Origin of the sequence: uncultured Halomonas sp. (genome assembly GCF_947501415.1) — a bacterium.
Lineage (GTDB): Bacteria > Pseudomonadota > Gammaproteobacteria > Pseudomonadales > Halomonadaceae > Halomonas.
This window is the reverse complement of record NZ_CANMVL010000001.1, coordinates 115,344-171,492: the sequence shown is the minus strand read 5'-3', so window position 1 is coordinate 171,492 and position 56,149 is coordinate 115,344. Positions and strand designations below refer to the sequence as shown.

The window sequence follows — 56,149 nt, the reverse complement described above, 5'->3', positions numbered from 1 at the left end:
AGCTGGAAGCTGGAAGCTGGAAGCTGGAAGCTGGAAGCTGGAAGCTGGAAGCTGGAAGCTGGAAGCTGGAAGCTGGATAGCAGCCTAATGTGAATCGCCCCCATGGCAAGGCCGTGGGGGCGATTTTTCTTCCAGCTTCAGGCTTCCAGGCGCGAAGCGCCGCTCTTCAGGCTCCTGGCCCGGCGAAGCCGGATCAGGTACGCGGCAGGGTCACACCCCGCTGGCCCATATATTTTCCGCCACGATCCTTGTAGGAGGTCGCACACACCTCGTCGGACTCCAGGAACAGCATCTGGGCCACGCCCTCGTTGGCGTAGATCTTGGCCGGCAGGTTGGTGGTGTTGGAAAACTCCAGGGTGACATGCCCCTCCCACTCGGGCTCCAGCGGGGTCACGTTGACGATGATGCCACAACGGGCATAGGTGGACTTGCCCAGGCAGATGGTCAGCACACTGCGCGGGATGCGGAAGTACTCCACGGTGCGCGCCAGGGCAAAGGAGTTCGGCGGGATCACGCAGACGTCTCCCTTCACATCGACGAAACTCTTGTCGTCGAAGGCCTTGGGATCCACGACCGCCGAATGAATATTGGTGAACACCTTGAACTCGTCGGCACAACGCACATCGTACCCGTAGCTGGACGTTCCGTAGGAGATCACCCGACGCTCGTTCACATAGCGAACCTGATCGGCCTCGAAGGGTTCAATCATCCCCTCCTGCTCGGCCATGCGGCGAATCCAGTTGTCGGACTTGATACTCATCGAAACCTATCCTGCGGCTGTGAAAGTCGGGGGCAGACAGTGCCCGAGGCCGCCATGATAACGGCCCTGGGCACGGGCGTCACGCCGTCCCGCTAGTTCAAGGCTCAGTCGCTGAACGAGATGCTCGGTCCGTCGCTGGTCTTCCCCTGCAGCTGTGCAACTACCTGGCGTGCCATGTCCCGGAAGGTACCGGTCACCTCGCCCTCCGGCTCGGCCACCACCGTGGGCCGGCCACCATCGACCTGCTCGCGGATGGAGAGCGCGAGTGGCAGACGCCCGAGCACACGGGTTTCGTACTCATGGGCGATACGCTCGCCGCCCCCCTCGCCGAAGATCGGCTCCGCATGACCGCAGTTCGAGCAGGTATGCAGCGACATGTTCTCCACCACACCGAGCACCGGCACATTGACCTTGCGGAACATCTCGATGCCCTTGCGAGCGTCCAGCAGCGCGATATCCTGGGGGGTGGTGACGATCACGGCTCCATCCACCGGCACCTTCTGGGCCAGGGTCAACTGAATGTCGCCGGTACCCGGCGGCATGTCGATGAACAGGTAGTCCAGGTCGTCCCAGACGGTCTGATTCATGAGCTGCTGGAAGGCACCCGCCACCATCGGCCCGCGCCACACCATGGGCTCACGGATATCAACCATGAAGGCCATGGACATGGCCTGGATGCCATGGGCCTGGAGCGGGTGCATGGCATTCTCGCCGGCGCCCTGAGGCCGCACGCCTTCGCCCACGCCAAGCATCTGGGCCTGGCTGGGGCCGTGGATATCGGCATCCAGAATGCCCACGCGATAGCCTTCCGCGGCCATGGCCAGGGCCAGGTTCACGGTGACGGTGGACTTGCCCACGCCGCCCTTGCCGGATGCTACGGCGACAATATGCTTGACCCCTTCGATCACGTCCTGCTCCTTCTCTCTTGGATTCATCGCGTCGGCTCGCGGCCGACACGCTGCGTACCATTATACGCCCTGGGGCAAGGCGACCGAACTCGCCATAAACGAACGGCGGGCCTTGCTGGCCCGCCGCCGTTCTCGCGACGCGATATCGCCCTGTCTTACTCCTGCCGGGTAGAGGCCTCGGAGTCCGACTCGGCGCTCGCCGCCGCATCGGTGGATTCACCCTCGCTGCCCTGGCTCGGGGTGTCGCCATCGCCCTGTGGCGCACTACCGGCCTCGGCATCGAGGCCGAGATCGGTCTCGGTGGGGGACGATGCCTCCTCGCCATCCCGGTTCGGGGCGTTACCATCGCCCTGCTGCGCACTTGCGGCTTCGGTGTCCTTGCCGTTTTCACTCTGGTTGGCCGAAGACGATGCCGTCTCGCCGCTCGCGGCGGTTGACGCCTCGCTACTCATCTCCAGCGACTCGAGCTTGCGGCGCCAGGAGGCCAGCTGGGACTCCAGCTCCTGAAGCTGCGTCTCTCGGCTCTCGACCTTGCTCTCCACGTCGGCAAGCTCATCACGTCCGGTGTCGATGGCTAGCTTGGTCTCCTCTAGCTGATGTTGGGCATCCTTGACCGCCTGCTCGGCCGCATCACGCTCCTTGCCCAGAGAATCAAGCTCCTGTGTCAGGGCATCTCGCTCTTCACCAAGCTCCGTCAACCGAGTCTGCAGCTTATCGAGCTCGGCCTTGCTGGACTCGACCTGCTCCTTGAGCGTCGTCTTGTTCTCCTCCAGAGAAGCGATCTCTTCCTTCAGGCCATCCAGGCTGGACTCCGCCTGCTGACGTGCCTCCTCGGCCGCCTGACGCTCCTCCACCGCGGCCTGGCGCGCCTGTTCGGCATCCTGACGCTGGGCCTCGGCCTCCTGGCGGGCACTCTCGGCGGATTCACGTGCCTCTTCGGCGTCACGCCGCGCCTGCTCCACGGTATCGCGCTCCTGCTTCAGCTCCTTCAGGGCCTGCTCAAGCGTCGCCTGTTCCTCTTCGAGGGTCGCGATACGGGTCTCCAGAGCCTGCTGGGACTCCTGCAACTCCTCGAGCCGGCTCTCGGCGCTGGTGATCTCGGCCTGAACGGCTTCCAGGCGCTCCTGCGCCTCGGCCTCACGCGCCTGGACATCGTCCTGAAGGGTCTGACGACGCTGCTCGAGTTCGGCGATCTCGGCCTCAAGCGCCTCGACCTCCTTGCCGGCCTGCCTGTGCTCTTCCAGCTGAGTGCTCAATGCCTGGTTGCGCGACTCAAGCACCGCCATTTCGGCCTCCAGCGTCTCCCGAGCCTCCTTGTGGCTGCCGGCACTGGACTGGGCGATGATCGCCCAGACGATGCCGACGGCTGCCACCCCGGCGAGGCCACGCACGCGATTGTCCTTGAACGGTGATGTCTGATTGATTTCCGACATGGATGCATCCTTTTCGTTATTGATTCAGCCTGGGGGTCGACACCCGCTCGGCACTCGATGGCCGAAGCCAAGCTGTGACCGGTTCTCAAAATTAGCATACAGAGCGGCACCGACCGGGGAAAGGACCTCCGTGTGCCGTCGCCGGGTCTTAGAAGCGCTCGTCGCGACGCAGGTAACGCCATCGCCCAGCAGGCACCGCACCCAATGACACGCCACCAATGCGCAGGCGCCGGCTAGCCACCACGCCCAGGCCCACGGCCCGGCACATCGACTCGAACTGACCCGGGCTCGCCCCCTTGGCGGCGAAGCGTAACCGATTCTCGCTTTGCCAGCTGACCTTGCACGCTGTCAGGCGCTGACCGGGTAGCGTCGAGCCCTCCCTCAATGCCGCCATCCCATGCTCGTCCAGGCTGCCGGTCACATCCACCAGCCACTCCTCCTCCAGCCGCGAGCGCTTCTCCTCGAGGCGTCGGACAACACCACGATCCTGGGTGAACACCAGCAAGCCCGCTTCCTCGGGCCCCAGCAGAAGGCAGGTGACCAGGCCACGAAAGTGCGCCTTCAACACCCCCTTTCCGGCAGGGTCGTCCGACCAGTGGGTGGCCTTGCGAATCACGCGTCTAGCCAGATCCTCTCCCTCGCTGGCGTCCATATCGGCAGGACAGTGGTAGAGCAGCGTCGCCGGCGGAATCTCCCGGGGGGTGGCTCCCGGCAGCAGCGTGATCGCCTGGTCGACGACCTTGAACTGGGGCTCCTCAACGACCCGGCCATCGACGCTCACCCAGCCTCCGGCAATATAGAGCTCGGCCTCGCGGCGTGAGCAGGGCAGCTCACGAGCCAGCCGCTTGGAGAGTCGCTCCCCGCCAACCGTTTCATTCATCGTGGGGCTCTCCCTGGGAATAAGATTCTGTTCGCAAGCTGCCGGGTCAGGCAAGGAAGCGTCACTGCGACTCGCCTGGCCGGCATTTCAGTAAGCCAGCCAGATGCAGTGCCTGGCCCCCTTGCCCGGGCGCTGGGCACGCACCGTGACCGTCTCGACCAGCAGCCCGACCCGCCGCAGGCGCTCGGTGAAGGCCGGATCCTCGCCCGCCGACCACACCGCCAGCACCCCGTCGGGACGCAGCGCCCGCTGGGCGGCGGCCAGCCCCTTCGGCGAGTAGAGCCAGTCATTCTCGCGGCGTGTGAGTCCCTCGGGGCCGTTGTCGACATCAAGCAGGATGGCATCGAAGCCGCCGGGTTCGTCCCGCAGCAGCTCTCCGACATCTCCCACCACGACCCGCGTTCTCGCATCGTTCAGCGGGTGGCCGGCGGCAGCACCCAGCGGCCCCCGGTTCCACTCCACCACGCCGGGCACCAGCTCGGCCACCACGACCTCGGCATCCTCGCCCAGGGCGGCGAGTGCCGCCGCCAGGGTAAAGCCCATTCCTAGCCCACCTACCAGTACCCGGGCGCCGGGACGCTCGGCAACTCGCTCGCAGGCCAGCTCAGCCAGGGCGTCCTCGGAGCCGTGCAGACGGGTGTTCATCAGCTCACCGGGAGAGCCTGCGATGCGAATGGAGAACTCATCGTTACGCTTTAGCAGGCGCAGCCTGGTGCCCTGACCGGGAATGGAAGCGGTGCCGATCTCTTCGAATTTTGCCATGGAGTCTCAGTGTCGATAGAAGGTGGGTGACAGAGTATCAGGGGGAGTCACCGGTAACGGTTCCACCGCATTATGCGGGCTCCGGTAACACCCCGCCATGCGCATTCTCCGCATGGGATGCAGGATCGACACCGAAGTGTCGCGTTGACGACAGATGGCAGAGCGGGCGTATGATGAGGTAATTGCCGCGGATCGCCATGCCGATGACACCCTCCTCTCCTGCACACTCCCCTGCCCTCACTCTGCTTCCGCGGGTCACACGTTTCCTGTGGCGGGTACTCTGCGCCTTCCTGCGCAACCGCGGCGTGCTGCTCGCCGGCGGGGTGGGCTATAACATCCTGCTCTCCATCGTGCCGCTGTTTGCCCTGCTGGTGGTGCTGCTGGCCGAGGTGGTCGACAGGGCGCACCTGCTGGAGGTGCTCTCGATCCAGGCCCGCCACCTGGCACCGGCCCACGCCGAGGTACTGCTGGAAGCGGTACGCGCCCTGCTCGAGTCGCGCGAGGTAATCGGCCTGCTGGGCTTTCCTGTCCTGCTTCTGTTCAGCTCCTTCGCCTTCCGCATGCTCGAGGATGCCCTGGCGATCATCTTCCACGCCCCGGACTCCCAGCACCAGGGGAGGAGCGTCTGGGTCTCGGTACTGCTCCCTTACGCCTTTATGGTGGTACTGGGGGCGGGCCTGCTGGCACTCACCCTGGTGGTCAGCCTGGTCAGCGGCCTCAACACCCTGACACTGGCATTGACGGGACACGGTCTGCCCCTGGCCGGGCTCTCCGAGCCGTTACTCAACCTGACCAGCTTCGTCGGGGTATTCCTGCTGTTCAGCGCCATCTACAAGGTGCTCCCGGTCGTCAGGATCGCCCTGCGTCGTGCCCTGATAGGGGGCTTCGTGGCCGCCCTGCTATGGGAGGGGGTTCGCCTGTTGCTGGTCTACTACTTCGCTAACCTCTCGTTCGTCAACGCCGTCTACGGCTCCCTGGCCACCCTGATCGTGGTGCTGCTGAGCCTGGAGGTCGGCGCGATCATCCTGCTGCTGGGTGCCCAGGTGATCGCCGAGCTGGAGCGCAATGCCCGTCTCGGCCTGCCCTGGCACCTGGATGCTCGTCGCCAGGCCGTCACCCATGTGGATTAATGACCAGCGAGGCGATGCCTGCCGCCGGTGCTAGAAGGTGGATAGCCCCGTCGCCTCCATGACACGGTAGCGCAGACGCTGCCAGAGCGACGCCTTCTCGAAGGCGTCAAACGGCTCGCTGGTGGTACGCTCGGGCGAACTGTTCCAGCGCTCATCGAAGAAGGCCCCGGCATCCTGGAGAGCCGACGTATCGGCCGGCCCCACCAGGCGCACACTGGTCTCGAGGTTGAGATTATCCAGGTTGCGTCGAGTGAAGTTTGCCGAGCCCAGAATCAGCTCGCCCTGACCGCCGCCGGCCGGACGACGCAGCAGTAACTTGGTGTGACACTGCTCGCCATGCGTCACGCACCAGCGCACCTCCACACCCTGCCGATGAAGCTCGAGGGCCACCGGCCGATTGGGAATCCCCCCCTTCTCGATGCCGAAGGCGTCGCGATTGGGATCGAGCAGCACCCTCACCCGCACGCCACGGCTTTTCGCCTGCACCAGTGCCTCAATCACCCCGCGGTGGGCCAGATAGAACACCGCCACATCGAGGCGGTCATCGGGGTCACTGGCCGAAATGGCGGCCAGCAGGGCATCGCGAATCGCGCCCTCGGTCAGCAGCTGCACTTTAGCCCCCGCCGACGGCGGCGGGGATGCCGGGCCGGGTCCGGGGTCGGGCAGGGTGATACCCGACCAGGACGCCACGCTCCGCTCACTGGCCAGCAGGTCCAGCGCTGCTGCCCCCTGGAAGGCCAGCGCCACATTGCCGTGCAGGCTGCTGGCATCATGGGGGTTGGCCGAGGTCACCAGCCCCGCCCACTCTTCACCGCGATCCACCACCAGCGTCTTGCGGTGATTGGCATTGAAGTTGAGCAGGGCCAGATAGCTGCGCAGGGTGACGCGCCCCGGCCCCAGCACATTGGGCAGCCAGCCGCCATCGGCACGATTGCCGAGCCAACGCGGCCCCAGGTGCCATAGCCCGGACCAGAACGGATTGGAAGCACGCAATCGGGCCAGATCGGTCTCGACCACCCGCACCCCTGCCTGACGCAGGCGCTCGAAGTGATCGAGCACGAGGCCGCCGTAGAGGGTGTTGAGCGGGTCGGTGATCACCACGGCATCGAGCTCTGGGTAGTCACGCTTCTGCTCGATCAGCGCCTGGGTCAATTGCGCCGAGAGGGGGCGGAACGCCTCGCCGGCGGCACTCCCGGCAAAGTCGTTGAACAGGAACATGTCTGCCACCACCAGCCGACGTGCCTGCCCGATCAACGCCAGCGCCTCATCGAAGATGGCCTGGTCGAGATGGCGCCTGCCTTGGGCGTCATACCAGGTGCGATCGGCCAGAAAGCGCACCTGTTCGGCGGGCCGCTCGGGATGGGTCACACCCAGCCCGTCGGGGAGTGGCTTGGCGCGCTGCCAGATCCCCATGCCGCCCCACGCCAGCACCAGCACCGCCAGAATCCACAGTCCCATGCGTCGCGTCCTCGTCCTGACCATCTGCCGCCCCCACCGATGATTCACTCTCTGCTGATACTCGGACCAGCATACCCGGGCAGAAGGAAAAGCGCAGTGCGCGAGCCATGGCCCGCTAAAGACAGAGCGGGGCGCCGACCGAGTCGACGCCCCGCTTCGCCACCCCCGGGAAGGCTCAGTCCCCTTCGGGGTTGCCGGACGATGCCGACGCGACCTTCATGCGTCGACGCAGCAGAGGGCCAACGACATAGGGCAGAATCAGCCCCAGACCGGCGAACACCCACAGCCCGATGGCCAGGCCACTATCCCAAAGCACGGTCCAGTCACCATCGGAGATATCCATGGCGTGACGCAGGTTCTTCTCCATCTCGGGGCCCAGCAGCAGGCCGAGGATGATCGGCACCAGCGGAATCTCCAGCTTGCGGAAGAGATAGCCCGCCACGCCGAAGGCCACCATGAAGTAGAGATCGAAGGTGGTGTTGCTGATCGAGTAGATGCCCACGAAGGCGACCATGGTCACGATCGGCAGCAGGAACATCGGCGGCACCGAGAGCAGCTTCACGAAGATCCCCACCAACGGAATGTTCAACAGCAGCAGCAGGAAATTGCCGATCAGCAGTGCCGCGATCACCCCCCAGACGATGTCGGCATTCTGGGTGAACATCAAGGGCCCGGGGGTGATGTTCAGCGAGATCAGCAGTGCCAGCAGTACCGCCGTGGTACCGCTTCCCGGCACCCCCAGCGTCAGCATGGGCACCAGCGCACCGCTGGAGGCCCCGTTGTTGCCGGCTTCGGGGCCGGCCACGCCACGCGGGTCACCCTGGCCGAAATAGCCCTTCTTGCCGACCACCTTCTTCTCCAGGGTATAGCCGATAAAGCTGCCCAGCGACGCCCCAGCCCCCGGGAGCACCCCCGCGATAAACCCCAGCACACCCCCCCTGAGGCTCGACGGAAGGATATTGCGGATATCGGCCCACTTCAGCGACAGCTTGTTGACGACCATCTTTTCCTTGCCGCCGCCGGCCTTCTCCTCGATGAAGAACAGCAACTCGGAGATGGCAAACAGGCCGACGATGGCGATGATGAAGTCCACCCCTTCGTAAAGTTCCAGCACACCGAAGGTATAGCGCTGCACGCCGGTGTTATCGATCCCCACTGTCGCGATCATCAGGCCGATACAGGCCGCCACCACTGTCTTCATGGGGTTCTTGCCGGTGATCCCCCCCAGGGTGGCAAACGCCAGCAGAAACAGCGCGAAATACTCCGCGGGGCCGAAGGTCAAGGCAAACCGCGCCAGCAGCGGCGCCAGCAGGATCAAGCCGATGGTCGCGATCAGGCTACCGATGAACGACGCCACCGCAGAGATCGCCAGCGCCTCGGCGGCTTTGCCCTGGCGGGCCATGGGGTAGCCATCCAGGCAGGTCATCATCGCCGGTTCGTCGCCGGGGATATTGAGCAGGATCGAGGAGATCCGTCCACCATACATGGCCCCGGCGTAGACCGCGGTCAGCATGATCAGTGCCGTTTCGGGCGCCAGCCCCAGGCTGAAGGCCAGCGGGATCAGAATCGCGACCCCGTTGGCCGGCCCCAGGCCCGGCAGGGCACCGATCAGCGTCCCCAGGAAGGCGCCGAGCAGTGCGAACATCAGATTATGCGGCGCCAGGGCTACCCCGAAGCCGTCGATCAGATAGCCGAGGGTCTCCATCAACTCACCTCCAGGAAAGAGAGCAGCCCCAACGGCAAGGCCAGATCGAGGGCAAAGTTGAACAGCAGAAACACGCCCACCCCGGAGGCCGCCCCGGTGATGAAGGCGCGCAGCGGGGCGCTACCCATCCGCCAGCACAGGGTACCCACCGCCAGGGTCGTACTGATGATAAAGCCCAGTGGCTGCAACAGCGCCGCATAAAGCACCAGCACCACCACCGCTATCACCAGCTCCAGGCCGGTGCGACTCCAGGGCCAGGCGTTGTCGGGATCGGGGCGCACGACGAGATAGAGGCTTGCGAGGACCAGCACCACGGAGAGCAGCAGCGGGAAGGTCTCGGGCCCCACCGCCTCGCTGCCACCGAAGGGCGCAGGAAGCTGCGTGGCACCCCAGCCGTACGCGACGGCCAGGGTGATCAGCAGAATGCCGAAGATGCGATCGTTCATGGTACTCACTGGATCAGCCCGATGTCCTTGGAGAGCTGCTCGATATCGGCGATCTGCTCCTTGACGAAGGTCTCGAACTCCTCGGACGTCATATGGAACGGCATCAGGCCATTGCTGACCATCAGCTCCTTCCACTGATCGCTCTCATAGATGGTATCCATGGCCTCGAGCCAGTACTCACGGGACGCGTCGGAGATATCGGCGGGCATATAGAAGCCACGCCAGTTGGGACCCACGGCCTCGATACCCTGCTCGATGGCGGTCGGAATCTGATCGAACTCTCCTGGCAGCCTCTCCTCGGAAAGCACCGCGAGAACCCTGAGATCCCCCGACTCCATGAACCCCTGGGCCTCGGAGATATCGCCGGTAAAGGCATCCACGTGGCCGCCGACCACCTGGGTCATCGCCTCTCCCCCATTGTTGTAGGAGAGGTAGGGAATTCGTGGAAGCTCATCGACACCGGCGGCATCGGCGGCGATCAGTACCTTCAGATGGTCCCAGCCGCCCTTGGCGCTGCCCCCGGCGAACTTGACGCTGCGGGGATCCTCGTCGATCGCCTCCATCAGGGCCGGCAGATCCTGGTACTCGGAGTCCGCGGCGACCGCGATCACGCCGTAGTCGGCGCCAAGTGCCCCGATCCAGTTGACCATGTCGGCGTCCATGCCCGGAAACTGGCCCTGGGCCAGGCGGGTCGTGGTGGCGGTCGAGGCCGCAACCAGCAGCTGCTCGTCACCGGCACGCTTGCTCACCACATGGGCATAGGCCACACCACCGCCGGCCCCCGCCATGTTCAGGGTCTGAACGTTACCGGGCACCAGGTCCAGGTCCTGCAGGACATTGCCAACGCTTCGGCAGGTGAAGTCCCAGCCGCCACCGGGATCCGCGGGCGCGATGCACTCCACCTTGCCCTCGGGTTCGAACGCCATGGCACTTCCGGCGCCGACTGTCAGTGCGGCGACGGCGGCGAGGCTGAGCGACGTCTTGATCAACATGAAGGTGTCCCCTTTATTGTGTCGGGTGAAAGCAAGAGCAGGCGTCTTGCCGGGTACTGTCATCTGGCTTACAATTCTGTAAGGCAGAACCTCATTCTTCAGAGTAGAAACCTAGTGGGCACCACCCGAGGCGTCAACACCGCCCGGGTGGATTGCGACCAAAGTACGACGCCGCCGGGTGCCACCCCGCAACCCCGCTTGGCGGTGTCGTCCCCAAGGAGATTTCGAGTATGGCGCAGGATCGCGTGGAAGCCGTCGAGCGCGCCTTGACGGTACTGGAGGCCTTCGACGGAGAGCGCACCACCATGAGCCTCGCCGAACTGGCCCAGGCCACCGGCTTCTACAAGAGCACCCTGCTGCGGCTACTCGGCTCGCTGGCCCGCTTCGACTACGTGCGCCGCGGTAGCGATGGCCTCTGGCAACTGGGCGACAGCCCCGGGCGGCTGGCACGCCGACAGGCGCCCGCCCAACGACTCGCCGCCCGGGTCCAGCCACTCCTCGATGAGATGGCCAGGGAGCTCGGCGAGACGGCCTCACTGCTGGAGCAGGTCGGAGAGACGGTCGAGTGCCGCCTCGCCTCCCTGCCCGCCACTCCGCTGCGTCATGACCTGCATCCGGGCATGGGGTGGCCCCTGGACCCCAGCATGCCGCCCTGCCTCGCCTTCGCCGGCGGTGTCATGGTCACCCAACCACTGCCCGAACTACCGGGCGTACCCCGGCGCTGGCTGGCCCTCTCGGGGCCGACGGGGCGCCTGAACAGCAACCAGGCCTCCCAGGCCCTGGCCCGGGCCACCGCCAGCCTGGAGTGTCGCCCGGGAGGGGCCGACGCCGAGGAGGTGTCATGAAGCTGCTGCTGGTGGAGGACGATGCCCTGCTGGCCGACTCCCTGCTGGAGCTGTTGCGTGGCGAGGGCCACCGGGTCGATCACCTGAACGACGGCGATACGGCACTGGCGCGCCTGGCGACCGTCGGCCACGGCGTCGACCTGGTGCTGCTCGACCTCAATCTGCCCGGCGCAGGAGGCCTCGAGGTGCTCGAGGCACTGCGCCGCCATGACCGGGAGACACCGGTGCTGATATTGACCGCTCGCGGCGCCGTGGCCGATCGTGTCCGAGGCCTCGATCTGGGCGCCGATGACTATCTGGGAAAACCCTTTGCCCTGGATGAGCTGGAGGCTCGAGTACGGGCCCTGCTGCGTCGCCATGCCCGCACCACTCGCCTGACGCTGGGGCCGCTCGAGCTCGACGCCACCACCCTCGGCTTCACCCTCAGCGGCGAGCCCTTTCCGCTCCCGCCCAGGGAACAGCGGCTGCTGGCCTGCCTGCTTCGCCATGCCGGTGAACCGGTGGAGAAGTCCCGACTCGCCGAGGAGGCCTTCGGCGGTGAACCGATGGGTGACAACGCCATCGAGGTCTATGTGCACCGCCTGCGCAAGCGTCTCCCCACCGAGCAGCTCTCCCTCAGAACGGTACGCGGCCTGGGCTACCTTCTGGAAGCCGAGTCGTGACGCTCACCCACAGCCTGTATGGACGCCTGCTCGCCTGGCTGGCCCTGCCGCTGCTGACACTGGGCGCCCTGCTGCTGCTGCAGGCCTGGCTGGAGGCCAGGGCCACCGCCGACCGTGCCTATGACCGTCTGCTCGACGCCTCCAGCCTGGCCATCGCCGAGCAGGTACAGTGGCAGGATGGGCGGCTCTGGCTCGACCTGCCCCCCGCGGCCCTGGAGATGCTCGCGGGTGATGCCCAGGAGCGTGTCTTCTACAGCCTGGTCGACCAGCAGGGCCGGCACATCACCGGCAATGCCCTGCTGCCTGCCATCGCCGACACCCACGACACCGATGACGCCCTCCTGTTCTATCGTGATATCACCTGGCAGGAGCTGCGCCTGCGCCTGGGGATTCGCCGATCGCACCTCGAGGGCTGGCGCAGCAAGGAGCGGTTCGAGGTCAGGGTTGCCCACACCCGCGAAGGACGTGACGCCCTGCGCCTCGAGCTGCTGCGCGGCAACCTGGCGGGCATCCTGGGCATGGGGGCGCTGGCGATAGCGACCCTGCTGATGGCCGTGCGCGGAGCGCTGAAGCCGCTGACGCGCCTGCGCCAGGCGATCCGTACTCGAGACCCCCGCACGCTGGCCCCACTGGAGCTGGAGCTGCCCCGGGAGCTCGCCGAGCTGCGCGAGGCACTCAATGACCTGCTGGCGCGGATGCGGCGGGTGCGTGCCAACCAGGAGCGTTTCATCGGTGATGCGTCACACCAGTTGCGCACCCCCCTGGCCGGCATCTCGGCGCGTGCGGAGCTGGCCCTGCGCCAGACGCAACCCGAGCAGTGGCACACCGCCCTGACCGCCATTCACGCCGCCGGCGAACGGAGCGCACGGCTCGCCATGCAACTCCTGTCGCTGACCCGTCTCGACAACCCCGAACAGCGCCCCGAGCTCACTCCCCTGGACCTCAACGACTGCGTACGCCAGGCGGTGCGCGCGCACTGGGTGACCTGCCACCAGGCGGGTGTCGACCTCGGTGCCGACTGCCCCGCGTCACCGGTCTTGGTCGCGGCGAGCGACTGGCAGCTCCAGGAAGCCCTGACCAATCTTATCGACAACTCCCGCCGCTATGGCGCTCGCCGCATCACCCTCGGCGTACTGAGCCACCCTCCCCGGCTCTTCATCGAGGATGACGGCCCGGGCATTTCGGCCGAGCAGCGACTGCCGGTATTGCGCCCCTTCTATCGTGGCCGCGACGACGGTGAGGGCTCGGGGCTGGGACTCGCCATCGTCGACGGCATTGCCCGCAAGCATGGCGCGAGACTCTCGCTAAGCGAGGGTGAAGCGGACCGCGGTCTGCGGGTGGAGCTGATATTTCCGGAGACAGCATCGTGAACCGTCATTTACTCGTCCGAGGCTTGTTCCTTGCTCTGATCTACCTGCTGCCATTTCATGCTCACGCCGCCCAGACCCTGCACCTGACCGCAAGGGACGACGCCATACCGCACCCGCCGCTGGTGATTCACGCCGCCCTCGACCTGCCCCAGGCGCGACCGCTGCTGGACGCCTTCCAGCGACGCCACCCAGGGGTCGATATCACCTACCGAAACCTGACGACCCTGGCGCTGAATGAGCGCTTCCTTTTACATCCCGGTGAGGCCGACGTGATGATCTCCTCGGCCATGCCCTGGCAGTTCGCGCTGGCCAACGCCGGCCATGCCCGCCCTCTACGCGCCCATATTCCCGACGACTGGCCGACGTGGGCACACTGGCGTCGCGAGCTGGTCGCCTTCACCTTCGAGCCCATCGTCATGGTCGTGCACCGTGAACTGGCGCAGATCGGTGCCACGCCGCGCAATCATGCCGACCTGCTGGAGCTGCTGGCCACACATCCAGAGGAACTGGCGGGCCGGGTGGCCACCTATGATCCGGCAAGCAGCGGCGCAGGCTATGCCTACGCCATGGAAGAGTCGCGACTCTCGCCGCGCTACTGGGACCTGGTGGCTGCCCTGGGCAACGTCGACGCCCAGCTGGTCGAGACCACCTCGCAGATGCTCGATGGTCTCCAGGATGGCCGCTTACTGATCGGCTATAACCTCCTGGGCAGCTACGCCACTCCCGTCGTCGAGGATGACCCTGACCTCACGCTGATCATCCCCGATGACTACGCCCTGGTGACCCAGCGCCTGGCCTTTGTTCCACGCCAGGCCCCGAATCTGGCCAGCGCCAGCCTGTTCATGGACTTTCTGCTCAGCCCGGAGGGGCAGCGCACCCTGGCAGACGCCACCACCTTGGGCGCCCTCCACCCCGCCATGAGCGGCCCGGGAACCGCCACCCAGTTGCGCGAGCGTTTCGGTGATGCCCTGCGCCCTCCCGATCTGGGGCCCGGCCTGCTCGCCGGCCTCGACAGGCTCAAGCGCCAGGCCCTGCTGGCTCGCTGGCAACGCGAATTTCGGCGAACCCTCGGCAATGCCGAAGAACCCAAAAAAGACGAATAGGCCAAGGAGCGCACGATTTTCGATCAGGGACGCCGCCGAGCGGTCTCCCATCCGGCGGTAACGGCCAGCGAGGGCTCAAACCAGTCAAGGCGATCATGCAGCGCCACCACGCCGCCGACGATGATCAGGGTTGGTGGCTGCAGGCCACCAGCGGCAAGGACTTCCGGCAGCCCCGCAAGATTTCCCCGGTGCACGCGCTGGCGGGCGGTGGAGCCCTGTTCGATCAAGGCCACCGGCGTCTCCTCGGGCAGGCCATGGACGACCAGTTGATGACAGATCTCGGGCAGGCTATGCAGCCCCATATAGAACACCAGGGTCTGCCCGGGACTCGCCAGTGCCGGCCAGTCCAGCTCGGCACTGCCGTTCTTCAGATGACCGGTGATGAAACGTACCGACTGGGCGTGGTCGCGGTGGGTCAGCGGAATACCCGCATAGGCTGCACATCCCGAGGCAGCGGTGATGCCGGGTATCACCTCGAAGTCGATGCCGGCCGCCGCCAGACTCTCGAGCTCCTCGCCGCCACGCCCGAAGATGAAAGGGTCACCGCCCTTGAGTCGCACCACTCGCTTGCCCTGGCGCGCCCACTCCACCAGAGCATGGTTGATCCCGGACTGGGGAAGACTATGATCGGAGCGTGCCTTGCCCACATACAGCCGCCGTGCCAAGGGGTTGGCCATGGCCAGCACTTCGGCGCTCACCAGGCGGTCATGGAGGATCACCTCGGCCGCCTCGAGGTGCCGAAGCGCCTTGATCGTCAACAGCTCCGGGTCGCCGGGTCCGGCACCCACCAGGCTGACATGGCCGGCGGGCCGGGGAGCCCGGTCGGAGGTTAGCGGCGACTCTTGCTTCATATTCCTCAACACTCATAAATTACCCGAACTATATTCCACAAAGTAATTTATGAGGCAGGCATTTTCTACTTATCGTTCGACACAAGCATATAACCGCTAGGAGAAGAGTCCGCCCCCGGAGCCGAGGGCGAACGGCCAGGCAACCGGGAGCCCTGTATCAGTTGTTCAGTTGTTAAGCGAGCGCCTGAGCCGAGGGCTGACCAGCTCACCGACCAGGGCGAGCACCAGCAGCATAGCCAGCAGCCAGGGCCAATGAACCGCGAATTCCACGCTGACGATGCCCAGGGCATCGACGAAGATCAACAGGATGCCAAGCGGGCTGACGTAGCGCACCATGAACAGCCACAGGGCATACCCGGGCGACGCCAGCCCCAGCTCGTCCCGCATGGGCGCGGCACGCAGAACGAAACCCGCCAGCAGTGCCGTGCCCAGGCCGCCCAGCGGCATCAGCCAGCGCGATGTCAGGTAGTCGAGCCAGTCGAATAGGTGGCGGCCCGCCAGCGTCCAGTCCGCTCCAACATTGAAGGACAACATCGCCAGCGTGCTGATGACCCAGAGCACGAGGCCCGCCCCCCAGGCCGCGGCTCGGCGCGAAAGCCCATGACGGTCGCAGAGCCAGGAAACGGTGGCCTCCACCATGGAGATCGACGAGGTCAAGGCCGCCATGGAGAGCATAACGAAGAACAGCACCCCGAACAGGGTGCCCAACGGCATGGACTGAAAGGCCAGGGGCAGGCTCATGAAGATCAGTCCAGGACCCTCGCCGGGATCCATGCCATTGGCGAAGATCGCCGGGAAGATCGCGAGCCCCGCCATCAGCGCCACCAGGGTGTCGGCCACCGCCACCGTCAGCGTGGTACGTGCAATGGAAGCCCCTGCCGGCAGGTAGCTGCCGTAGGTAAGAATGGCACCGGAGGCCAGTGACAGGGTAAAGAAGGCATGGCCCAGCGCCGCCAGCAATCCTTCACTCGAGAGCGAACCGGCGTCGAAGACAAACAGGAAGCGCAGGGCGTCGGTAAAGCCGCCGGAGAAGACGCCGTAGACGATCAGCACCAGCAGCATCACCACCATGCCGGGCATCATCCAGCCAACGCTCCTCTCGATGCCACCCTGGACCCCCTTGCCAACGATGACCGTGGTGATCACCGTCACCAGGGTGCTCCACAGGCCGAGACTCCAGGGACTGGCATTGTTGGCCGCGAAGATGGCCACCATATCGTCGACGCTGCCGGCGGCCAAGCCACCGCTGAGCATCTTCCAGAGATAGGCGAATGACCAGCCGGCCACGACCACATAGAAGCAGAGGATCAGGAAGCCGCAGAGCATCGCCATCCAGCCCAGCAGCGACCAGCTGCTCGACCGCCCCGATTCGGCGGCCGTCCGGCGTATCGCATCGATCGGGCTGCCTCGTCCCCGGCGACCCAGCGCAATCTCGGCCATCATCACGGGCACTCCGACCGCCAGAATGCAGGCCAGGTAGACCAGCACGAAGGCACCGCCACCATACTCGCCGGTCATGTAGGGGAATTTCCAGATATTGCCCAGGCCCACCGCGGAACCGGTTGCCGCCAGCACGAAGCCCCAGCGGCCCAGCCACTGAATCCGGGGTTGCGTCGTCGTCATATCATGCCCATCGCTTGAGGTGTCGCCGCCACGCCGCAAGGCTGTGGCAAAGCCGTGTATTGTGCCGGATTTTTCCCTCGCTGACAGGCTCGACTATGCTCTATACGCGAGACCATGGGATGCGGAGCCAGCCATGACCAGTGACCCTCGAATCAGACCCACCGCCCTCCCCGATACCCGTGCCCGCCGAGTCATCGAACAGCTACTCGACGGCTCGGGCGTCACCCTCAACGGTGACGCGCCTCAAGATCTGCGGATCTATCACCCGGACTTCTTCTCCCGGGTACTGCACCAGGGCACCCTGGGTCTCGGTGAGGCCTATATGGATGGGTGGTGGGAGTGCGAGCGCATCGACGAGATGGCCTATCGACTGCTTCGCCACGGCCTCGGCGATCGTGCCCACACCCCGTCGGAGCGCCTCATGTATCGTCTCCAGTCGGGATTCTTCAATCTGCAGAGCAAGGCTCGCGCCTATATCGTCGGCGAGGCCCACTACGATCTCGGCAACGACCTGTTCGAACGCATGCTCGACCCCACCATGTGCTACTCCTGTGGCTACTGGAAGACGGCAGACTCACTGTACGAGGCGCAGCGCGCCAAGCTCGAGCTTGCCTGCCGCAAGCTCGAACTGGCTCCCGGCATGCGGGTGCTCGATATCGGCTGTGGATGGGGAAGCTTCGCCGAGCATGCCGCACGCCACCACAGCGTCGAGGTCACCGGCATCACCATCTCCCGGGAACAGGCGAGACTGGCCGAGGAGCGCTGCTCCGGGCTGCCGGTGAGCATCGAACTGATGGACTATCGCGACCTGACGGGTCGTTTCGATCGCATCGTCTCCATCGGCATGTTCGAGCATGTAGGCCATCGCAACTACCCCACCTACTTCGCCACCGTGGAACGGCTGCTGGCGGCGGAGGGTCTCTTCCTGCTGCACACCATCGGCTCCAATCACTCCGAGATCAGTGCCGACCCCTGGGTCAACAGGTATATCTTTCCCAATGGCGTGCTGCCCTCGGCGATGCACATCGCCAGTGCCAGCGAACCGCACCTGCTGATGGAGGACTGGCAGAACTTCGGCCCCGACTACGACCGCACCCTGATGGCGTGGCTGGCCAATGTCGACGACCACTGGCACGAAATTGCCGACCGCTACAACGAGCGTACCCGACGGATGTTCCGCTACTACCTCGCGGTGTGCGCCGGCGCCTTCCGGGCACGCCACCTGCAGCTCTGGCAGGTCGCCTTCTCCCGGGACCGCATGGCACGCTATGACGCCCCGAGGTGATTCACCAGCCTTGCCAGGCGTGTCTCCTAGTTCCTCCCTACCATCGGATTCCTGAGAAGCTTTCCGCAGTGGTCGAGGGGACGAGGCGCCTGCCGGGAGGCTATACTTGGCGGCCCGTCAGCACTCGCAGGGAGTGGCACTCAATGGTCCAGCAAACACTCCGGCAAGTCTTCGGCTACGACGATTTTCGTCCCGGCCAGCGGCCAGTGATCGAGGCCGTGATGGCCGGCCGCTCGGCGGCGGCCATCTTCCCCACCGGCTCGGGAAAGTCGCTCTGCTACCAGCTTCCCGCCCTGCACCTGCCCCACCTGACCCTGGTGATCTCGCCGCTGCTGGCGCTGATGCAGGACCAGCTTGCCTTCCTGAACCGCCACGACATTGCCGCTGCCAGCATCGACTCGGGGCAGAGCCGAGATGAGGCCGCGGCGGTGATGGCAGCGGTCGAGCGTGGCGAGATACGCATCCTGATGATCTCGGTGGAACGCCTCAAGAACGAGCGCTTCCGCGCCTTCATTCGCCGAGTGCCGATATCATTGATGGTGGTCGACGAGGCGCACTGTATCTCCGAATGGGGCCACAACTTTCGTCCCGACTACCTCAAGCTGCCCGACTACCAGCGTGAGTTCGCGATTCCCCAGGCGCTGTTGCTCACTGCCACGGCCACCCCCAGGGTCATCGATGACATGTGCGAACGCTTCACCATCGCGGCAGGCGACGTCACCGCGACCGGCTTCTATCGCGAGAACCTGGACCTGGCGGTGGCCCCGGTCCCCGCGGATTCGCGCCATCGGGCGCTGGCGAGCTGGCTGCAGCAACAACGTGTGCAGCAACAACGTGGCGACGGCTCGCCCTTCCCCACCATCATCTACGTCACCCTGCAACAGACCGCCGAGCGCCTGGCCGCCTATCTGGGCAAGGCCGGCATTAGCGCCACCGCCTACCACGCCGGCCTGGATGCCGAGAAACGCGAGGCGATCCAGCGCGACTTCATGTCCGGTCACAGTGACTGCATCGTCGCCACCATCGCCTTCGGCATGGGCATCGACAAGGCCGACATCCGTGCGGTCGTGCACTTCGACCTGCCCAAGTCGATCGAGAACTACAGTCAGGAGATCGGCCGAGCCGGACGCGACGGCAGGCCCTCCAGCTGCCTGATGCTGGCCGGCCACGACACCCTGGGGGTGCTGGAGACCTTCGTCTACGGGGACACCCCGGAGCATCACGGCATCCGCCGCGTCATCGATGAGCTGCGGGGTGCGGGGCCTCACTGGGAGCTGACGCTCAACACCCTCTCCCAGCACGCCAATATACGACCGCTACCGCTCAAGACCCTGCTGGTACAGCTTGAACTGCGTGGCATCATTCGCCCACGACACGCCTATTTCGCCGACTACCGCTTCAAGCTGCTGTGCGAGCCCGAGAACCTGGTGGCCCGCTTCCAGGGCGAACGCCAGGCCTTCGTACAGGCGATCCTCGATGCTTCCCACAAGGCCCGCACCTGGCACGACCTGGACTTCACCCGCCTTGAGGCGCTGGGCCGGGAGCGCGGCCTGGATACCACCCGCAGCCGGGTCATCACCGCGCTTGACTACTTCGTCGACAAGGGCTGGCTCGAGCTGCAGAGCCGCCAGCTCACCGAGGTCTTCGAGGTACTGAGTCCCGATATACCCCCCCAGGCGCTGAGCAACGAGCTCCATGACTACTTTCGCGAGAAGGAAGCCGCCGAGATCGCCCGCCTGCATGCCATGCTCGAACTCTTCGAGAGCGAGCGCTGCCTGAGCCGTCGCCTGGCCGAGTGGTTCGGCGATGACCGGGCCCCCGAGCATTGCGGCCACTGTTCGGCATGCCGTGGCCAACCCGCGCGACTCCCCCAGGGGCCCGAGCGTGAACCGCTGTCGACCCGCCAGCCAGACGCGCTGCTCGGCGAGCTCCGGCAACGCCTGGTTGATCAGGGGGACGATCACCCCGTAACGCCGGACCTGCTGGCACGCTTTCTATGCGGCATCACCACCCCTCTTTTCACCCGGATCAAGGCAAGGCAGCTGCCGGGATTCGGCGCCCTCGAGGGCTACCCCTATGCCGACGTGCGCGACTGGGTCTCGCACCGCCCGGCTTGACGGCCTGGCGCGGGTGCACGACCTTGCGAAGTGAACCATCGTTCCTGGAGGAGACGCCATGAGCCAGCTTTCTCAACAGGCCTGCGAGGCCTGCCGCAGCGACGCGCCACGGGCCACGGAGGAGGAGATCGAGAGGCTCGGCGCCGAGCTGCCCGAGTGGCAGATCGTCGAGCGCGATGGCATCATGAAGCTCGAGCGGGTCTTTGCCTTTTCCGATTTCCAGCAGGCGCTGGCCTTCACCCAGCGTGTCGGCGAGCTCGCCGAACAGGCGAATCATCACCCGGCCCTGCTGACCGAATGGGGCCGGGTCACCGTGACCTGGTGGTCACACAAGATCAAGGGCCTGCACCGCAACGACTTCATTCTTGCCGCCAGAACCGACGAGGTAGCGAAATAAATGTTCGAACACATTGAGCGGGTTCCCGGGGATGCCATCCTCGGTCTGATCGAGGCCTTCAAGAAGGACACCAACCCTCAGAAGGTCGATCTCGGCGTCGGCGTCTACAAGGATGCCCAGGGCACGACCCCGGTAATGCGCGCCGTCAAGGAAGCCGAGGCCCTGCTGCTCAAGAACGAGACCACCAAGACCTACATCGGCTCTCACGGCGCGCCGGCGTACGGCCAGGCGGTGCTGCCCATGGTGCTGGGCGAGGGGTCGCCGGTGCTCGAGGCCGGTCGTGCCAGCGCGACCCAGTCGCCCGGCGGCACCGGCGCCCTGCGGCTGGCGGCGGACTTTATCGCCAACCAGCTGCCCGGCAAGGACGTCTGGGTCAGCGACCCGACCTGGCCCAACCACCTGGGCATCTTCCCGGCCGCCGGCCTGACGCTGCACAAGTACCCCTATGTAGATGCCGAGAACCGACTGGACTTCGACGGCATGCTTGGCGCGCTAAAGCAGATTCCGGAAGGCGACGTGGTACTGCTGCACGCCTGCTGTCATAACCCCACAGGCTTCGACCTGTCCCAGGCCCAGTGGCAGCAGGTGCTGGAAGTCGTTCGCGAGCGCAGTCTGCTGCCGCTGGTCGACTTCGCCTACCAGGGCTTCGGCGAGGGCCTGGACGAGGACGCCTATGGGGTGCGCCTGCTGGCGGAGAACCTCGATGAGGTGATCATCACCAGCTCCTGCTCCAAGAACTTCGGCATCTACTGCGAGCGTACCGGCTGCCTCATCATGGTCGCCCGGAACGCCGAGCAGATGGAGAACGTGCGCTCACAGGTCGCCATCGTGGCCCGCGAAAACTACTCCAACCCGCCGGCCCATGGCGGCGCCATCGTCAGCGAGATCCTGCACTCCGCGGAGCTCGCCGCCCTCTGGCGCGAGGAGCTCACCGAGATGCGTGATCGCATCAACACCCTGCGCCGCGATTTCGTCGAGGCCCTCAAGCCCTACGGCCTGGACGAGAAGTACGCCTGCGTGGCCGAACAGCGCGGCATGTTCAGTTACACCGGCCTGACACCGGAACAGGTCGACCGTCTGCGCGACGAGTTCGGCATCTACATGGTGCGCTCCGGCCGGGCCAACGTGGCCGGCTTCTCCCATGAGAACCTGCCCTACCTGGCCAAGGCGATCGCGGCGGTCAACTGATCGACACCGCCTCAGCCAGTTCAGACGCCCGGGCCCTGCCCGGGCGTCTGCATTTCGGGTAGACTTCGCGCCTTCGATAACCATCGACTCGATAGCCGCCGGGGCCCGGGGCGCCGCGTGGCGTCCGTGGAACGACCGAACTTGACCAGTCAGTCAGATACAGACGAGACTGCTCTTCGGCCCTGTTCCAATAATCCGATAACCCAGAGGCTTCCCCATGGCGGCTCCCCCCGTGCATCACTCGGTCCATTACCCCTGGTACAAGAAGGAGGACACCGACGCCTTCTTCGCCCTGTTCCAGAACAATATCGCCAACTTCGTGATCATCGCCATCACCATGCTCGGCATGGACTTCCCGGCGTCGATCGTCTTCGGCCAGGTCCTGCCCGGTGCCGCCGTGGCGGTGATGGTCGGCAACTTCTACTACGCCTGGAGCGCTGCCCGCCTGGCGCGCAAGGAGAACCGTGCCGATGTCACCGCGCTCTCCTACGGTATCTCCACCCCGGTGATGTTCGTCTTCCTGTTCGGCGTGCTGCTGCCCGCCAAGCAGCTCACCGGCGATGCCGAACTGGCCTGGAAGGTGGCGGTGGCCGCCTGCTTCATCAGCGGGGCGATCGAGGCGATCATCAGCCTGATCGGCCGCTGGGTCCAGCACCATCTACCCCGAGCCGCCATGCTGGGCGCCGTGGCGGGGGTGGCGCTGACCTTCATCGCCGGCGAGATGCTGTTCAAGACCCTGGAGATGCCGGTGATCGGCCTGCTGGTGCTGGCGATCATCATCGTAGGCCTGGTGGCCAGGGTGGCGATGCCTCTGCGACTGCCCACCTCGCTGTTCGCCATCGTGGTGGGGACCGCCATGGCCTACCTGATCGGCGATGCGGGTGGCGAGCGCTTCAGCGATGCCTTCACCCATCTCGGCTTCTATCCGCTACTGCCCAACCTGGCCTGGCTGGAGGGGCTGGGGCTACTGTTCACCGGCATGCTGGCGGTGCTCACCGTGGTGCTGCCCATCACCCTGTACAACGCCATCGAGACCATGAATAACGTCGAGGCCATGGAGGCCGCCGGCGACAAGTATGATGTGCGCGAATGCCAGGCGGTGGACGGCGTGGGCACCATGCTCGGCGCCCTGTTCGGCGGCGTCTTTCCCACCACCGTCTATATCGCCACGGTGGGCGCCAAGTGGATGGGCGCCGGCCGCGGCTACAGCCTTCTCAACGGTGCCGTCTACGCCCTGGCCACCATGTTCGGCCTAATCGCTGCCCTCGCCGCCATCATTCCGGTATCGGTGGTCGCCCCCATCCTGGTATTCGTCGGCATGTCGATGATCGCCACCGCCTTCCAGTCCAATGACACTCGCTACTATCCGGCGGTGGCGCTGGCCATGCTGCCCTACTTTGCCAACTACGTGATGACTCGCTTCAACCGCGCCGCCGAGGAAACCGTGTCCGGCATCTCCAGTGGGGTGGTTCCCCTGGGCCAAGGCGCCATGTTCACGGCAATCCTCCTCGGTGCCATGACCGTGTCGGTGATCGACCACCAGTTCCGCCGCGCCGCCGCCTTCGCCGCCGTGGCCGCGGGTTTCTCCTTCGTGGGGCTGATGCACGCGCCGAAGCTCGCCATCAATGCAGCGGGAGACTACACCCTCGGCTACGTGGTGATGGGCGTCCTGTTCCTCTACTTCGCCTGGCAGGAGCAACGCCAGGCGGCGAACCACCCCGCGGCCCCGGGTCGCTGAGCGTTATCGACGCCCCCAGACGACTCGCCCCGCCATCTGGCGGGGCGAGTCGTTCATGATGGCAAAGGCTCTGGAGGCGATATCACTTCCAGAAGTCGCGAATCGACGCGACCCCCTGAGCCCCGACGGCGCGCGCATGATTGGCATCATGACGTGTCATGCCCCCCAGCGCGAAGACGGGCATGGTGGCACGCTCCACCAGCTCCTGAAAATCATGCCACCCCACTGGCGGCACATCGGGGTGTGACGGCGTGGTACGTAGCGGCGAGAGGGTCACGAAGTCACAACCGAGCCTGCCAGCCTGAACGAGCTGTTCGCGATCATGGGTGGAGGCAGAGAGCCATTTGCCCTCGGCGATGGGGCGGCGCTCCAGCTGCATCAGGCGTTCACTGGTCAGGTGGATACCGTCGGCATCCACTGCCTCGAGCAGCTCGGGGTCGCCGTTGAGCATCAGACGAGCACCATACTGCCGGCAGCGTGCCAGCGCCGATTCCGCGCGAGCCAGGTAGGCAGCCCTGTCCAGCTGCTTGGCGCGCAGCTGCACCAGGCGTACCCCATCCTCCACCAGGGCGCGTTCGAGACGCTCGTCGAACAGCGCCTCATCCTCTTCCACGCCGGTGATTAGGTACTCGGTGGGCAGCATTACCGCGCGCAGGATCGGCAGATTGGCCGCCGGGAAGGGGTAATTGACCAGCTCCTCCATGGGTACCCAGCGCACCGCCTGGCCCTCGCGGCCGAAGGGTTCACCGGAGAAGTCATGGACCTGCCAGACATCCAGCAGGATATGCTTGTCGGGATACTCATGGTGGATGCGGATCAAGGGTTGAGCTCGCCGGATCTCGATGCCCAGCTCCTCGTGAAGCTCGCGCTTGAGCCCACCCAGGCCCGTTTCATAGGGCGCCAGCTTGCCGCCGGGAAACTCCCAGAGGCCACCATGATCGACATTACTGGGACGGCGCGCTATGAGCACCTCGCTGCCATCGGCGCTGATGATGGCCGCCGCCGCCACATGCACCCGTCTCTTTACCATTGCGTTCATTCGCTCTTCCAACGTATCCGCGCACGGCGGCGCGGGGTCTGTGTCTGACCGGATCTCACGGCACTGACCGTGTTCCAGCCTAGCTGCGGTAGTCGGCGTTGATGCTGACATAGTCGTGGGAGAGATCGGTGCTCCATACCGTGGCACTCTCATCGCCGCGATCGAGGGCGATGCGGATCGGGATCTCCTCGCGCGCCATTACCGCGCTACCGGCCTCCTCGGTATAGCTCGGGGCACGCCCACCGCCCTCCACCAGCCGCACGCCACCCAGATCGATGCTTACCCGCGAGACATCGAAGTCGGCGACCGGGGCGCGTCCTACCGCCGCGAGGATGCGCCCCCAGTTGGCATCGGAGGCATGTAACGCGGTCTTGACCAGGGGCGAATTGGCCACGGTAAAGGCCACATCGAGGGCCTCCTTTCGGCTGGTGGCGCCGTCGACCCGGAGGGTGACGAACTTGGTGGCACCCTCACCGTCACGCACGATCGCCTGAGCCAGCTCGATCATCACTTGTTGCAGGCCGGCGCGGAAGGTGGCGAGCGCGCTCTCCCCTTCAATCACCGGGCCTTGCTGGGTGCTGATCAGCACGCAGGCGTCGTTGGTGGAGGTATCCCCATCGACGGTGATGCAGTTGAAGGAGTGGTCCACGGCCTCGCGCAGCAGGCTGTCGAGCAGCGACTGATCGAGGCTAGCATCGGTGGCCACGAAGGCCAGCATGGTCGCCATGTTGGGCTGGATCATCCCCGAACCCTTGGCAATTCCGTTGATGACCACCTTGTCACCCGAGATATCGAGGGTGACACTGGCTCCCTTGGGACGAGTGTCGGTCGTCAGGATGCCCTCGCCGGCCCGGAACCAGCACTCGGCGTCGTCGCCGAGGCTGCCGATCGCGCCCGGCAGGCCGGCAAGCAGCCTCTCCATGGGGAGTGGCTCACCGATCACACCGGTAGAGAAGGGCAGCACGCACCGGGCACTCACCCCGGTCAGCCGGGCCAGTTCGGCGCAGCAGTCACGGGCGTCACGCAGGCCCGGCTCGCCGGTGCCGGCATTGGCGTTACCGGTATTGACCAGCAGATAGCGAGGCACCTCACCGCTAGCCAGGTGCTCCCGGGCCACCGTCACCGGAGCCGCACAGAAGGCATTACGGGTGAAGGCACCCGCCACCCGGGCACCCTCGGGGGCCTCGATCACCACCAGATCCCGACGACCGCTCTTCTTGATCCCCGCCATGGCGGTTCCCAGCCGAAGGCCGGAAATTGCCGGCATCGCGGGAAAGCTCGCATCACCCACTGCCATCGTCTTCTCTCCTGTTGCGTTGGTCGGAGGCAGCTATCAGCTCAGCTTGCCACAGCACTGCTTGTACTTCTTGCCGGATCCACAGGGGCATGGATCGTTGCGCCCCACCTTGGGACCTTCCCGGCGCACCGGACGCCCCTCGGATGCCGGCGCCGCCGCCTCCTGCTCACCCGTGGCGGCGTCGGGCGAGTCATGACGGCTCGCCGCGGTCGCCTTCTCGCGCTCCAGTGCCTCGCGGCGCTGACGCTCCAGCTCCTCGACCTCCTCGGGCCGCCGCACCTGCACATGACTCAGGATCCGTGTCACGTCCGCCTTGATATTGGCCAGAAGGTTCTGGAACAGCTCGAAGGCCTCACGCTTGTACTCCTGCTTGGGGTTCTTCTGCGCATAGCCGCGCAGGTGGATCCCCCGGCGCAGGTGGTCCATGGACTGCAGGTGCTCCTTCCAGCGGGTATCCAGCACCTGCAGCATCACCTGCTTCTCGAAGCGGCGCATCAGCTCGCTACCGGCCTGCTCCACCTTCTCTTCGTAGGCCTCACGGTGCAGGGCCTGCAGGCGCTCGCGCAGCTGTTCCTCATGGAAGCGCTCATCCTCCTCGGACCACTGCACCACGGGGACATCCAGGTTGAACTCCGACTTGAGGTACTCCTGGAGGCCGGCCAGGTCCCACTGTTCGGGCAGACTCTGGGGCGGCACATAGTCGCTGATCGCGAGATCCATGACCTCCTCGCGAATACCCGCTACTGCGGCAGAGACTTGTTCGGCGGCGAGCACTTCGTTGCGTTGCTCGTAGATCACGCTGCGCTGATCGTTGGCCACGTCGTCATACTCGAGCAGCTGCTTGCGGATATCGAAGTTGCGACTCTCGACCTTCTTCTGGGCGCGCTCCACCGCATTTGAGACCATCTTGTGCTCGATCGCCTCACCGTGCTCCAGGCCGAGGGCCTTCATCATGCGCTGTACCCGGTCAGAGCCAAACAGGCGCATCAGGCTGTCTTCCAGTGACAGGAAGAAGCGGGTCGAGCCCGGGTCGCCCTGTCGGCCGGCGCGCCCGCGTAGCTGGTTATCGATGCGGCGCGACTCGTGGCGCTCGGAGCCAATCACGTGCAACCCACCGGCCGCCAACACGGCTTCATGGCGCTGCTGCCACTCGGACTTGAGCTGCTCGACCTGCGCGGCAGTGGGGTTCTCGAGCTTGGCCGCCTCCGCCTCCCAGTTGCCACCGAGAACGATATCGGTGCCACGACCGGCCATGTTGGTGGCGATGGTGATGGCTCCGGGGCGTCCGGCCTGGGCGATGATCTCGGCTTCGCTCTGGTGCTGCTTGGCGTTGAGGACATTGAAGGCGAGGCCTGCCCGCTTCATCAGGTTGGCCAGGTACTCCGAGGTCTCGATGGAGGCGGTACCCACCAGCACCGGCCTGCCCGCCCCGGTCTCGGTCTTGACGTCCTCGATGATCGCCTCGAACTTCTCCTCGGCGGTGAGATAGACCAGATCGTTGAGATCGCGGCGGACCAATGGCTTGTTGGTGGGAATCACCACCACGTCGAGGCCGTAGATCTGACGGAACTCGAAGGCCTCGGTATCGGCGGTGCCCGTCATGCCCGCCAGCTTCTCGTAGAGGCGGAAGTAGTTCTGGAAGGTCGTGGAGGCGAGGGTCTGGCTCTCGCGCTGGACGGTGACCCCCTCCTTGGCCTCCACTGCCTGGTGCAACCCCTCGGACCAGCGCCGGCCGGGCATGGTACGCCCGGTATGCTCGTCGACGATCACCACCTGGCCCTCGCTGACGATATAATCGACGTCGCGATGGTAGAGATGACGGGCGCGCAGGGCCGAGTGCATATGCTGCAGCAGATTGAGGTTCTGAGCGGCATAGAGGGAGTCCTCATCGCCCAGCAGCCCCTGCTCGCGCATCAGCCCCTCGACCTTGTGGTGGCCATTCTCGGTGATCTCGACCTGCTTGTGCTTCTCGTCCAGGATAAAGTCGCCGTCGACCGGGGCATCGGTGTCTTCCGACACTTCCCCCTGAACCAGGTGCACCGCCAGCCGATCGATCACCCGGTAGAGTTCGGTGTTTTCGTCCACCGCTCCCGAGATGATCAGCGGGGTGCGCGCCTCATCGATCAGGATCGAGTCCACCTCATCGACGATGGCGTAGTGCAGGCCGCGCTGGACCTTCTCCTCCAGGGAGAACGCCATGTTGTCCCGCAGATAGTCGAAGCCGAACTCGTTGTTGGTGCCGTAGGTGATGTCGCAGGCGTAGGCGGCACGCTTCTCTTCGGGGGTCTGGCCGGCATAGATGACACCGACGCTGAGTCCGAGATACTCATAGAGAGGACGCATCCACTGGGCATCACGTCGCGCCAGGTAATCGTTGACGGTGACGACATGCACCCCCTTGTCGGGCAGGGCATTGAGATAGACCGCCAGGGTCGCCACCAGGGTCTTGCCCTCCCCGGTCTTCATCTCCGCGATGCGCCCATTGTGAAGCGTCATGCCGCCGATCATCTGAACATCGAAGTGGCGCATGCCCATGACGCGCTTGCCCGCCTCTCGCACCGTGGCGAAGGCCTCGGGCAGCAGGGCATCCAGTGACTCGCCTTCGGCGAGGCGCTCGCGGAAGGCTTCGGTGCGCGCCTTCAAGGCTGCATCATCGAGCCCACCGAGCTCGCTCTCGAGAACATTGACGCGCTCGACCTGGCGGCTCATGCGCTTGACTTCGCGGTCGTTCTTGGAGCCGACGACCTTGCGTAACAGGGAATTGATCATTGAGAGTCCGTCATCTGCGTATGGCATGGCGCCAACCGCCGGTGCGGTCGGCCATATTCAAGAATTCAGCATGTCCACGCAGAGGGAGGGCCGCGGCGGGTCAGGACATCGTGGTCAGCGGTCGCCTGGGTCACTGTCACGGGAGTGGCCGCCGGGGAGCCAGCCGGCAAAAGGGTGGATTGTCGCACCAGGGGCCACCACCCTCGCCTGCGTCGACGAGCCTTGAGCCGCGAGCTGGCACGAATCATGGCGGGCGCGAGAATGCACACCTGCACCAGTCGCTCGGCCTGACGGGCCAGATCCCCCTGGGCAAGGCCCGCGGGCAACAGGCATCCCACCAGCAGGCCCGCCAACCACCAGCGGGCGTGACGCCGCGCTGGAGCGGGCCTGGCGAATACGGCAGGCGAGTGGCTGAGGGTCACGGCCATGCTGTCGAGAAGCTCCCGGCGTGCTAGTCTGACGGGCGCTACCGGCCCATTGCATGTATCGTCTGGCCCGCCTGATGCGGGACGAGAGAGTCAAGCCCATGAGTATAAAGGTTAAGCGCTTTCGCGCCCAGCCCATGTCCCAGCTACTGGGCGGACGCGGCGAGCTCGGCTCATTGATGCGAATGGCGAGAATGATCGATCTCGCCCAGTCGCACCTGCGCGCCCATCTCCCCGAGGAGCTGGCTGAACACCTGCATGTCGGGGGCTTTCGAGACGGCCGACTTACCTTGATTGCCGACGGGGCCGCCTGGTTGACGCGACTTCGCTATGAGCAGCCGCGACTCCTGGAGCTGCTGCACCAGCTGCCGGGCTTCGAGGCAGTGAGCGGATTCACTCTGAAGGTCAGGCCGGTACGTCCGCCCCGGAGACCACTTCGCCAGGTGCGCCACCTGCCAGCCCGCGCCGCCGACGAGATCTCCAGCTGCGCCGCCGACACCGACGACCCGAGACTGCGATGCGCCCTCGAGCGACTGGCCTCCCATGCCGAACGTGAGCCGTAAGCCAGGCCGACTCCCGAAATCAGCGCCCGGCAAGCGAGAAAGGCCCGCCAGATACCTGGCGGGCCTTTCTCCTGATGCTTACCGATAGCCGCTCCCGGCGAATGCCGGAAGATCAGGCCATAGCGGGCGCCGCGAAGGAGATCGGGGCGACCTCGCTTTCTTCCTCGAAGGTGACGATTTCATAACTATCGGGCTGATCCAGCAAGGCGCGGCATAGCTGGTTGTTCAACGCGTGTCCGGACTTCACACCATGGAATTCGCCGATCAGGCTATAGCCCAGCTGATAGAGGTCACCGATGGCATCGAGCACCTTGTGCTTGACGAACTCATCGTCGTAACGCAAACCGCCTTCGTTGACGATCCGGTAGTCGTCGACGACGATGGCGTTATCCAGGCTGCCGCCCAGCGCGAGGTTGTTGGAGCGCAGGTACTCCAGGTCACGCATGAAGCCGAAGGTCCGCGCCCGGGATACCTCCTTGACGAAGGAGGTGGTGGAGAAGTCCACCATCGCGGTCTGGGTCTGGCTCTCGAACACCGGGTGATCGAAGTCGATGGAGAAGCCAACCTTGAAGCCCTTGTGAGGACGGAAGGTCGCCTGCTTGTCGCCATCACTCACCGTCAGCTCTCGCTTGATGCGGATGAACTTCTTGGCGGCATTCTGCTCGCTGATACCGGCAGACTGGATCAGGAACACGAAGGGGCCGGCACTACCATCCATGATCGGCACTTCCGCGGCGCTGAGGTCCACATAGGCGTTGTCGATGCCGAGACCGGCGAACGCCGACATCAAGTGTTCGACGGTGGCGACCTTGGCCCCGTCATGGGTCAGGGCGGTGCACAGGGTGGTATCGGTCACCAGCGCCGCGCGTGCCGGAATCTGCACCTCGGGGTCCAGGTCGGTGCGCACGAAGACGATACCGGTATCCACGGGCGCCGGCCGCAGGGTCATGTAGACCTTCTTGCCGGAGTGCAGGCCGACGCCGGTGGCGCGGATGACGTTCTTCAGGGTGCGTTGTCTGATCATGGGCAGTTGCCAGGCGGTTATCGGATTATCAAACACCGTTCACTATAGCACCAAACGAGCGTTTCAACAAAGAAAGCTCGTTCGGTGCGATACCATGGGTCCGATAGTCTGCCTCAATCGGCCTGGCGACGCAGAAACGCCGGTATATCGAGATAATCATCCAGCTCCTGGGAGCGGCGCTTCTCGGCTCGCGGCTTGGGGGCCTCCTCTGACTCGGCTCGCGGGGCGGCCGCGGTGGCCTGACGGGAAGCGATGCCCGGCTGACTGCGGCGATAGTCGCTGCCCGTCTCGGCACGCTTGGCACCCTCACGGCTCGCCGCCTTCTGCGGCTGACCATCGAGGCCGGCGGCCACCACGGTGACACGCAGTTCATCGGTCATCTCCATATCGATGGAGGTGCCGACCACGATGGTGGCATCCTGTGAGGCGAACTCCTGAACGGTGGCCCCCACGTCGTTGAACTCGCCGATGGAGAGGTCGGGGCCCGCCGTGATATTGACCAGGATACCGCGAGCACCATGCAGGTCGATATCCTCAAGCAGCGGGCTGCGAATGGCCTTCTCGGCCGCCTCGCGGGCACGGTTCTCGCCGGTGGCGCCGCCGGTACCCATCATCGCCATGCCCATCTCGGACATTACGGTGCGCACATCGGCAAAGTCGACGTTGATGATCCCCGGGCTGGTGATCAGCTCGGCGATCCCCTGTACCGCGCCCAGCAGCACGTCGTTGGCGGCGCTGAAGGCGGTCAGCAGGCTGGCACTCTTGCCCAGCACCGACAGCAGCTTCTCGTTGGGGATGGTGATCAGGGAGTCGACATGCTCGGAGAGCTCGCGCATCCCTTCCTCGGCGGCGCGCATGCGCTTGGGTCCCTCGAAGGGGAAGGGCCGTGTCACCACCGCCACGGTGAGGATACCCAGCTCCTTGGCGACCTGAGCAACCACTGGCGCTCCACCGGTGCCCGTACCGCCGCCCATTCCGGCGGTGATGAAGACCATGTCGGCGCCCTCGAGAAGCTCGGCGATGCGTTCACGATCCTCCATCGCCGCCTGACGCCCGACCTCCGGGTTGGCTCCCGCTCCCAACCCCTTGGTAATCTCGTTGCCGAGCTGCAGCACGGTCTTGGCTGCCACCCGCTTGAGGGCCTGGGCATCGGTATTGGCGCAGATGAACTCGACGCCCTCGATGCTGCTCTCGACCATATGATTGACGGCATTGCCACCGCCGCCGCCAACGCCGATCACCTTGATGACCGCGCTGCTTGAGGGTGCGCTATCTACCAGTTCGAACATTTGCCCCGTCTCCTGAACCGCCGCCGGCGATCCTGTCAGAAATTTCCTTTCAACCAGCCCTTTAGCCTCGCCAGCGCCGAGGGACCCTGCCTGTCACCGCGACGAGCGGTCTCCTCGCGCCGGGGCTGTGCGGACATCATGCTGCCCTGTGCCTCACGACCGTGCCCTTGCCGTGTCTCTTGTAGAGCGTAATGTAACAAACCGACTCCGGTCGAATAAATCGGGTTGCGCACCACGTCGGCCAGCCCTCGCACATTCTGGGGGCAGGCGATGCGCACCGGCATATGGAAGATCTCCTCGGCCAGTTCCACCACGCCTTCCATGCGTGCGGTGCCCCCGGTCAGGACCACGCCGGCTGCCACCAGGTCCTCGTAGCCGCTGCGACGCAGCTCATCACGGATCAGGGTGAACAGCTCCTCGTAACGTGGCTCGACCACCTCGGCCAGGGCCTGGCGGGAGAGGTCCCGCGCCGGACGATCACCGACGCTGGGCACCTTGATCATCTCGTCGCTGGCGGCCAGCTGGGTCAGTGCACAAGCGTACTTGACCTTGATCTCTTCGGCGTGCTGGGTCGGTGTGCGCAGCGCCATGGCGATATCGTTGGTGACCTGATCCCCGGCAATCGGTATCACTGCGGTGTAGCGTATCGCACCCTCGGTGAACACGGCGATATCGGTGGTACCACCGCCGATGTCGACCATGCACACGCCAAGCTCACGCTCATCCTCGGTGAGCACCGCCATGCTGGAAGCAAGTTGCTCGAGAATGATGGCATCGACCTCCAGGCCGCAGCGGCGCACGCACTTCTCGATATTCTGCACGGCGTTGAGAGCGGCGGTGACCAGGTGGACGCGGGCCTCGAGACGCACACCGGACATGCCCAGCGGCTCGCGGATGCCACCCTGGGCATCGATGGCGAACTCCTGAGGCAGCACGTGCAGCACTCGCTGCCCCTCGGAAATGGCTCGCGCACGGGCCGAGTCGATCACCCGATCGATATCGGAGGGAGTGACCTCGCGCTCCTTGATCGCGACCACACCGTCGGAGTTCATGGAGCTGATGTGGCTACCGGCGACCCCCACATAGACGGAGTGAATGTCGCAGCCGGCCATCAGTTCCGCCTCTTCCACGGCACGCTGGATGGATTGCACCGTGGATTCGATGTTTATCACCACTCCCTTCTTCATGCCGCGAGAGGGATGCGAGCCGATACCGGCGATCTCGATGCCGCCGTCATCGGTGGGCTGACCCACGATCGCCACCACCTTGGACGTTCCGATATCCAGCCCGACTACCATATTGGACGCGTTGGATGGACCTGCCATGAGTCGGGGAGTCTCCTCGAACCTGGCCCACTCGATGGGCCTGAAACACGAAAATCAACCTGGGGGACAATTATAGGAAAAAGCTAACACCTTCCTCCACCCCGGGACCAAGTAGACCTCCCACGATACGGCGCTTTTGCCGTAAATGAAACAGGCGCATGCCCTTTGCCATGGGTGTTTCACCGGAAAAAGGGATCACCCCTCATCCGTGCCATCCTGACCGAGGGGGTCGACCTCACCATGCCATGCCACCGCGACCCCGTTCGGGTATCGCAGATCGATGTAACGAATATGCGACGCCTGCCGTTCGAGTTGTCGACGCCATGCAGCGGTAAGGCGCGCCAGCCTCCCCTCCCGATCGCCGCGACCCAGCATCACCCAGACACCATCATTGAGCTGGAAGCGCCAGGCGCCTCGCGGCTCAAGACGAAGCTGAGTCAACTCGAGCCCCATCTCGGCGAAGCGCGTGGCGAGGCGCTCATGGTAGGCAAGCACCTCGGCACCGCTGCCCTCCGGGCCGGCGAGATCGGGCAGGCCGCCGGGGGGGGAGACCGAACCGATGGCGAAGGGCTCTCCCCGGGAGTTGAGCAGGGAGTCGTCATTCCAGCGCGCCACCGGCACCTGCTCCACCAGCTCGAGGGTCAGGGCGTTGGGCCACTCCCGGCTGACTCGCGCCTCGGCGATCCAGTCGACCGCCAGGGCCTGCTCGCGCAGCTCGGAGACATTCACCGACAGCCAGGTATGGCCGCGCAGCAGCGGCGACAGCCTGTCTCGCAGATAGTCGGCACTGACATGCTCCAGATCACCGCCGATCGACACCCGCTCGAGGGGCCTGTCGAGCCATAGCCACAAGGCCCTGCCACCGGCGCCGAACAGCACCAGCAACAGCAGCACACCCAGCCAGCCGCCGCGCTGACTCATGCCGCTCGACTCTCCAGGGTCGCGGCAAGGATACGCAATACCAGCGTCTCGAAGTCGATGCCGATATGGGCCGCCGCCTGGGGAACCAGGCTGTGGTCGGTCATGCCCGGAGAGGTGTTGACCTCGATCAGCCAGAACCTCCCATGGCCATCGCGCATCACGTCGACGCGACCCCAGCCCTCGCCCCCTACCGCGACGAAGGCGCGACGGCACAACTCACCCAGCGCGGCCTCCTCGTCGCCCTGCAACCCACAGGGCAGGTGGTAGCGAGTCTCGTCGGAAAGGTACTTGGCCTCGTAGTCGTAGAAGCCCCCGGCCGCCTCCACGCGGATCGCCGGCAGCACATCGTCGCCGAGCAGTGACACCGTGTACTCCTCTCCCTGCACGAAGCGCTCGGCCATTACCCGCGCGTCAAACTGCGCCGCCTCCTGATAGGCAGTGGCCAGTGCCTCGGCGCTCTCCACCACACTGATGCCCAGCGTCGACCCCTCATGCACCGGCTTGACGATCAACGGCAATCCCAGGCGCCTGACCACGGCCTGCCAGTCGGCATCCGGGTCCAGCATCTCGGCATCCGGCGTCGGCAGTCCCAGCGCCTGCCACACCAGTTTGGTGCGCTGTTTGTCCATGCCCAGAGCCGACCCCAGCACACCACTGCCGGTGTAGGGAATTCCCATCAGCTCGAGTGCCCCCTGCAGCGTGCCATCCTCGCCACCACGCCCATGCAGGGCGATAAACACGCGATCCGGGGCCAGTGCCTCGAGCCCCACCAGACCACCGTCAGCAGGATCATAGCCGACGGCATCGACACCGGCTCGAACCAGCGCCGAAAGCACCGCCTGCCCACTCTTCAGGGACACCTCACGCTCGGCGGAGCTACCGCCGAACAGCACCGCCACACGCCCCAGTTCCGACACCAGCGTCATAGCATCACCTCGTCGAGTGTCAGGGCCGACTCGGCCAGCGCCTGGGCGATTCCGCCGATATCACCTGCGCCCTGAGTAATCAGGATATCGCCCGGCCTCAGCACGCGACCCAGCAGTTCGGGCAGCTCCGCCTTGTCCTGCACGAAGATCGGATCGACGATACCACGCTGACGAATCGAGCCGGCCAGGGTGCGTCCGTCGGCACCGGGAATCACCGCTTCGCCGGCGCTGTAGACGTCGAGCAGCAACAGGGTGTCGACATCGCCCAGCACTCGCACGAAATCCTCGTAGAGATCACGGGTGCGAGTGTAGCGATGGGGCTGATAGAGCATCACCAGGCGGCGCTCGGGCCAGCCGGCACGCACCGCCTGTATCACCATCCCCACCTCACGCGGATGGTGGCCATAGTCGTCCACCAGCATCACCTCGCCCTCTTTCCCGGGGGTCGGCTCGCCCGTTTTCCTGAGTATCGGAAATTGGCCATGGACCTGGAAGCGGCGCCCCACTCCCTGGAAACTGGCAAGGCCTCGCAGAATGGCGGCGTCATCCACCCCGGCATCACTGGCCACGGCGATGGCAGCCAGGGCATTCAGGGCGTTGTGACGGCCAGGCATGGCCAGTTTCACCTCGAGGGGCGCCAGCCCGCCGGGGCGTCGAGCGGTGAAACGCACCTCCCCCTGCGCCTGCACGAACCCTTCGATGCCGTAGTCGGCATCCTCGCTGAAGCCATAGGTGACGAACTGGCGATTGACACGATCCAACAGGCTCCGCACATGTTCGTCATCGATGCACAGAATGGCCAGCCCGTAGAAGGGAAGGTTGTGCAGGAACTCGATGAAGGTACCCTTGAGCCGCTCGAAATCGCCGCCGTAGGTACTCATGTGATCGGCATCGATATTGGTAACGATGGATACCAGCGGCTGAAGGTGCAGGAAGGAGGCATCGGATTCATCGGCCTCGGCCACCAGGTAGTCGCCCTCCCCCAGTCGCGCGTTGGTTCCGGCACTGGTCAACCGCCCTCCGATCACGAAGGTGGGATCGAGCCCCCCCTCGCCGAGCAGCGTGGCGGTCAGGCTGGTCGTCGTGGTCTTGCCGTGGGTGCCTGCCACCGCGATGCCATGGCGGAAGCGCATCAACTCGGCAAGCATCTCGGCACGCCTGACCACCGGTACTCGATTCTCCTGCGCCCAGCGTATCTCGGGATTGGTCTCGTCCACGGCGGTGGAGACCACCACCACATCGGCACCGGCAACATGCTCGGTGGCATGACCGATGGCCACACGAACCCCGCAACCACGCAACCTGGCAACCACCGGTGACTCGCGCAGGTCGCTGCCACTGACGACGTAGCCCTGGTTGGCGAGCACCTCGGCGATGCCGCACATACCGGCCCCCCCGATGCCCACGAAGTGGATATTCCGGATGCGGCGCATGCCCAGCCCGCGGCCATGGCGATCGGGCTCGGCCTGACCGGCCATCGAATGTGATCTGCTATCGCTCAAAACCTGTCTCCATGCAGCCGGCCACCAGGCGCTCGACAGCGTCGAGATGGGCGCAGGCGCGAGCCCGCGACGCCATGGTGGCCAGGGTGTCGGGGTCAAGCAGCACCGTCAGGCGCTCGGCCAGCGTTGCTGCGGAAAGTCTGGTCTGGGGCAGCAGCTCGGCGGCCCCCTCCTCCACCAGTGCCCTGGCATTGGCGGTCTGATGATCATCCACGGCATGCGGAAAGGGCACGAACAGGGCCGGCTTGGCCGCGGCGGCAAGCTCCGCAACGGTCAGCGCGCCGGCTCGGCATACAACCAGGTCGGCCCAGGCATAGGCACAGGCCATGTCATCGATAAAGGCGGTCACCTCGGCCGAAACGTTCTGTTGCGCGTAGGTGTCTCGGGTGGTGGCATCCTTGTCTCTACCGGCCTGGTGCCACACGGCGGGACGCCGATTCTCGGGCAGACGCGCCAGTGCCGCCGGCACTGCCTCATTCAATGCCTGGGCCCCCAGGGAGCCGCCCACCACCAGCAGCCGTAGCGACCGACCGGCCATCGCGGCGGCGCTACGCGGCGCCTCGCCGAGGTGCGCGATCTCATCACGCACCGGATTGCCGATCACCTCCCCGCGGCCCTGAAAGGCCTGGGGAAAGGCGGCGTAGACCCGCCTTGCCAATCGCGCCAGGGCACGATTGGTCAGCCCGGCCACGGCATTCTGCTCATGGATCACCAGCGGCCGCCGTGACAGCCAGGCGGCGAGCCCTCCGGGCCCACTGGCGAACCCTCCCAGCCCCACGACCAGCTGGGGGTCGAAGGTACGGATCACCCGCCACGCCTGCCATACCGACCGGGTCAGGTTGAATGGCGCCAGCAGCCAGCCGGCCGCCCCATTGCCGCGCAGGCCGGCCACGGCGATTCGGTGGAGGGGAATGCCCGTCTCGGGCACGAGACGATTCTCGATGCCCCTTGGGCTGCCGAGCCATGCCACCTCCACACCACTCGCCTGCAGGCCACGGGCCAGGGAGAGAGCGGGGATCACATGGCCACCGGTACCACCGGCCATGACCAGCACTCGACGCGGGGAGGTGTGACTCATTGCTGGACTCCTTGTCTGACCAGTGATGGCGATCCCTTCGCTGCCGTTCGGGGGACCGCCGGGGAGCGGCGGCGCTGTTCACGTCGGGTCTCGATATCGACGCGCAGCAGCATCGCCACCATGCAGGTGCAGACCAGCAGGCTGGAGCCGCCGTAGCTGAGCAGTGGCAGGGTCAGCCCCTTGGTGGGCAGCATGCCACTGCTTACCGCAATATTGATAAAGGCCTGGGCACCGATCACCAGGGCGATGCCGTAGCTGAGGTAGGCGGAAAATGCCCGTCCGGCAAGCTCCGCGCGGCGCCCCACCGCCATGGCACGCCACACCAGCAGGGCGAACAGACCGATCACGCACACGGCGCCCAGCAAGCCCAGCTCCTCGGCGAGCACCGCGAACACGAAGTCGGTATGAGCCTCAGGAAGATAGAAGAGCTTCTGGACGCTGTTGCCAAGCCCCACGCCCAACCATCCGCCACGCCCGAAGGCGATAAGCGCCTGGGTCAGCTGGTAGCCACTGGCGAACTGGTCGGCCCAGGGGTCGACGAAGCTGGTCAGGCGGGCCAGGCGATAGGGCTCGGCGATGGCCAGCAGTGCCCCGCCCGCCGCCACCAGCAGCGCCAGGAACAGGAACCGCCCCCAGGGCGCGCCGGCCATCAGCAGCATGCCCATCACGCAGCCGGTCATCACCACCACCGCACCGTAGTCGGGCTCCATGATCAGCAGGACGCCATACAGGCCAAGCACCACCAGTGGACGCAGAAAGGCCCCCCAGTGGCGACGAACCTGCGGCAGGAAGCGCTCGAGATAGCCCGCCAGATAGACGATCAGGCACAGCTTGGCTATCTCGGAGGCCTGTATATTGAAGGGGATACCGGGCACCGACAGCCACCGCTTGCTGCCGTTGACCTCACGCCCCACCAGCAGGACCAGCGCCAGCAGCACTACCCCCAACAGCAGAAGCAGCGGTCCGTTGGCCCGCCACCACCCCAACGGGATGCGCAATACACCGGTCGCTACCAGCACCGCCACCGCGACGAAGAAGCCGTGACGCGCACTGAAGTACCAGGGATTGCCGGTCAGGCTCGCCGCCACCCCTGTGGAGGCGGACGTCACCATCACCCAGCCGGTCAGCAGCAGGGCAATCGCGGCCACCAGCAGCCAGCCATCGAAGGGGTGGTCGCGGGTCGAGAGGCTCTCTCGGAGTCGTGCCAGACGGCTCATGCCCCCTCCTGTGCCTGATGATGGTGAACCCAGTCACGAAAGGCATCGCCACGCGCCTGGTAATTGGCAAACTGATCGAGGCTGGCACAGGCCGGCGAGAGCAGCACGGCATCTCCCGGCTCGGCAATCGCCGCCGCTCGCGCCAGGGCGGCCGACAGGTCGGCGCTCCGGGTCACCGGCAGCGCCCCGGCGAGGGCCGCCTCGAGGCGCCCCGCATCGGTACCGAACAGGATCGCCTCGCGGCCGAAGCGGGCCAGGGGCTCGGCCAGGGGAGTAAAGTCGGCGCCCTTGCCCACGCCACCGGCCAGCAGGATCAGGCGCCCCTCGAGGGTGGGGCCGAGACCGGCGATCGCGGCGAGCGTTGCCCCCACGTTGGTCCCCTTGGAGTCATTGATCCAGCGTACGCCCCCCACTTCGGCCACCAGCTCGCTGCGATGGGGCAGACCCGAGAAGCGCTCGAGCACCCTGCGCATCGCAGGCAGCGGAAAGCCCAGCCGGTGCCCCATGGCCAGCGCCGCCAGGGCATTGGCCTGGTGGTGGCGCCCCGCCAGGCGCATGGCCGCCACAGGCATCAGCGTTCTTTCGCCGTGCATCAGCCAGTCGGCCCCGGCGTGGCTGGCCACCCCCCACTCGTTATCCAGAGGCGGCGCGACGGTAAAGCGGTCGATGACGGGAAGCTCGCCCTCGGGCCAGGTCAGGGGGTCATCGGCATTGACCACGGCGTGGTGTGCACCACGAAAGATGGCCAGCTTGGCCGCCCGGTAGCCGGGCATGTCACCGTGACGATCCAGGTGGTCCTCGGAGAGATTCAGGAAGAGTGCGCACTCGGCGCCCAGCCGCGGAGTTGTCTCGAGCTGGAAGCTGGAGAGCTCGAGCACATACAGCTCGGCATCGCCCACCTCATCCAGCAGGTCGAGGGCCGGCCTCCCCAGATTGCCCCCCACCGCCGCCTTCACACCGGACTCTTGCGCCATCTCACCCACCAGGGTCGTCACGGTGGACTTGGCATTGGAGCCGGTGATGGCGGCGATGGGTGCCGCCGCCTCACGCACGAACAGGGCGATCTCGCCCACCAGGCGCGACTCGCCGCTGGCCGGATTGACTCGCCCGGCCAGTGATTCGAGCCCGGGAGTGTGGGGATCGACTCCCGGACTCAGCACCACCTCCTCGGCCTCCATCAGGTCGAGATCCTGGAGAGGACCAAGATGCACGGCGACGCCAGGATGTGCGGCCCGGAAGTCATCCAGCCCGGGCGGCGCTTCGCGGGTATCGGCCACCATGAAGGTGACACCGCGACGCGCCAGATGGCGGCAGATCGCACGCCCGGAGAGCCCCAGCCCCACCACCAGGGTGGTGCCTGGCGGCACACGGCCCCCGGCTGCCCGAGAGGTGATCGCTGCGCGCTCCATCAACGCACCTTGAGGGTGGCCAGTCCGATCAGCACCAGCACCACGGTGATGATCCAGAAACGCACGATGACGCGGGGTTCGGGCCAGCCCTTGAGCTCATAGTGGTGGTGGAGCGGTGCCATGCGGAAGATGCGGCGGCCGGTAAGCTTGTAGGAGGCCACCTGCAGGATCACCGACACGGTCTCCATCACGAAGATGCCGCCCATGATAAACAGCACGATCTCCTGGCGGACGATCACCGCGACCACGCCGAGAGCCGCCCCCAGGGCCAGTGCCCCCACATCGCCCATGAACACCTGTGCCGGGTAGGTGTTGAACCACAGAAAGCCCAGGCCGGCTCCCGCAATGGTGGCGCAGAACACGGCGAGCTCCCCCGCGCCGGGTATCCCCGGAATCTGCAGATACTCGGCAAACACCGCATTGCCGCTGGCATAGGCGAAGATTCCCAACCCCATGGCCACCAGCACCGTCGGCATGATCGCCAGGCCATCGAGGCCATCGGTGAGATTGACCGCATTGGAGCTGCCCACGATCACCAGGTAGGCGAGCACCACATAAAAGAGGCCCAGCGGCAGCACGAACTCCTTGAACAGCGGCACGATGAGGCTGGTTTCCACCGGCGAGGCGGCGGTGGCATAGAGCAGCACCGCCGCCGCCAGGCCGATCACCGACTGCCAGAGATACTTCCAGCGTGCCGGCAGGCCACGCGGGTTCTTCTCCACCACCTTGCGGTAGTCGTCGACCCAGCCGATCGCGCCGAAGCCCAGCGTCACGGCCAACACGATCCATACATAATGGTTGGCCAGATCACCCCACAGCAGGGTGCTCACGGCAATGGCCATCAGGATCATGGCGCCCCCCATGGTCGGGGTGCCGGCCTTGGAGAGATGGGACTGAGGTCCATCGTCACGCACCGCCTGACCGATCTGTCCTTCGACCAGGCGGCGGATCATTACCGGCCCCAGCCACAGGCAGAGTACCAGTGCCGTGATGGTGGCCAGGATCATCCTCAGTGTGAGGTACTCGAAGACATTGAAGGCGCTGAAGTACTGCGCCAGAAACTCAGCCAGATAGAGAAGCATGTATCACGTTCACCGTGTTGTGTCCTGGCGCAGTGCCGCCACCACCTGTTCCATGGCGGCACTGCGCGACCCCTTGACCAGCACGCTGGCGCCGGGGGGAAGATGATCCAGCGCGTGGCGCACCAGCGCCTCGCGATCGTCGAAATGGCACCCGCCTTCACCGAAGGCATGACAGGCGTGGCGTGCCGCCTCGCCCAGGGTACCCAGGAAATCGATCCCCAGTTCCCGTGCGTGGCGTCCGACCTCGGCATGCAGCGCCGCGGACGCCTCTCCCAACTCTCCCATGGCACCCAGCAGGCACCAGCGAGGTCCCGGCAAGGCAGCCAGGAGCTCGAGCGCGGCCTTCACCGCGCCGGGGTTGGCGTTATAGCTATCATCGATGATTAGGGCCTCGCGTATACCGGCCACCACATCCTGGCGGCCCGGCATCGCCTCGGCCGCCGAGAGCCCCGCCAGCACATCGTTCGTGGAGGCGCCCATGGCGAGGGCCGTCGCCGTCGCGGCCAGGGCATTGGCGACGCCGTGCCGCCCCATCAGTCGCAGCCTGACATCGCCAAGCCGACAACCATCGACGACAAGCGTGAAAGCATAACGTCCGAGAGCGTCGGCGACCAGCGAGCGGGCCGTGACCCTGGCCCCCTCACTCAGCCCGAAATCCAGCACCTCCCGCGGGGCCGCAAGCCGACGCCAGGTAGCGAAGTAGGCATCGTCGCGATTGAGTACCGCGATGCCCTCGGGACCCAGCCCCGCCAGGATCTCGGCCTTGGCCTGGGCGATCTGCCCCATGCCGCCGAACTCGCCGACATGGGCACCGGTGACATTGGTGATCAAGGCCACGCGCGGCTCGGCAAGGCCCACCGTCCAGGCGATCTCGCCCAGATGGTTGGCCCCCAGCTCGACCACCGCCTGCTGGTGGTGCGGGGTCAGCTCGAGCAGGGTCAGAGGGACACCGAAATCGTTGTTGAGGTTACCTCGGGTAGCATGCGTCGCCCCCTGCCGGCCGAGAATGGCGGCCAGCAGCTCCTTGACGGTGGTCTTGCCGCTATTGCCCGTTACCGCTGCCACGGGGCCACCCCAGGCCCGACGCCTGGCCCGGCCCAGCAGCCCCAGGGCGAGACGGGTATCGGCCACGACAAGTTGCGGCAATGGATCCTCCACCGCCCTTTCGACCACGGCGGCAACGGCCCCCGCCTCGCGGGCCTCGACCACGAAGTCATGCGCATCGAAGCGTTCGCCGCGCAGGGCCACGAAGAGCGCACCCGGCGACACCCGGCGCGTATCGGTGACGATCGCCTCGATCGGCAGATCATCCTCCGCGCACTCGAGACCCAGCGCATCGGCCACCTCGGCAAGGCTCGTCAGCCCGCAGCGGGTCATGAGGCGGTCCCTCCCGTGCAGCGAGCCTGAAGCGCCTGCTCGGCCACCTCCCGATCGTCGAACGGGTGGCGAACACCGGCGATTTCCTGATAGGTCTCGTGCCCCTTGCCGGCGACCAGCACGACATCCTCGGGTCCCGCCTCACGGAGCGTTTGCCGGATGGCAGCGCCGCGCCCGGAAATATCCCAGGTCTTGCGCCTGGCCTCCTCGCTCAGTCCTGCCAGCACCTGGTCTCGAATGGCTCCGGGCTCTTCGCCGCGTGGGTTGTCATCGGTCACCACCAGGCGGTCGGCATGGCGCTCGGCGGCGGCGGCCATGGTCGCTCGCTTGCCGGCATCACGATCTCCGCCGCAACCGAACAGGCACCAAAGCTCGCCTCGCCCGGGCAGATGGTCACGCAGTGCCTCCAGGGCGTTGTCCAGGGCGTCCGGGGTGTGCGCATAGTCGATCACCACGGTGGGCGCCCCGGGGTGCGCCAGCACCTCCATGCGTCCGGGTACCGGCACCAGGTTGGCCGCCGCCTCGATCAGCGCCTCGAGGTCGTGCCCACGGCCCAGCAACGTGGCCATGGCCAACAGCACGTTATCGAGGTTGAAGCGCCCCACCAGCGGCAGCACCAGCTCTCGCTCACCCTTGGGGGTGGCGATCAGGGCTCGCTGGCCGGTGGCGTGGGGAGTGCACTCCAGCACACGCAGGGTTACCGCCTCATCGCGCCCTGTCGCCAGCACCCGTACGCCATCGGCCACCCCGGCCAGCATCAGGCGCGCCAGAGGATCGTCGCCATTGACCACGGCAAGCTCGATCTCCGGGCGTCGAAAGAGCCGCGCCTTGGCGGCCGCATAGGCGGTCATGCTGCCGTGGTAGTCGAGATGATCGCGGCTCAGATTGGTGAACACGGCGGTTTTCAATCGACAGCCCGCCAGACGCCCCTGCTCCAGGGCATGGGAAGAGACCTCCATCGCCACCCGCGCCGCGCCCTGGCGGGCGAGCTCGGCGAGCGAGGCCTGGAGTGCCAGCGGTCCCGGCGTCGTCAACCCGGTATCCGACAGTTCGCCGGGACGCCCATGGCCCAGGGTGCCGATCACCGCGGCATCGACACCAAGCGCCTGGCTCAGCTCGGCCAGGTAATGGGTCACCGAACTCTTGCCATTGGTGCCGGTGACACCGATCAGCTCCAGGTCGTCGGGCACGCCGTAGAGCAGGCGGCCGAGCTCTCCCAGCCGCTCGCGCAGCCCGGCAAGCGCCACCACCCGGGCATCATCCGGGCAGTCACGACCGTCTCCGGTGTGGCAGAGCACCCGTACCGCGCCGTCGGCGAGCGCCCTGTCGATATAGTCGCGCCCATCCACATGCACACCGGGTACCGCGACGAACACATCGCCCGCCGCCACCCGCCGGCTGTCAGTCTGTAGTCGGGTATTCCCTTCTGGCGCACCGTTCAACCCGCAACCGGGCCAGAGCCGCGCCAGGGTAGCGTCGAGGTGGGACATGGCGATCATCATGGCAGGACTCGCTTCAGACAGGGGTTGGCAGGAGTGGCATGCTATTCGACCTCCACGAGGTCACGCCGGTCGGGAGGCACATCGAGCAGCCGCAGCGCACTACCGGCGACACGCGAGAATACCGGAGCGGCCACCGCGCCACCGTAATAGGCGTCACCGCGCGGGTGGTCGATCATCACCACCGTCACGATGCGGGGATCGCTGACCGGAGCGATGCCCACGAAGAAGCCGCGATAGGCGTTCTCCTGATAACCGCCGGCACCGGTCTTGCGCACGGTGCCCGTCTTGCCGGCGACCCGGTAGCCCGGCACCTCGGCTCGGCGTGCCCCGGTATCCGGCTCGACGACCTTGTCCATCATCTCCAGCACCCGGCGCGCCACCACGGGCGAGATGACCTGCTCACCCGCTACCGGCTCATTCAGGCGCAGCAGCGAGGGCTGCAGCAGGCGACCCTCGTTGGCGATGGCGGTGAAGGCACTGGCCAGCTGAAGTGGCGTGACCGAGAGGCCATAACCATAGGAGAGTGCGGCCCACTGACTGCTCGACCAGCGCACCGGAGCCGGCACCTCGCCGGTGGCCTCTCCGGGGAAGCCGGTTCCCGGCGACTGCCCGAAGCCCAGGCGACGGTAGAGCTGGGGGATGACCGGCTCATCGTAACGAAGCGCCAGCTTGGACATGCCGACATTGGAAGACTTCTCCAGAATGCCCGCCAGGTCGAGTTCCTTGTAGTTACGAATATCGCGAATGGTAAAGCGGTCGATACGCATCCAGCCCGGGGCGGTATCCACCACCGTGTCGGGCGACAGGCCACCAGCATCCAGCATTGCCGCCAACGCCAGGGGCTTGACCACCGAGCCGGGCTCATAGGGGTCGACGATGGCACGGTTGCGCAGCCCCTGGGGGTCGAGCCCGGCGCGATTATTGGGGTTGTAGGAGGGTTGATTGGCCATGGCCAGCACCTCGCCGGTGCGGGCGTCCAGCATCACCACCACGCCACCATCGGCGTCGTGTTCCGCCACCGCGGCCTTGAGCTCGCGATAGGCCATGTACTGCAGGCGCTGGTCGATGGCGAGCGTCAGCTCGCCACCGGGCTTGGCTTCGCGCAGCACTTCGAGGTCACGCACCAGGCGACCGCGGCGATCCTTGAGCACCCGGCGCAGCCCCGGCGTTCCCGCCAGGTAGGGCTGATAGGCGAGCTCAAGCCCCTCCTGCCCCTTGTCGTCGACGTTGGTCACGCCAAGCAGCTGGGCGGCCACCTCGCCGGCCGGGTAGTACCGCTTGTACTCATCCTGACGATAGACACCGGGCACCCGCAGGTCGAGAACCCGCTGGGCCGCTTCGGGCGTCATCTGGCGGCGAAGATACATGAACTCACGCTCGGAATAGCGTGCCAGGCGCTCATTGAGGGCCTCGAGGTCCACGCCCAGCGCCGATGCCAGCTGGACGCGCTGAATGGGATCTTCGGGCACATCCTGGGGATTGGCCCACAGGGTGACCACCGGCGTGGAGATGGCGAGTGGCTCGCCGTGGCGGTCGGCGATCATGCCACGGTGGGCGGGAAGCGAGTCGGTGCGCAGCGTGCGTGCGTCACCCTGCCCCTGCAGGAAGGGTCGGTCGAGCACATGGAGGACCACCACGCGCCCCACCAACAGTCCCAGTCCGACCAGCACCAGCCCCAGGATCACCCCATAGCGCAGCCGGCCCATGGGCGCACCGGGCGGCGAGCGACGCGGCGAGACACCGCTGCGTACCTCGGTGCTCATGGCTGGATCACCTCCACCTCTTCCACCCCGGGCAGGCGCATCTCGAGACGCTCCACGGCGAGATGCTCGATGCGCGCCGGCGACGACCAGGCACTCTCCTCGAGCAGAAGCTGTCCCCACTCGGTCTGCAGCTGCTGCTGCTCACGCTCGAGTTGCTGGAGGGCAGCATACTGCTCGCGGGTCAGGTGGCTGACCGCGATGACGGCCATGGCACTCCCAAGGCAAGCGAGCAGCAGCACCAGTAACAGCAGTGCACGCAGATTCAGGCGCAGCGCCGAGGGCCAGGCGAGACGAGCGGTAATGGACCTTCCCTGTGTCATGCCATCTCCCTCAGTAGCGTTTGCGCGCCACTCGCATCACCGCGCTGCGCGCGCGAGGGTTCTCCTTGACCTCCGCCTCGCCGGGCCGCCGAGCCTTGCCCAGTGCCTCGAGACGGCGCTCCAGCTGGTCATCACGAATCGGCATGCCCCGCGGCAGGTGGGTATCGCCACGCACATGATGGCGAATAAAGCGCTTGACCCGGCGGTCCTCTAAAGAGTGGAAACTGATGACCACCAGATGACCGCCCGGCGCCAGTGTCTCGAGGGCGGCCTCCAGGGCCGCATCGAGCTGGTCGAGCTCACCGTTGACCTGGATACGCAGGGCCTGGAAGACCCGCGTCGCGGGGTGCTTGTGTTTCTCCCAGGCGGGGTGCGCTGCCTTGACCACCTCGGCCAGGTCGGCGGTGCGCTCGAAGGGTCGCTCGCCGCGACGCTCGAGAATCGCCCTGGCCAGGCGACGGGCATAACGCTCCTCGCCGTATTCCTTGAAGACCCGGGAGAGCTCGGCCTCGCCGACCCGTGCGATAAACTCCGCCGCGCTCTCGCCCCGGGTGGGGTCCATGCGCATGTCCAGGGGGCCATCGCGCAGAAAGCTGAAACCGCGCTCGGGGTCATCGAGCTGGGGTGACGAGACGCCGATATCGAGCAGCACGCCGGACAGGTGGCCATGCAGCTCATGCCCACGGGCCACCTCGGCGAGACGAGCAAACTCGGCCCGCTCGATGGTGAAACGGGGATCATCGATGGTGCCGGCTTCGGCGATCGCCTGGGGGTCACGATCGATGGCCAGCAGTCTGCCCCGGGGGGCGAGGCGTGAAAGTATCTCTCGCGAGTGACCACCGCGACCGAAGGTGCCATCGAGATAGACACCATCGGGATCGTGGATCAGGGCATCGACCGCCCCATCGAGCAGGACGCTGGCGTGTCGAAATCCCCGCGGGGGTGTGTCAGGGGCTGACTGCATGCGCTTCTCGATCCACGGTGAAGCGACGGAGAGCTCCGTCGCCGGACTGAAAATGGTCACTTTCTTGAAACAGGGGGGAGCCGGCCGATAAGCCGGGTTCTGTCGTGGACAGCCATTCATCTAGGGGCCGCGTCACCACGGCCCTCAAGCAACCTACCCGAACCCGACGCGGGCCACGCCAGCGGGTTCCTATTTGGTCTTGCTCCGAGTGGGGTTTACCGTGCCACGCACTGTTGCCAGGCGCGCGGTGCGCTCTTACCGCACCCTTTCACCCTTACCGGCCTCCCGAGGGAGACGTAGGCGGTCTGCTCTCTGCTGCACTTTCCGTCGGCTCACGCCGCCCAGGCGTTACCTGGCACTCTGCCCTATGGAGCCCGGACTTTCCTCCCCCGGATCACTCCGGCGGCGACTGTCTGGCCGACTCCCGCGGCAAGGATACCAGCGCCCCGGCACCCCCTCAACAAAAGTGACACCAAGACGCCATCTGCCTACTGCTGAGGGAGGGGACAGGCCAGGCTCAATCGCCATCCTTCAAGGCCTGGGCGCGGGCATACCAGACCTTGCGGGCACCACCAAGAAGCCGGGACGCCACTCCCGCGGCCTGCTTGACACCGGCCCCCTCGGCCAGCAGCGCCGCCAGCAACGCTTCGCCCTCCACTTCGGCACCCACTTCCTTCTTGCGGGGCGGCGCACCGGCCACCATCACCACAAACTCACCACGCGCCTGATTCGGATCATCCTCCATGCGCGCGGCGAGCTCGAGGGCACCTCCCTCCAGGAAGGTCTCGAAGGTCTTGGTCAACTCCCGACCCACGACCAGATGGCGCCCACCGAGGGCCGCATCGATATCCCTCAGGGTATCGCGGATACGGTGAGGCGACTCGTAGAACACCAGGGTCTCGGTGCGTCCCGCCAGCTCCTCGAGCTGAGCGCGGCGGGCGCCACCCTTGGCCGGTAGAAAGCCGTGAAAGGTGAAGCGGTCGGTGGGCAAGCCGGCGGCCGAGAGCGCCGTCACCAGCGCACAGGCACCCGGGATCGGCACGATGCGTCGCCCTCGGGCACGCAGTTCGCGCACCAGCACGAAGCCGGGATCGCTGATCAATGGTGTGCCGGCATCAGAGACCAGGGCAACCGATTCGCCCCCGGCCAGGCTGGCATCGATCCGGTCGACACGCGCCGCCTCGTTGTGTTCGTGAAGCGACAGCATGGGCACCCGCACCCCCAGGTGGCGCAGCAGACGAGCGGTGTGCCGGGTATCCTCGGCGGCCACCATGGCCACCTCGGACAACACCGCCGCGGCCCGCGGGCTCAGGTCCTGCAAATTCCCAATTGGCGTGGCGACCACGTACAATGAAGCTGAGTTCGGTTCTGACACGTCGCCTCCTGGGCGGGCTCCCGATACGACGGATGAATAAAGGAAGGATTCATGCTCAAACTGACACGAGGCCTGCTGGCCACTGCGCTTCTCGCGCTGCTGCTGGCCGGCTGCGCCTACCAGCCGGGCATCGACGAGCGCGTCACCGATGACGACCCCGCCACGCTACTCGAACAGGCCCAGCAACAGGAACCGGCCCGAGCGGCCCGCACTCGACTGGAAGCGGCGGATATCCTAGCACGCCAGGGCCAGCGCACCCAGGCACTCGAGATCGCTCGTCAGATTGATCGATCGCAACTCGCCGGCGATCCCCTGACTCGCTGGGCGCTCCTGCTGGCCGATCTCGGCGAGAGCGAGGGCGATCCCGAGGCCGTGATCCAGGCCACTCAGGATCTCGACGGCCTCGCCCTCAGCCGCAGCCAGACACTGGCCCTGCGCGAACAACGCGGTCTGGCCCTGCTCGAGCGGGACAACCCCTTCGCCGCAGCCAAGGCCCTGCTGCTGGTACAGACTGAGTCCGATGACGAGGCGCTTAACGACCCCATCTGGCGAGCCCTGGGAGAGCTCGATCAGCGGCGACTGGCAGAGCTTGGCGAGCGCCAGGGCGCCCTGGCCCGCGGTTGGGTGGCGCTGGTGGAGGCGGTGCGCAGTGGCGATGGCAATATCGACCGCCTCTTCCTTCGCCTGGACGAGTGGCGCAGCCGTAACCAGCGCCACCCGGCGGCACGACGCCTGCCGGCAGATCTCATCGCCCTGCGCGAACTGAGCGGCCAGGAGGTGCAGCATATTGCCGTGCTGCTGCCCGAATCCGGCGCCCTGTCGCGTATCGCCACGGCGATCGGCGAAGGCATCCGCACCCGGCACCGTCTTTCAAACGATGCCAACGTTCGCCTCAGTTTTATCGACAGCACCTCCGGCAATCTCGAGTCGCTCTACCGGGAGGCCCAGAATCGCGGCGCCCAGGTGGTCATCGGCCCGCTCAACAAGGATCGGGTGAGCGAGCTGGAGCGCCGCAATCGCGTGCCACTCCCCACTCTGGCCCTCAACTACGGCAGGGGTGCCAGCAACGCCGCCGAAGGACTCTTCCAGTACGGCCTCTCCGCCGAGGGTGAAGCCAAGCAGGCCGCTCGTCGCGCCTGGGACGACGGGCATCGTCGCGCCGCCCTGCTGGTCCCGGACAACGGCTGGGGTCAGCGGGTCGGCGAAGCCTTCTGGGATGAATGGCGCGCCCAGGGCGGCAAGGTCACCAAGGCGGTGCGCTACAACCCCGGCGCCTCCGCCACCGAGAGCACTCGCCGAACCATTGCCGAGAGTCGCCCTGACCTCCTGTTCATGCTGGCACTGCCCGACTACGCGCGCCAGGTCCCCCCTACCCTCGACTACTATGGCGCCAACAAGCTGCCGGTCTACGCCACCTCACATCTGTTCAGCGGACGACTCAACCCACGCCTCGATGGCGACCTGAATGGTGTCATGTTCCTGGATATCCCCTGGCAGATCCCCGATGCCGCGGCGGGCGGCGAGGACGCCCTCCCCTTCAACGCAAGCTATCGCAGCCTGCGCGAGGAGACGGACCCCAACCTGTTCCGCCTGAGCGCCATGGGGGTCGACGCCTTCGAGCTGGCACGCCGACTCCCCCAGTTCCAGCTGGTCTCGAACAGCGAGCTGTTTGGTGCGACCGGCACCCTGCGCGCCAGGCATGATGGACGCATCCAGCGCACGCTGCCCTGGGCACGCTTCGTAGATGGCGTCCCGCAACCGGTACTCAGTCCAGGGGCTTTCGGCGATGAGCGGACCCCGTGACGCCAGGGCCCGCGGCGAGGCAGTCGAACGCCTCGTTGCGGCCTGGCTGACCGACCGCGGCCTCGAGCCGGTGGCCACCAACCAGCACGCCAAGGGAGGTGAGCTGGATCTGGTGATGCGCGATGGCGATACCCTGGTCTTCGTCGAGGTGCGCCATCGCGCCGATATCCGCCACGGCCACCCCCTCGAGACCATAACCGCCACCAAGCAGCGCCGCCTGATCAGGGCGGCACGTTTTTATCTACAGAACAACCGGCTATCATGTCCCTGCCGCTTCGATGTGGTGGCCGTCACCGGCCTGCCACCCGAACTCGACATCCAGTGGGTGGTCAACGCCTTCGACGCCTACTAACCCGCCACAGGAACCTGACTCAGCATGGATTTCCAGCAGCGCATTCTCGATCACTTCAACGCCAGCATCGATACCAAGACCTATGCCAGCGAAGTGCTGCCGCCCTTTATCGAGGTCGCCAGCCAGATGATGGTCCAGTGTCTGGTCAGCGAGGGCAAGATCCTGGCCTGCGGCAATGGCGGCAGCGCCGGCGACAGTCAGCACTTCTCGTCGGAGCTGCTCAATCGCTTCGAGCGGGAGCGCCCCAGCCTCCCTGCCCTGGCCCTGACCACCGACACCTCTACCCTGACCTCCATCGCCAACGACTACAGCTACAACGAGGTGTTCTCCAAGCAGGTACGCGCCCTGGGCCAACCCGGCGATATCCTGCTGGCGATCTCCACCAGCGGCAACTCGGCCAACGTGATTCAGGCCATCCAGGCCGCCCATGACCGCGACATGACGGTGGTGGCCCTCACCGGTCGCGACGGAGGCAACATGGCCTCGCTGCTCGGCCAGGACGACTGCGAGATCCGCGTCCCGGCGACCTCAACCGCACGGATTCAGGAGGTCCACCTGCTGGCAATCCACTGCCTCTGCGACCTGATCGATGAACAACTCTTTGGAGCAAGCGAATGATGACACGCCCCACCCTGCTCAGCGCCCTGCTGCTGATCGCCTCCCTGGGCCTCGCCGGCTGTACCACCGTGACCAGCGTGACCCATCAGGGCACCATCGAGGAGAATTACGGCAAGCGCACCACCGGCGACCAGATCGAAGACCAGAGCATCGAGACCAAGATCACCCATAATCTCGGCCGCACCGACGCCCGCCTGGGTGACGCACGAATCAACGTCGACAGCTATGCGGGGCTGGTGCTGCTCACCGGTCAGGTGCCCAGCGAGGAGCTCAAGGAGAAAGCTAGCGAGGTGGCGAGCCGGGTACGCAATGTTCGCAATGTCCATAACGAGCTGAGCATTGCCGGCAACCTGCCCGCCAGCCAACGTCTCTCGGACACCTGGCTCAACACCCGCATCCGCACCCATCTGGCAGCCAACCAGGCGATCGACTCGAGTCGCATTCGGGTGGTCACCGAGAATGCCAGCGTCTATCTGATGGGCATCGTGACCCGCGCCGAGGCCGAGCGCATCGTTCAGGCGGTCTCTCAGCTGGGCGGCATGCAGCGCATCGTCAAGGTCTTCGATTATCTCGACTAAGCCGGCTCGACTGAACGGGCTCCACTGAACCGGACCAGCTCGACTGCTCGCTGCAAACGCAAGACGGCAGGCCTCAGGGCCTGCCGTCTTGCATGATCCATCACCACGCTAGTATGAGAACTACTTGATCACCCGCAGGGAGGGCTTGCCCTTGGGCGGCCGTCGAGATCCCTCGCCCTTCTCTTCCGACGCCTCCTTCTCCTGCGAGGTATCGGCGTCGCGCTCGACCTCGGCCAGCGCCGGCAGCTCGTCCTCGGCCGACTCAGCCGGCTGGGGCATCACCGGCTCATGTCCGAAGACCATTCCGACACCGTTCTCGCGACCATAGATGGCCACCAGGGCATCACTCGGCACCATCACCCGCATGGGCTGACCACCGAAGCGCGCCTCGAAACTGATCGCGTCATTCTCCATCGCGAGTTCACGAACGGCGTTTGGCGACAGGTTGAGAACGATCTGGCCATTCTGTACGAACTGTCGCGGCACCTCCACCTGGGGATGCTCGGCATCGACCACGATATGGGGCGTGAGGTCATGGTCCAGCAGCCACTCGAACAGGGCTCTGGCCAGGTAGGGGCGACTGGATAGGCTGGGACGACTGGAGTCCATCGCCTCTCCCTCCTGCGTTGGCCGGCCACCCGAAGGCGGCCGGGAAAAGTGTATCAGCTGCGAATCTCGCGCTCGCGCTCGCTCAGTGACGCCTTGAAGCCGTCTCGCTCGAAGACTCGCTCCATATAGTCGAGCAGGGGGGCCACCTGTTTCTCGGGCAGCTCGATACCCAGGGCGGGCAGTCGCCACAGGATCGGTGCCAGGCAGCAGTCCACCAGGGTGAACTCCTCGCTCATGAAGAACGCCATGTCCTCGAAGATGGGCGAGATACCGACGAGGCTCTCACGCAGCTCCTTGCGCGCCTTGTCCGCCTCCTTCTTGCTCCCCTGCTCGATCTGCTCCACCAGTGGGCACCACTCGCGCTCGATGCGGTGCATCCAGAGGCGACTCTGGGCACGAGCCACCGGATAGACCGGCAGCAGCGGGGGGTGTGGGAAGCGCTCGTCCAGGTACTCCATCATCACCTTGGACTCATACAGCACGAGATCGCGATCCAGCAGGGTCGGCACGCTGTTGTAGGGGTTGAGATCGGCGAGATCCTCGGGGGGCTGGTCCGGGTTGACCTCCACGATGTCTACCGCCACACCCTTCTCGGCGAGCACGATACGCACCCGATGACTGAAATGATCGGAGCCACCGGAATAGAAGATCATCGACGACCGCTTGGCCACTACACCCATGAAACAATCCTCGCATCAAATCGAATAACCATGATAACACGCGGGCCTCGCTCCGCGGGGAAGCGATTGACGCGACACATACGCCACGGGGGCGCGTGGCCCTCGGCCATGCGCCCCCGTCTGGCTGCAACCCGGCGGGTCAGTGGATATCGCGCCAGTACTCGCGCTTGAGCAGGTAGGCGATGACGCCGAAGATGAAGATGAAGATCAGCACCTTCGGGGCCAGAGTCTGGGCCTGCAGCTTGGATGGCTCACCCACATAGGCAAGGAAGTTGGTCAGGTCGTAGACCGCCTCCTCGAACTCATCCGGCTCCAGCTCGCCCGGCTGAGTCACCTGCAGCACATCACAGGACTGGTACTTGCCGGTCAGCGGATCAAGCTCGGCTCCCTCCACCGGACGATCGGTCTCGGAACACACCATCTCCTGAACGCCCTGGAGCGGCTCGAGCACGTTGGGCATGGCCACCATGTCGAAGACGGCATTGTTCACGCCGGTACCGGTGCTCGGGTCCTTGTAGAACGAGAGCAGGTAGGAGTAGATCCAGTCGGTGCCGCGCAGCCGTGACTCGAGGGTCAGGTCGGGTGGCGGCGCACCGAACCAGGCCTCGGCATCGTCCTTGTTCATGGCGATATGCATCTGGTCGTTGAAGGCCAGATCCGAGGAGAAGATCAGGTTCTCCTCGACCAGGTCCTGGGGCATGCCCAGGTCCTCCGCGGCACGGGCGAAGCGCTGATGCTCCAGGGAGTGACACCCCATGCAGTAGTTGGTGTAGAGCTGCATGCCCCGCTGCAACGACGCCTTGTCATCGAGGTCGGGCGTCATGGAGTACGGGACGCTCGCGCCTCCGGCGGCCATGGCCGTGAGAGGCACCAGCGCGAAGAGCAGTGCGAACAGTTGCTTTTTCATTAGCCAGTCACCCTCTCCGGAACGGGTTTGGTCTTCTCCAGCCGGGTATAGAACGGCATCAGCAGGAAGAAGGCGAAATAGACGGCGGTGCACACCTGGGCCAGCACGGTGCGACCATCGGTGGCCGGCAGCACGCCCAGGACCCCAAGAATGATAAAGCTGATCGCGAACAGCACCAGCATCACCTTGGACATCCAGCCCTTGTAGCGCATGGAACGCACCGGACTGCGGTCAAGCCACGGCAGCACGAAGAGCACCGCGATGGCCGCGCCCATGAAGATCACGCCGAGGAACTTGGCATCGAGCCCGAACAGCGAGAAGGTGATCGCGCGCAGAATCGCGTAGAAGGGCGTGAAGTACCACACCGGGGCGATATGATCCGGCGTCTTCAGCGGGTTGGCCGGCTCGAAGTTGGGCTTCTCGAGGAAGTAGCCCCCACCCTCGGGGAAGTAGAAGATCACCACCGCGAAGACGAACAGGAAGACAGCCACGCCGACGATATCCTTCACCGTGTAGTACGGATGGAAGGGAATGCCATCCAGCGGCTTGCCGGTCTCGTCCTTCTTCTTCTTGATGTCGATGCCATCGGGGTTGTTGGAACCAACCTCGTGCAGGGCGATGATATGCAGGACCACCAGCGCCAGGATCACGATGGGCAGTGCCACCACGTGGAGGGCAAAGAAACGGTTGAGCGTGATGCCGGAGATCAGGAAGTCACCACGAATCCACTGGGTCAGGTCGGGACCGATGACCGGAATCGCGGAGAACAGCGAGATGATCACCTGGGCGCCCCAGTAGGACATCTGGCCCCAGGGCAGCAGATAACCCATGAAGGCCTCCGCCATCAGCGCCAGATAGATCGCCATGCCGAAGATCCACACCAGCTCGCGGGGCGCCTTGTAGGAGCCGTAGAGCAGGCCGCGGAACATGTGCAGGTAAACGACCACGAAGAAGGCCGTGGCGCCGGTGGAGTGCATGTAGCGAATCAACCAGCCCCATTCGACATCGCGCATGATGTACTCGACCGAGGCGAAGGCGCCCTCGGCGGAGGGGTTGTAGCTCATGGTCAGCCAGATCCCGGTAAGAATCTGATTGACCAGCACCAGCAGGGCCAGCGAGCCGAAGAAGTACCAGAAGTTGAAGTTCTTGGGGGCGTAATACTTGGACAGGTGCTCCTGCCACATCTGCGTCGCGGGGAAACGCTCATCGACCCAGCGCATCAAGCCCTTTTCCGCCATCGGCTTGTTCGGGTTACCCATCAGGCAGTCTCCTCATCTTCGCCGACGATGATGATATCGTCGGACTCGAAGCGGTAAGGCGGCACCTCCAGGTTGGTGGGCGCCGGCACCCCGCGGAATACCCGGCCCGCCAGATCGAAGCGCGAGCCATGGCAGGGGCAGAAGAAGCCACCCGGCCAGTTGTCGGTGCCCACATCGTCCGCATCGGGCTCGGGACGGAACAGCGGTGAGCAGCCCAGGTGGGTACAGATGCCGATCAGGACCCCGATCTCGGGCTTGATGGAGCGCAGGGGACCATCGATATAGGCCGGCTGCTGCGGCACGTCTGATGTGGGGTCGGTAAGCCGCGAGTCATCGAAGGACTCGATGCGCTCGATCATCTCCGGCGTGCGGTTGACGATCCACACCGGCTTGCCACGCCACTCCACGGTCATGCGCTGACCGGGCTCAAGCTTGGACACATCCGCCTGAACCGGCGCACCCGCCGCTCTCGCCCTGGCACTCGGCTGCCAGGAAGCCACAAAGGGGACCGCAACCCCGACGG

The 56,149-nt window shown here is 65.6% G+C and carries 51 protein-coding genes and 1 other RNA gene (1 of these 52 running past the window's edge); 15 read left to right on the top strand and 37 right to left on the bottom strand.

The features are described from left to right. Positions 1–193 precede the first annotated feature (193 nt). The 5 genes from dcd to Q0894_RS00750 all read right to left on the bottom strand — a co-directional run bounded on the left by dcd (position 194) and on the right by Q0894_RS00750 (position 4,743). On the bottom strand, positions 194–760 hold the full coding sequence (dcd, locus tag Q0894_RS00770) for a dCTP deaminase (RefSeq protein WP_132042428.1): 567 nt from the start codon (positions 758–760) through the stop codon (positions 194–196). A gap of 104 nt (positions 761–864) precedes the next feature. Then, positions 865–1,695 carry an iron-sulfur cluster carrier protein ApbC gene (apbC, locus tag Q0894_RS00765; protein ID WP_299230601.1) on the bottom strand — a complete coding sequence of 277 codons (831 nt, stop codon included), beginning with the start codon at positions 1,693–1,695 and terminating at the stop codon, positions 865–867. Positions 1,696–1,823: 128 nt separating this feature from the next. After that, entirely contained in the window at positions 1,824–3,101 is a 1,278-nt protein-coding gene (locus Q0894_RS00760; protein ID WP_299230599.1) for a hypothetical protein, read from the bottom strand. 148 nt (positions 3,102–3,249) lie between these two features. After that, entirely contained in the window at positions 3,250–3,981 is a 732-nt protein-coding gene (locus tag Q0894_RS00755) for an RNA pseudouridine synthase (protein ID WP_299230597.1), read from the bottom strand. Between the two features lie 87 nt (positions 3,982–4,068). Then, positions 4,069–4,743: a hypothetical protein gene (locus Q0894_RS00750; RefSeq protein ID WP_299230595.1), complete on the bottom strand. Its 675-nt coding sequence runs from the start codon at positions 4,741–4,743 to the stop codon at positions 4,069–4,071. Between the two features lie 203 nt (positions 4,744–4,946). Between Q0894_RS00750 and Q0894_RS00745 the strand changes: the two genes are divergently transcribed. Then, on the top strand, positions 4,947–5,873 hold the full coding sequence (locus tag Q0894_RS00745) for a YihY/virulence factor BrkB family protein (protein ID WP_132042420.1): 927 nt from the start codon (positions 4,947–4,949) through the stop codon (positions 5,871–5,873). A gap of 30 nt (positions 5,874–5,903) precedes the next feature. Here the strand turns inward: Q0894_RS00745 and Q0894_RS00740 are convergent, their stop codons facing one another. From Q0894_RS00740 to Q0894_RS00725, 4 genes are all read right to left on the bottom strand, one after another. After that, positions 5,904–7,331: a phospholipase D family protein gene (locus Q0894_RS00740; protein ID WP_299230592.1), complete on the bottom strand. Its 1,428-nt coding sequence runs from the start codon at positions 7,329–7,331 to the stop codon at positions 5,904–5,906. A gap of 175 nt (positions 7,332–7,506) precedes the next feature. Continuing rightward, positions 7,507–9,036 (bottom strand): tripartite tricarboxylate transporter permease, encoded by a 1,530-nt coding sequence (locus Q0894_RS00735; protein WP_299230590.1) that lies wholly within the window; start codon positions 9,034–9,036, stop codon positions 7,507–7,509. Beyond that, positions 9,036–9,482 (bottom strand): tripartite tricarboxylate transporter TctB family protein, encoded by a 447-nt coding sequence (locus tag Q0894_RS00730; RefSeq protein ID WP_299230589.1) that lies wholly within the window; start codon positions 9,480–9,482, stop codon positions 9,036–9,038. The genes Q0894_RS00735 and Q0894_RS00730 overlap by 1 nt, the downstream gene beginning before the upstream one ends. Positions 9,483–9,487: 5 nt before the next feature. Beyond that, positions 9,488–10,474: a tripartite tricarboxylate transporter substrate-binding protein gene (locus Q0894_RS00725; RefSeq protein WP_299230587.1), complete on the bottom strand. Its 987-nt coding sequence runs from the start codon at positions 10,472–10,474 to the stop codon at positions 9,488–9,490. 230 nt (positions 10,475–10,704) lie between these two features. Here Q0894_RS00725 and Q0894_RS00720 point away from each other — a divergent pair, with 230 nt between their 5' ends. Genes Q0894_RS00720 through Q0894_RS00705 form a run of 4 tightly spaced genes read left to right on the top strand, consistent with a single transcriptional unit; the run spans position 10,705 to position 14,454 of the window. Next, positions 10,705–11,319, top strand: a complete 615-nt coding sequence (locus Q0894_RS00720) for a helix-turn-helix domain-containing protein (protein WP_299230585.1) — start codon at positions 10,705–10,707, stop codon at positions 11,317–11,319. After that, a complete protein-coding gene (locus Q0894_RS00715; RefSeq protein WP_299230583.1) occupies positions 11,316–11,981 on the top strand; it encodes a response regulator transcription factor in 666 nt (221 codons plus the stop codon). The genes Q0894_RS00720 and Q0894_RS00715 overlap by 4 nt, the downstream gene beginning before the upstream one ends. Then, entirely contained in the window at positions 11,978–13,351 is a 1,374-nt protein-coding gene (locus tag Q0894_RS00710; protein WP_299230581.1) for a sensor histidine kinase, read from the top strand. The genes Q0894_RS00715 and Q0894_RS00710 overlap by 4 nt, the downstream gene beginning before the upstream one ends. Beyond that, positions 13,348–14,454: an ABC transporter substrate-binding protein gene (locus tag Q0894_RS00705; RefSeq protein WP_299230580.1), complete on the top strand. Its 1,107-nt coding sequence runs from the start codon at positions 13,348–13,350 to the stop codon at positions 14,452–14,454. Before Q0894_RS00710 ends, Q0894_RS00705 begins: the two co-directional genes overlap by 4 nt. A 23-nt stretch (positions 14,455–14,477) precedes the next feature. Here the strand turns inward: Q0894_RS00705 and cobA are convergent, their stop codons facing one another. Next, entirely contained in the window at positions 14,478–15,305 is an 828-nt protein-coding gene (gene cobA / locus Q0894_RS00700) for a uroporphyrinogen-III C-methyltransferase (protein ID WP_299230579.1), read from the bottom strand. Positions 15,306–15,470: 165 nt separating this feature from the next. Then, positions 15,471–16,928, bottom strand: a complete 1,458-nt coding sequence (locus Q0894_RS00695; RefSeq protein ID WP_299230577.1) for a sodium-dependent transporter — start codon at positions 16,926–16,928, stop codon at positions 15,471–15,473. Between the two features lie 133 nt (positions 16,929–17,061). Between Q0894_RS00695 and cfa the strand changes: the two genes are divergently transcribed. The 5 genes from cfa to Q0894_RS00670 all read left to right on the top strand — a co-directional run bounded on the left by cfa (position 17,062) and on the right by Q0894_RS00670 (position 23,653). Further along, positions 17,062–18,213 carry a cyclopropane fatty acyl phospholipid synthase gene (gene cfa / locus Q0894_RS00690; protein ID WP_299230575.1) on the top strand — a complete coding sequence of 384 codons (1,152 nt, stop codon included), beginning with the start codon at positions 17,062–17,064 and terminating at the stop codon, positions 18,211–18,213. A 143-nt stretch (positions 18,214–18,356) separates the two neighbouring features. Further along, positions 18,357–20,330, top strand: coding sequence for a RecQ family ATP-dependent DNA helicase (locus Q0894_RS00685; RefSeq protein ID WP_299230573.1), 1,974 nt, complete (start codon positions 18,357–18,359; stop codon positions 20,328–20,330). 58 nt (positions 20,331–20,388) lie between these two features. After that, a complete protein-coding gene (locus tag Q0894_RS00680; protein WP_299230571.1) occupies positions 20,389–20,727 on the top strand; it encodes a 4a-hydroxytetrahydrobiopterin dehydratase in 339 nt (112 codons plus the stop codon). Then, positions 20,728–21,915 carry an amino acid aminotransferase gene (locus Q0894_RS00675; RefSeq protein ID WP_299230569.1) on the top strand — a complete coding sequence of 396 codons (1,188 nt, stop codon included), beginning with the start codon at positions 20,728–20,730 and terminating at the stop codon, positions 21,913–21,915. It abuts the gene before it with no gap. A 217-nt stretch (positions 21,916–22,132) separates the two neighbouring features. Then, positions 22,133–23,653, top strand: a complete 1,521-nt coding sequence (locus Q0894_RS00670) for an NCS2 family permease (RefSeq protein WP_299230567.1) — start codon at positions 22,133–22,135, stop codon at positions 23,651–23,653. 82 nt (positions 23,654–23,735) lie between these two features. On the opposite strand, the gene Q0894_RS00665 is transcribed toward Q0894_RS00670, so the two are convergent. The 4 genes from Q0894_RS00665 to Q0894_RS00650 form a co-directional block, all read right to left on the bottom strand. Continuing rightward, positions 23,736–24,683, bottom strand: a complete 948-nt coding sequence (locus Q0894_RS00665; protein WP_299230613.1) for a Nudix family hydrolase — start codon at positions 24,681–24,683, stop codon at positions 23,736–23,738. Between the two features lie 88 nt (positions 24,684–24,771). After that, positions 24,772–25,989: a bifunctional glutamate N-acetyltransferase/amino-acid acetyltransferase ArgJ gene (gene argJ, locus Q0894_RS00660; protein WP_299230565.1), complete on the bottom strand. Its 1,218-nt coding sequence runs from the start codon at positions 25,987–25,989 to the stop codon at positions 24,772–24,774. A 36-nt stretch (positions 25,990–26,025) separates the two neighbouring features. Continuing rightward, positions 26,026–28,758 carry a preprotein translocase subunit SecA gene (secA, locus tag Q0894_RS00655; protein WP_299230563.1) on the bottom strand — a complete coding sequence of 911 codons (2,733 nt, stop codon included), beginning with the start codon at positions 28,756–28,758 and terminating at the stop codon, positions 26,026–26,028. Between the two features lie 65 nt (positions 28,759–28,823). After that, positions 28,824–29,186, bottom strand: a complete 363-nt coding sequence (locus tag Q0894_RS00650) for a hypothetical protein (protein WP_299230561.1) — start codon at positions 29,184–29,186, stop codon at positions 28,824–28,826. 98 nt (positions 29,187–29,284) lie between these two features. Between Q0894_RS00650 and Q0894_RS00645 the strand changes: the two genes are divergently transcribed. Beyond that, the gene (locus tag Q0894_RS00645) at positions 29,285–29,746 is read left to right on the top strand and encodes a DUF721 domain-containing protein (protein WP_299230559.1); all 462 of its coding nucleotides are present in this window, start codon (positions 29,285–29,287) and stop codon (positions 29,744–29,746) included. A 112-nt stretch (positions 29,747–29,858) separates the two neighbouring features. On the opposite strand, the gene lpxC is transcribed toward Q0894_RS00645, so the two are convergent. The 17 genes from lpxC to rsmI all read right to left on the bottom strand — a co-directional run bounded on the left by lpxC (position 29,859) and on the right by rsmI (position 48,820). Then, positions 29,859–30,770 carry a UDP-3-O-acyl-N-acetylglucosamine deacetylase gene (gene lpxC, locus Q0894_RS00640; RefSeq protein ID WP_299230556.1) on the bottom strand — a complete coding sequence of 304 codons (912 nt, stop codon included), beginning with the start codon at positions 30,768–30,770 and terminating at the stop codon, positions 29,859–29,861. Between the two features lie 113 nt (positions 30,771–30,883). Next, positions 30,884–32,059 carry a cell division protein FtsZ gene (gene ftsZ / locus Q0894_RS00635; protein WP_299230554.1) on the bottom strand — a complete coding sequence of 392 codons (1,176 nt, stop codon included), beginning with the start codon at positions 32,057–32,059 and terminating at the stop codon, positions 30,884–30,886. Between the two features lie 35 nt (positions 32,060–32,094). After that, positions 32,095–33,384 (bottom strand): cell division protein FtsA, encoded by a 1,290-nt coding sequence (gene ftsA, locus Q0894_RS00630; RefSeq protein WP_195689399.1) that lies wholly within the window; start codon positions 33,382–33,384, stop codon positions 32,095–32,097. 195 nt (positions 33,385–33,579) lie between these two features. After that, positions 33,580–34,305, bottom strand: a complete 726-nt coding sequence (locus Q0894_RS00625) for a cell division protein FtsQ/DivIB (protein ID WP_299230551.1) — start codon at positions 34,303–34,305, stop codon at positions 33,580–33,582. Next, a complete protein-coding gene (locus Q0894_RS00620; protein ID WP_299230549.1) occupies positions 34,302–35,231 on the bottom strand; it encodes a D-alanine--D-alanine ligase in 930 nt (309 codons plus the stop codon). The genes Q0894_RS00625 and Q0894_RS00620 overlap by 4 nt, the downstream gene beginning before the upstream one ends. Further along, the gene (gene murC, locus Q0894_RS00615) at positions 35,228–36,709 is read right to left on the bottom strand and encodes a UDP-N-acetylmuramate--L-alanine ligase (protein ID WP_299230611.1); all 1,482 of its coding nucleotides are present in this window, start codon (positions 36,707–36,709) and stop codon (positions 35,228–35,230) included. The genes Q0894_RS00620 and murC overlap by 4 nt, the downstream gene beginning before the upstream one ends. A 13-nt stretch (positions 36,710–36,722) precedes the next feature. After that, a complete protein-coding gene (gene murG, locus Q0894_RS00610) occupies positions 36,723–37,811 on the bottom strand; it encodes an undecaprenyldiphospho-muramoylpentapeptide beta-N-acetylglucosaminyltransferase (protein ID WP_299230547.1) in 1,089 nt (362 codons plus the stop codon). Then, entirely contained in the window at positions 37,808–39,028 is a 1,221-nt protein-coding gene (gene ftsW, locus Q0894_RS00605; RefSeq protein WP_299230545.1) for a putative lipid II flippase FtsW, read from the bottom strand. Before ftsW ends, murG begins: the two co-directional genes overlap by 4 nt. After that, positions 39,025–40,437, bottom strand: coding sequence for a UDP-N-acetylmuramoyl-L-alanine--D-glutamate ligase (gene murD / locus Q0894_RS00600; protein ID WP_299230543.1), 1,413 nt, complete (start codon positions 40,435–40,437; stop codon positions 39,025–39,027). The genes ftsW and murD overlap by 4 nt, the downstream gene beginning before the upstream one ends. Further along, the gene (gene mraY / locus Q0894_RS00595) at positions 40,437–41,519 is read right to left on the bottom strand and encodes a phospho-N-acetylmuramoyl-pentapeptide-transferase (RefSeq protein WP_299230541.1); all 1,083 of its coding nucleotides are present in this window, start codon (positions 41,517–41,519) and stop codon (positions 40,437–40,439) included. Before mraY ends, murD begins: the two co-directional genes overlap by 1 nt. A 9-nt stretch (positions 41,520–41,528) precedes the next feature. Then, positions 41,529–42,896 (bottom strand): UDP-N-acetylmuramoyl-tripeptide--D-alanyl-D-alanine ligase, encoded by a 1,368-nt coding sequence (gene murF, locus Q0894_RS00590; protein ID WP_299230539.1) that lies wholly within the window; start codon positions 42,894–42,896, stop codon positions 41,529–41,531. Further along, positions 42,893–44,398: a UDP-N-acetylmuramoyl-L-alanyl-D-glutamate--2,6-diaminopimelate ligase gene (locus Q0894_RS00585; protein ID WP_299230537.1), complete on the bottom strand. Its 1,506-nt coding sequence runs from the start codon at positions 44,396–44,398 to the stop codon at positions 42,893–42,895. Before Q0894_RS00585 ends, murF begins: the two co-directional genes overlap by 4 nt. Before the next feature lie 41 nt (positions 44,399–44,439). Next, positions 44,440–46,161, bottom strand: coding sequence for a penicillin-binding protein 2 (locus tag Q0894_RS00580; RefSeq protein ID WP_299230535.1), 1,722 nt, complete (start codon positions 46,159–46,161; stop codon positions 44,440–44,442). Beyond that, positions 46,158–46,481: a cell division protein FtsL gene (gene ftsL, locus Q0894_RS00575; protein WP_299230533.1), complete on the bottom strand. Its 324-nt coding sequence runs from the start codon at positions 46,479–46,481 to the stop codon at positions 46,158–46,160. The genes Q0894_RS00580 and ftsL overlap by 4 nt, the downstream gene beginning before the upstream one ends. A 10-nt stretch (positions 46,482–46,491) precedes the next feature. Continuing rightward, on the bottom strand, positions 46,492–47,445 hold the full coding sequence (gene rsmH, locus Q0894_RS00570; protein ID WP_299230531.1) for a 16S rRNA (cytosine(1402)-N(4))-methyltransferase RsmH: 954 nt from the start codon (positions 47,443–47,445) through the stop codon (positions 46,492–46,494). Between the two features lie 72 nt (positions 47,446–47,517). Next, an RNA gene (gene rnpB, locus Q0894_RS00565) (RNase P RNA component class A) lies at positions 47,518–47,870 on the bottom strand. 92 nt (positions 47,871–47,962) lie between these two features. Continuing rightward, complete coding sequence (rsmI, locus tag Q0894_RS00560) at positions 47,963–48,820, bottom strand: 16S rRNA (cytidine(1402)-2'-O)-methyltransferase (RefSeq protein ID WP_299230529.1); 858 nt, start codon at positions 48,818–48,820, stop codon at positions 47,963–47,965. A gap of 51 nt (positions 48,821–48,871) precedes the next feature. Between rsmI and Q0894_RS00555 the strand changes: the two genes are divergently transcribed. Genes Q0894_RS00555 through Q0894_RS00540 form a run of 4 tightly spaced genes read left to right on the top strand, consistent with a single transcriptional unit; the run spans position 48,872 to position 52,171 of the window. Further along, a complete protein-coding gene (locus Q0894_RS00555) occupies positions 48,872–50,623 on the top strand; it encodes a penicillin-binding protein activator (RefSeq protein ID WP_299230528.1) in 1,752 nt (583 codons plus the stop codon). After that, positions 50,607–50,975, top strand: coding sequence for a YraN family protein (locus tag Q0894_RS00550; RefSeq protein ID WP_161422519.1), 369 nt, complete (start codon positions 50,607–50,609; stop codon positions 50,973–50,975). Before Q0894_RS00555 ends, Q0894_RS00550 begins: the two co-directional genes overlap by 17 nt. A gap of 24 nt (positions 50,976–50,999) precedes the next feature. Continuing rightward, the gene (locus tag Q0894_RS00545; protein ID WP_132042350.1) at positions 51,000–51,593 is read left to right on the top strand and encodes a phosphoheptose isomerase; all 594 of its coding nucleotides are present in this window, start codon (positions 51,000–51,002) and stop codon (positions 51,591–51,593) included. Then, positions 51,593–52,171 (top strand): BON domain-containing protein, encoded by a 579-nt coding sequence (locus Q0894_RS00540; RefSeq protein WP_299230609.1) that lies wholly within the window; start codon positions 51,593–51,595, stop codon positions 52,169–52,171. Before Q0894_RS00545 ends, Q0894_RS00540 begins: the two co-directional genes overlap by 1 nt. A gap of 120 nt (positions 52,172–52,291) precedes the next feature. On the opposite strand, the gene Q0894_RS00535 is transcribed toward Q0894_RS00540, so the two are convergent. The 5 genes from Q0894_RS00535 to petA form a co-directional block, all read right to left on the bottom strand. Continuing rightward, on the bottom strand, positions 52,292–52,780 hold the full coding sequence (locus tag Q0894_RS00535; protein WP_299230523.1) for a ClpXP protease specificity-enhancing factor: 489 nt from the start codon (positions 52,778–52,780) through the stop codon (positions 52,292–52,294). Positions 52,781–52,833: 53 nt separating this feature from the next. Continuing rightward, positions 52,834–53,460, bottom strand: a complete 627-nt coding sequence (gene sspA, locus Q0894_RS00530) for a stringent starvation protein SspA (protein WP_195689417.1) — start codon at positions 53,458–53,460, stop codon at positions 52,834–52,836. 139 nt (positions 53,461–53,599) lie between these two features. After that, the gene (locus Q0894_RS00525) at positions 53,600–54,367 is read right to left on the bottom strand and encodes a cytochrome c1 (RefSeq protein WP_299230520.1); all 768 of its coding nucleotides are present in this window, start codon (positions 54,365–54,367) and stop codon (positions 53,600–53,602) included. Next, positions 54,367–55,626 (bottom strand): cytochrome bc complex cytochrome b subunit, encoded by a 1,260-nt coding sequence (locus Q0894_RS00520; RefSeq protein ID WP_299230518.1) that lies wholly within the window; start codon positions 55,624–55,626, stop codon positions 54,367–54,369. Before Q0894_RS00520 ends, Q0894_RS00525 begins: the two co-directional genes overlap by 1 nt. Then, a protein-coding gene (gene petA / locus Q0894_RS00515; protein ID WP_299230516.1) for a ubiquinol-cytochrome c reductase iron-sulfur subunit crosses the window boundary here: on the bottom strand, positions 55,626–56,149 show its 3' portion. It continues 76 nt past the right edge of the window; only the last 524 of its 600 coding nucleotides appear in the window; its start codon lies beyond the right edge, outside the window; it ends in the stop codon at positions 55,626–55,628. Before petA ends, Q0894_RS00520 begins: the two co-directional genes overlap by 1 nt.

Excerpts from the sequence above, each read along its gene's own strand:
- Q0894_RS00645 (WP_299230559.1), top strand. The coding sequence starts at position 29,285 with ATGAGTATAAAGGTTAAGCGCTTTCGCGCCCAGCCCATGTCCCAGCTA.
- murC (WP_299230611.1), bottom strand. The coding sequence starts at position 36,709 with ATGGCCGGTCAGGCCGAGCCCGATCGCCATGGCCGCGGGCTGGGCATG.
- Q0894_RS00620 (WP_299230549.1), bottom strand. The coding sequence starts at position 35,231 with ATGACGCTGGTGTCGGAACTGGGGCGTGTGGCGGTGCTGTTCGGCGGT.
- ftsZ (WP_299230554.1), bottom strand. The coding sequence starts at position 32,059 with ATGTTCGAACTGGTAGATAGCGCACCCTCAAGCAGCGCGGTCATCAAG.
- Q0894_RS00535 (WP_299230523.1), bottom strand. The coding sequence starts at position 52,780 with ATGGACTCCAGTCGTCCCAGCCTATCCAGTCGCCCCTACCTGGCCAGA.
- secA (WP_299230563.1), bottom strand. The coding sequence starts at position 28,758 with ATGATCAATTCCCTGTTACGCAAGGTCGTCGGCTCCAAGAACGACCGC.
- Q0894_RS00715 (WP_299230583.1), top strand. The coding sequence starts at position 11,316 with ATGAAGCTGCTGCTGGTGGAGGACGATGCCCTGCTGGCCGACTCCCTG.
- murF (WP_299230539.1), bottom strand. The coding sequence starts at position 42,896 with ATGACCCGCTGCGGGCTGACGAGCCTTGCCGAGGTGGCCGATGCGCTG.
- Q0894_RS00545 (WP_132042350.1), top strand. The coding sequence starts at position 51,000 with ATGGATTTCCAGCAGCGCATTCTCGATCACTTCAACGCCAGCATCGAT.
- sspA (WP_195689417.1), bottom strand. The coding sequence starts at position 53,460 with ATGGGTGTAGTGGCCAAGCGGTCGTCGATGATCTTCTATTCCGGTGGC.
- argJ (WP_299230565.1), bottom strand. The coding sequence starts at position 25,989 with ATGGCAGTGGGTGATGCGAGCTTTCCCGCGATGCCGGCAATTTCCGGC.
- Q0894_RS00520 (WP_299230518.1), bottom strand. The coding sequence starts at position 55,626 with ATGGGTAACCCGAACAAGCCGATGGCGGAAAAGGGCTTGATGCGCTGG.
- Q0894_RS00730 (WP_299230589.1), bottom strand. The coding sequence starts at position 9,482 with ATGAACGATCGCATCTTCGGCATTCTGCTGATCACCCTGGCCGTCGCG.
- Q0894_RS00750 (WP_299230595.1), bottom strand. The coding sequence starts at position 4,743 with ATGGCAAAATTCGAAGAGATCGGCACCGCTTCCATTCCCGGTCAGGGC.
- Q0894_RS00680 (WP_299230571.1), top strand. The coding sequence starts at position 20,389 with ATGAGCCAGCTTTCTCAACAGGCCTGCGAGGCCTGCCGCAGCGACGCG.
- rsmH (WP_299230531.1), bottom strand. The coding sequence starts at position 47,445 with ATGCAGTCAGCCCCTGACACACCCCCGCGGGGATTTCGACACGCCAGC.
- ftsA (WP_195689399.1), bottom strand. The coding sequence starts at position 33,384 with ATGGCAGGTCCATCCAACGCGTCCAATATGGTAGTCGGGCTGGATATC.
- Q0894_RS00550 (WP_161422519.1), top strand. The coding sequence starts at position 50,607 with ATGAGCGGACCCCGTGACGCCAGGGCCCGCGGCGAGGCAGTCGAACGC.
- ftsL (WP_299230533.1), bottom strand. The coding sequence starts at position 46,481 with ATGACACAGGGAAGGTCCATTACCGCTCGTCTCGCCTGGCCCTCGGCG.
- Q0894_RS00755 (WP_299230597.1), bottom strand. The coding sequence starts at position 3,981 with ATGAATGAAACGGTTGGCGGGGAGCGACTCTCCAAGCGGCTGGCTCGT.
- Q0894_RS00685 (WP_299230573.1), top strand. The coding sequence starts at position 18,357 with ATGGTCCAGCAAACACTCCGGCAAGTCTTCGGCTACGACGATTTTCGT.
- Q0894_RS00665 (WP_299230613.1), bottom strand. The coding sequence starts at position 24,683 with ATGGTAAAGAGACGGGTGCATGTGGCGGCGGCGGCCATCATCAGCGCC.
- Q0894_RS00540 (WP_299230609.1), top strand. The coding sequence starts at position 51,593 with ATGACACGCCCCACCCTGCTCAGCGCCCTGCTGCTGATCGCCTCCCTG.
- lpxC (WP_299230556.1), bottom strand. The coding sequence starts at position 30,770 with ATGATCAGACAACGCACCCTGAAGAACGTCATCCGCGCCACCGGCGTC.
- Q0894_RS00670 (WP_299230567.1), top strand. The coding sequence starts at position 22,133 with ATGGCGGCTCCCCCCGTGCATCACTCGGTCCATTACCCCTGGTACAAG.
- cobA (WP_299230579.1), bottom strand. The coding sequence starts at position 15,305 with ATGAAGCAAGAGTCGCCGCTAACCTCCGACCGGGCTCCCCGGCCCGCC.
- dcd (WP_132042428.1), bottom strand. The coding sequence starts at position 760 with ATGAGTATCAAGTCCGACAACTGGATTCGCCGCATGGCCGAGCAGGAG.
- murD (WP_299230543.1), bottom strand. The coding sequence starts at position 40,437 with ATGGAGCGCGCAGCGATCACCTCTCGGGCAGCCGGGGGCCGTGTGCCG.
- Q0894_RS00735 (WP_299230590.1), bottom strand. The coding sequence starts at position 9,036 with ATGGAGACCCTCGGCTATCTGATCGACGGCTTCGGGGTAGCCCTGGCG.
- cfa (WP_299230575.1), top strand. The coding sequence starts at position 17,062 with ATGACCAGTGACCCTCGAATCAGACCCACCGCCCTCCCCGATACCCGT.
- Q0894_RS00650 (WP_299230561.1), bottom strand. The coding sequence starts at position 29,186 with ATGGCCGTGACCCTCAGCCACTCGCCTGCCGTATTCGCCAGGCCCGCT.
- ftsW (WP_299230545.1), bottom strand. The coding sequence starts at position 39,028 with ATGAGCCGTCTGGCACGACTCCGAGAGAGCCTCTCGACCCGCGACCAC.
- apbC (WP_299230601.1), bottom strand. The coding sequence starts at position 1,695 with ATGAATCCAAGAGAGAAGGAGCAGGACGTGATCGAAGGGGTCAAGCAT.
- Q0894_RS00580 (WP_299230535.1), bottom strand. The coding sequence starts at position 46,161 with ATGAGCACCGAGGTACGCAGCGGTGTCTCGCCGCGTCGCTCGCCGCCC.
- Q0894_RS00740 (WP_299230592.1), bottom strand. The coding sequence starts at position 7,331 with ATGGGACTGTGGATTCTGGCGGTGCTGGTGCTGGCGTGGGGCGGCATG.
- Q0894_RS00525 (WP_299230520.1), bottom strand. The coding sequence starts at position 54,367 with ATGAAAAAGCAACTGTTCGCACTGCTCTTCGCGCTGGTGCCTCTCACG.
- Q0894_RS00725 (WP_299230587.1), bottom strand. The coding sequence starts at position 10,474 with ATGTTGATCAAGACGTCGCTCAGCCTCGCCGCCGTCGCCGCACTGACA.
- mraY (WP_299230541.1), bottom strand. The coding sequence starts at position 41,519 with ATGCTTCTCTATCTGGCTGAGTTTCTGGCGCAGTACTTCAGCGCCTTC.
- Q0894_RS00745 (WP_132042420.1), top strand. The coding sequence starts at position 4,947 with ATGACACCCTCCTCTCCTGCACACTCCCCTGCCCTCACTCTGCTTCCG.
- Q0894_RS00675 (WP_299230569.1), top strand. The coding sequence starts at position 20,728 with ATGTTCGAACACATTGAGCGGGTTCCCGGGGATGCCATCCTCGGTCTG.
- Q0894_RS00585 (WP_299230537.1), bottom strand. The coding sequence starts at position 44,398 with ATGATGATCGCCATGTCCCACCTCGACGCTACCCTGGCGCGGCTCTGG.
- Q0894_RS00625 (WP_299230551.1), bottom strand. The coding sequence starts at position 34,305 with ATGAGTCAGCGCGGCGGCTGGCTGGGTGTGCTGCTGTTGCTGGTGCTG.
- Q0894_RS00695 (WP_299230577.1), bottom strand. The coding sequence starts at position 16,928 with ATGACGACGACGCAACCCCGGATTCAGTGGCTGGGCCGCTGGGGCTTC.
- murG (WP_299230547.1), bottom strand. The coding sequence starts at position 37,811 with ATGAGTCACACCTCCCCGCGTCGAGTGCTGGTCATGGCCGGTGGTACC.
- Q0894_RS00760 (WP_299230599.1), bottom strand. The coding sequence starts at position 3,101 with ATGTCGGAAATCAATCAGACATCACCGTTCAAGGACAATCGCGTGCGT.
- Q0894_RS00720 (WP_299230585.1), top strand. The coding sequence starts at position 10,705 with ATGGCGCAGGATCGCGTGGAAGCCGTCGAGCGCGCCTTGACGGTACTG.
- Q0894_RS00555 (WP_299230528.1), top strand. The coding sequence starts at position 48,872 with ATGCTCAAACTGACACGAGGCCTGCTGGCCACTGCGCTTCTCGCGCTG.